The organism is Streptomyces sp. NPDC104761, assembly GCF_055583445.1.
Genome location: NZ_JBVJNZ010000008.1, coordinates 390,047 through 445,931, shown reverse-complemented (window position 1 = coordinate 445,931; position 55,885 = coordinate 390,047). Strand labels below are relative to the sequence as shown.

50 protein-coding genes (1 of these 50 only partly in view) are annotated in these 55,885 nt (G+C 72.8%); 24 read left to right on the top strand and 26 right to left on the bottom strand.

Features of this window, described 5'->3' with window-relative positions:
* A protein-coding gene (locus tag ACZ63F_RS23945; RefSeq protein ID WP_469713556.1) for an OvmZ protein crosses the window boundary here: on the bottom strand, positions 1-426 show its 5' portion. The gene continues 204 nt to the left of window position 1, outside the view; 426 of the gene's 630 nt are visible here — the first part of the coding sequence; its start codon is at positions 424-426; its stop codon lies beyond the left edge, outside the window.
* A 400-nt stretch (positions 427-826) separates the two neighbouring features.
* Here ACZ63F_RS23945 and ACZ63F_RS23940 point away from each other — a divergent pair, with 400 nt between their 5' ends.
* A complete protein-coding gene (locus ACZ63F_RS23940) occupies positions 827-1,411 on the top strand; it encodes a TetR/AcrR family transcriptional regulator (protein ID WP_352365630.1) in 585 nt (194 codons plus the stop codon).
* An 11-nt stretch (positions 1,412-1,422) separates the two neighbouring features.
* Here ACZ63F_RS23940 and ACZ63F_RS23935 read toward each other — a convergent pair whose 3' ends face one another.
* Complete coding sequence (locus tag ACZ63F_RS23935; protein WP_469713554.1) at positions 1,423-2,031, bottom strand: ScbR family autoregulator-binding transcription factor; 609 nt, start codon at positions 2,029-2,031, stop codon at positions 1,423-1,425.
* A 157-nt stretch (positions 2,032-2,188) separates the two neighbouring features.
* Positions 2,189-3,010, bottom strand: coding sequence for a response regulator transcription factor (locus tag ACZ63F_RS23930; RefSeq protein WP_469713552.1), 822 nt, complete (start codon positions 3,008-3,010; stop codon positions 2,189-2,191).
* 465 nt (positions 3,011-3,475) lie between these two features.
* Here ACZ63F_RS23930 and ACZ63F_RS23925 point away from each other — a divergent pair, with 465 nt between their 5' ends.
* The 4 genes from ACZ63F_RS23925 to ACZ63F_RS23910 all read left to right on the top strand — a co-directional run bounded on the left by ACZ63F_RS23925 (position 3,476) and on the right by ACZ63F_RS23910 (position 7,022).
* Positions 3,476-4,432 (top strand): ScbA/BarX family gamma-butyrolactone biosynthesis protein, encoded by a 957-nt coding sequence (locus ACZ63F_RS23925; RefSeq protein ID WP_469713551.1) that lies wholly within the window; start codon positions 3,476-3,478, stop codon positions 4,430-4,432.
* 27 nt (positions 4,433-4,459) lie between these two features.
* Positions 4,460-5,389 carry an NAD-dependent epimerase/dehydratase family protein gene (locus ACZ63F_RS23920; RefSeq protein ID WP_469713548.1) on the top strand — a complete coding sequence of 310 codons (930 nt, stop codon included), beginning with the start codon at positions 4,460-4,462 and terminating at the stop codon, positions 5,387-5,389.
* A 254-nt stretch (positions 5,390-5,643) separates the two neighbouring features.
* Entirely contained in the window at positions 5,644-6,615 is a 972-nt protein-coding gene (locus tag ACZ63F_RS23915) for a D-2-hydroxyacid dehydrogenase family protein (RefSeq protein ID WP_469713547.1), read from the top strand.
* Between the two features lie 122 nt (positions 6,616-6,737).
* On the top strand, positions 6,738-7,022 hold the full coding sequence (locus ACZ63F_RS23910) for a chaplin (protein WP_469713545.1): 285 nt from the start codon (positions 6,738-6,740) through the stop codon (positions 7,020-7,022).
* 67 nt (positions 7,023-7,089) lie between these two features.
* On the opposite strand, the gene ACZ63F_RS23905 is transcribed toward ACZ63F_RS23910, so the two are convergent.
* The 7 genes from ACZ63F_RS23905 to ACZ63F_RS23875 form a co-directional block, all read right to left on the bottom strand.
* Entirely contained in the window at positions 7,090-7,953 is an 864-nt protein-coding gene (locus ACZ63F_RS23905; protein ID WP_469713543.1) for a tyrosinase family protein, read from the bottom strand.
* The gene (locus ACZ63F_RS23900) at positions 7,937-8,416 is read right to left on the bottom strand and encodes a tyrosinase cofactor (RefSeq protein WP_469713541.1); all 480 of its coding nucleotides are present in this window, start codon (positions 8,414-8,416) and stop codon (positions 7,937-7,939) included. The genes ACZ63F_RS23905 and ACZ63F_RS23900 overlap by 17 nt, the downstream gene beginning before the upstream one ends.
* Positions 8,417-8,540: 124 nt before the next feature.
* Positions 8,541-9,059, bottom strand: coding sequence for a hypothetical protein (locus ACZ63F_RS23895; RefSeq protein ID WP_469713540.1), 519 nt, complete (start codon positions 9,057-9,059; stop codon positions 8,541-8,543).
* A gap of 254 nt (positions 9,060-9,313) precedes the next feature.
* The gene (locus tag ACZ63F_RS23890; RefSeq protein ID WP_469713537.1) at positions 9,314-9,898 is read right to left on the bottom strand and encodes a vitamin K epoxide reductase family protein; all 585 of its coding nucleotides are present in this window, start codon (positions 9,896-9,898) and stop codon (positions 9,314-9,316) included.
* Positions 9,898-10,398, bottom strand: a complete 501-nt coding sequence (locus ACZ63F_RS23885) for a DUF5949 family protein (RefSeq protein WP_351959103.1) — start codon at positions 10,396-10,398, stop codon at positions 9,898-9,900. The genes ACZ63F_RS23890 and ACZ63F_RS23885 overlap by 1 nt, the downstream gene beginning before the upstream one ends.
* 141 nt (positions 10,399-10,539) lie before the next feature.
* Positions 10,540-10,830 (bottom strand): hypothetical protein, encoded by a 291-nt coding sequence (locus ACZ63F_RS23880; RefSeq protein WP_352365680.1) that lies wholly within the window; start codon positions 10,828-10,830, stop codon positions 10,540-10,542.
* 229 nt (positions 10,831-11,059) lie between these two features.
* The gene (locus tag ACZ63F_RS23875) at positions 11,060-11,299 is read right to left on the bottom strand and encodes a chaplin (protein ID WP_469713535.1); all 240 of its coding nucleotides are present in this window, start codon (positions 11,297-11,299) and stop codon (positions 11,060-11,062) included.
* 257 nt (positions 11,300-11,556) lie between these two features.
* Here ACZ63F_RS23875 and ACZ63F_RS23870 point away from each other — a divergent pair, with 257 nt between their 5' ends.
* The 9 genes from ACZ63F_RS23870 to ACZ63F_RS23830 are packed head-to-tail and all read left to right on the top strand — an operon-like array spanning position 11,557 to position 21,523.
* Positions 11,557-12,195: a hypothetical protein gene (locus ACZ63F_RS23870; protein WP_469713534.1), complete on the top strand. Its 639-nt coding sequence runs from the start codon at positions 11,557-11,559 to the stop codon at positions 12,193-12,195.
* 58 nt (positions 12,196-12,253) lie between these two features.
* Positions 12,254-13,459: a glycosyltransferase gene (locus ACZ63F_RS23865; RefSeq protein ID WP_469713532.1), complete on the top strand. Its 1,206-nt coding sequence runs from the start codon at positions 12,254-12,256 to the stop codon at positions 13,457-13,459.
* Complete coding sequence (locus ACZ63F_RS23860) at positions 13,456-14,877, top strand: exopolysaccharide biosynthesis polyprenyl glycosylphosphotransferase (RefSeq protein ID WP_469713530.1); 1,422 nt, start codon at positions 13,456-13,458, stop codon at positions 14,875-14,877. Before ACZ63F_RS23865 ends, ACZ63F_RS23860 begins: the two co-directional genes overlap by 4 nt.
* Before the next feature lie 2 nt (positions 14,878-14,879).
* Complete coding sequence (locus ACZ63F_RS23855; RefSeq protein WP_469713529.1) at positions 14,880-16,190, top strand: O-antigen ligase family protein; 1,311 nt, start codon at positions 14,880-14,882, stop codon at positions 16,188-16,190.
* Positions 16,139-17,890 carry a lipid II flippase MurJ gene (locus ACZ63F_RS23850; RefSeq protein WP_469713527.1) on the top strand — a complete coding sequence of 584 codons (1,752 nt, stop codon included), beginning with the start codon at positions 16,139-16,141 and terminating at the stop codon, positions 17,888-17,890. Before ACZ63F_RS23855 ends, ACZ63F_RS23850 begins: the two co-directional genes overlap by 52 nt.
* Before the next feature lie 49 nt (positions 17,891-17,939).
* On the top strand, positions 17,940-18,629 hold the full coding sequence (locus tag ACZ63F_RS23845; RefSeq protein WP_469713584.1) for a polysaccharide deacetylase family protein: 690 nt from the start codon (positions 17,940-17,942) through the stop codon (positions 18,627-18,629).
* A gap of 1 nt (position 18,630) precedes the next feature.
* Complete coding sequence (locus tag ACZ63F_RS23840; RefSeq protein WP_469713526.1) at positions 18,631-19,770, top strand: glycosyltransferase; 1,140 nt, start codon at positions 18,631-18,633, stop codon at positions 19,768-19,770.
* Positions 19,767-20,408: a YveK family protein gene (locus ACZ63F_RS23835; RefSeq protein ID WP_469713525.1), complete on the top strand. Its 642-nt coding sequence runs from the start codon at positions 19,767-19,769 to the stop codon at positions 20,406-20,408. Before ACZ63F_RS23840 ends, ACZ63F_RS23835 begins: the two co-directional genes overlap by 4 nt.
* On the top strand, positions 20,405-21,523 hold the full coding sequence (locus tag ACZ63F_RS23830) for a GNAT family N-acetyltransferase (protein ID WP_469713523.1): 1,119 nt from the start codon (positions 20,405-20,407) through the stop codon (positions 21,521-21,523). The genes ACZ63F_RS23835 and ACZ63F_RS23830 overlap by 4 nt, the downstream gene beginning before the upstream one ends.
* Before the next feature lie 23 nt (positions 21,524-21,546).
* Here the strand turns inward: ACZ63F_RS23830 and ACZ63F_RS23825 are convergent, their stop codons facing one another.
* On the bottom strand, positions 21,547-22,890 hold the full coding sequence (locus ACZ63F_RS23825) for a glycoside hydrolase family 26 protein (RefSeq protein WP_469713522.1): 1,344 nt from the start codon (positions 22,888-22,890) through the stop codon (positions 21,547-21,549).
* A 173-nt stretch (positions 22,891-23,063) separates the two neighbouring features.
* Between ACZ63F_RS23825 and ACZ63F_RS23820 the strand changes: the two genes are divergently transcribed.
* Positions 23,064-24,449, top strand: coding sequence for a carboxylate--amine ligase (locus tag ACZ63F_RS23820; RefSeq protein ID WP_469713520.1), 1,386 nt, complete (start codon positions 23,064-23,066; stop codon positions 24,447-24,449).
* Entirely contained in the window at positions 24,449-25,705 is a 1,257-nt protein-coding gene (locus ACZ63F_RS23815; protein WP_469713583.1) for an FAD-dependent oxidoreductase, read from the top strand. The genes ACZ63F_RS23820 and ACZ63F_RS23815 overlap by 1 nt, the downstream gene beginning before the upstream one ends.
* Before the next feature lie 147 nt (positions 25,706-25,852).
* Here the strand turns inward: ACZ63F_RS23815 and ACZ63F_RS23810 are convergent, their stop codons facing one another.
* Both ACZ63F_RS23810 and ACZ63F_RS23805 read right to left on the bottom strand, forming a co-directional pair.
* On the bottom strand, positions 25,853-26,104 hold the full coding sequence (locus tag ACZ63F_RS23810) for a chaplin (RefSeq protein WP_457698409.1): 252 nt from the start codon (positions 26,102-26,104) through the stop codon (positions 25,853-25,855).
* Positions 26,105-26,361: 257 nt separating this feature from the next.
* On the bottom strand, positions 26,362-26,778 hold the full coding sequence (locus ACZ63F_RS23805; RefSeq protein ID WP_382721860.1) for a rodlin: 417 nt from the start codon (positions 26,776-26,778) through the stop codon (positions 26,362-26,364).
* Positions 26,779-27,044: 266 nt separating this feature from the next.
* On the opposite strand from ACZ63F_RS23805, the gene ACZ63F_RS23800 reads away from it, so the two are divergent.
* The gene (locus tag ACZ63F_RS23800) at positions 27,045-27,458 is read left to right on the top strand and encodes a rodlin (protein ID WP_469713517.1); all 414 of its coding nucleotides are present in this window, start codon (positions 27,045-27,047) and stop codon (positions 27,456-27,458) included.
* Positions 27,459-27,613: 155 nt separating this feature from the next.
* Positions 27,614-28,024 carry a rodlin gene (locus ACZ63F_RS23795; protein ID WP_469713516.1) on the top strand — a complete coding sequence of 137 codons (411 nt, stop codon included), beginning with the start codon at positions 27,614-27,616 and terminating at the stop codon, positions 28,022-28,024.
* Between the two features lie 59 nt (positions 28,025-28,083).
* Here ACZ63F_RS23795 and ACZ63F_RS23790 read toward each other — a convergent pair whose 3' ends face one another.
* The 5 genes from ACZ63F_RS23790 to ACZ63F_RS23770 form a co-directional block, all read right to left on the bottom strand.
* Positions 28,084-29,994: an AMP-dependent synthetase/ligase gene (locus ACZ63F_RS23790; RefSeq protein ID WP_469713514.1), complete on the bottom strand. Its 1,911-nt coding sequence runs from the start codon at positions 29,992-29,994 to the stop codon at positions 28,084-28,086.
* A 154-nt stretch (positions 29,995-30,148) separates the two neighbouring features.
* A complete protein-coding gene (locus ACZ63F_RS23785; RefSeq protein ID WP_469713513.1) occupies positions 30,149-31,645 on the bottom strand; it encodes a vWA domain-containing protein in 1,497 nt (498 codons plus the stop codon).
* Positions 31,646-31,801: 156 nt separating this feature from the next.
* Positions 31,802-32,665, bottom strand: coding sequence for an ABC transporter permease (locus ACZ63F_RS23780; protein ID WP_469713512.1), 864 nt, complete (start codon positions 32,663-32,665; stop codon positions 31,802-31,804).
* Positions 32,662-35,307 (bottom strand): CocE/NonD family hydrolase, encoded by a 2,646-nt coding sequence (locus ACZ63F_RS23775; protein WP_469713511.1) that lies wholly within the window; start codon positions 35,305-35,307, stop codon positions 32,662-32,664. The genes ACZ63F_RS23780 and ACZ63F_RS23775 overlap by 4 nt, the downstream gene beginning before the upstream one ends.
* A gap of 615 nt (positions 35,308-35,922) precedes the next feature.
* A complete protein-coding gene (locus ACZ63F_RS23770; RefSeq protein WP_469713509.1) occupies positions 35,923-37,326 on the bottom strand; it encodes an APC family permease in 1,404 nt (467 codons plus the stop codon).
* Between the two features lie 349 nt (positions 37,327-37,675).
* Between ACZ63F_RS23770 and ACZ63F_RS23765 the strand changes: the two genes are divergently transcribed.
* Positions 37,676-38,506, top strand: a complete 831-nt coding sequence (locus ACZ63F_RS23765; RefSeq protein ID WP_469713508.1) for an SCO4651 family lipoprotein — start codon at positions 37,676-37,678, stop codon at positions 38,504-38,506.
* Positions 38,507-38,559: 53 nt separating this feature from the next.
* On the opposite strand, the gene mmsA is transcribed toward ACZ63F_RS23765, so the two are convergent.
* The 5 genes from mmsA to iolC are packed head-to-tail and all read right to left on the bottom strand — an operon-like array spanning position 38,560 to position 44,671.
* Complete coding sequence (gene mmsA, locus ACZ63F_RS23760) at positions 38,560-40,062, bottom strand: CoA-acylating methylmalonate-semialdehyde dehydrogenase (RefSeq protein WP_469713507.1); 1,503 nt, start codon at positions 40,060-40,062, stop codon at positions 38,560-38,562.
* A 14-nt stretch (positions 40,063-40,076) separates the two neighbouring features.
* Positions 40,077-41,948: a 3D-(3,5/4)-trihydroxycyclohexane-1,2-dione acylhydrolase (decyclizing) gene (gene iolD, locus ACZ63F_RS23755; protein ID WP_469713505.1), complete on the bottom strand. Its 1,872-nt coding sequence runs from the start codon at positions 41,946-41,948 to the stop codon at positions 40,077-40,079.
* Positions 41,945-42,769, bottom strand: a complete 825-nt coding sequence (iolB, locus tag ACZ63F_RS23750; protein WP_469713503.1) for a 5-deoxy-glucuronate isomerase — start codon at positions 42,767-42,769, stop codon at positions 41,945-41,947. The genes iolD and iolB overlap by 4 nt, the downstream gene beginning before the upstream one ends.
* Before the next feature lie 10 nt (positions 42,770-42,779).
* Positions 42,780-43,661 carry a Cgl0159 family (beta/alpha)8-fold protein gene (locus tag ACZ63F_RS23745; RefSeq protein ID WP_469713582.1) on the bottom strand — a complete coding sequence of 294 codons (882 nt, stop codon included), beginning with the start codon at positions 43,659-43,661 and terminating at the stop codon, positions 42,780-42,782.
* A 59-nt stretch (positions 43,662-43,720) separates the two neighbouring features.
* A complete protein-coding gene (iolC, locus tag ACZ63F_RS23740; RefSeq protein ID WP_457698426.1) occupies positions 43,721-44,671 on the bottom strand; it encodes a 5-dehydro-2-deoxygluconokinase in 951 nt (316 codons plus the stop codon).
* A 448-nt stretch (positions 44,672-45,119) separates the two neighbouring features.
* On the opposite strand from iolC, the gene ACZ63F_RS23735 reads away from it, so the two are divergent.
* Positions 45,120-45,320 carry a helix-turn-helix transcriptional regulator gene (locus ACZ63F_RS23735; protein ID WP_469713501.1) on the top strand — a complete coding sequence of 67 codons (201 nt, stop codon included), beginning with the start codon at positions 45,120-45,122 and terminating at the stop codon, positions 45,318-45,320.
* Between the two features lie 17 nt (positions 45,321-45,337).
* On the opposite strand, the gene ACZ63F_RS23730 is transcribed toward ACZ63F_RS23735, so the two are convergent.
* Positions 45,338-46,381, bottom strand: a complete 1,044-nt coding sequence (locus ACZ63F_RS23730) for a zinc-dependent alcohol dehydrogenase family protein (protein WP_469713500.1) — start codon at positions 46,379-46,381, stop codon at positions 45,338-45,340.
* Positions 46,382-46,792: 411 nt separating this feature from the next.
* Complete coding sequence (locus ACZ63F_RS23725) at positions 46,793-49,024, bottom strand: MMPL family transporter (RefSeq protein ID WP_469713499.1); 2,232 nt, start codon at positions 49,022-49,024, stop codon at positions 46,793-46,795.
* Between the two features lie 198 nt (positions 49,025-49,222).
* On the opposite strand from ACZ63F_RS23725, the gene ACZ63F_RS23720 reads away from it, so the two are divergent.
* The 4 genes from ACZ63F_RS23720 to ACZ63F_RS23705 all read left to right on the top strand — a co-directional run bounded on the left by ACZ63F_RS23720 (position 49,223) and on the right by ACZ63F_RS23705 (position 53,727).
* A complete protein-coding gene (locus ACZ63F_RS23720) occupies positions 49,223-49,909 on the top strand; it encodes a TetR/AcrR family transcriptional regulator (RefSeq protein WP_469713498.1) in 687 nt (228 codons plus the stop codon).
* Positions 49,910-50,057: 148 nt separating this feature from the next.
* A complete protein-coding gene (locus ACZ63F_RS23715) occupies positions 50,058-51,008 on the top strand; it encodes a PrsW family intramembrane metalloprotease (RefSeq protein ID WP_469713497.1) in 951 nt (316 codons plus the stop codon).
* 73 nt (positions 51,009-51,081) lie between these two features.
* On the top strand, positions 51,082-51,321 hold the full coding sequence (locus ACZ63F_RS23710) for a heavy-metal-associated domain-containing protein (protein WP_469713496.1): 240 nt from the start codon (positions 51,082-51,084) through the stop codon (positions 51,319-51,321).
* A 129-nt stretch (positions 51,322-51,450) separates the two neighbouring features.
* Positions 51,451-53,727, top strand: coding sequence for a heavy metal translocating P-type ATPase (locus tag ACZ63F_RS23705; RefSeq protein WP_469713494.1), 2,277 nt, complete (start codon positions 51,451-51,453; stop codon positions 53,725-53,727).
* 770 nt (positions 53,728-54,497) lie between these two features.
* Here the strand turns inward: ACZ63F_RS23705 and ACZ63F_RS23700 are convergent.
* Positions 54,498-55,787: a citrate synthase gene (locus tag ACZ63F_RS23700; protein ID WP_294002060.1), complete on the bottom strand. Its 1,290-nt coding sequence runs from the start codon at positions 55,785-55,787 to the stop codon at positions 54,498-54,500.
* Positions 55,788-55,885: the final 98 nt, after the last annotated feature.

The following is a 55,885-nucleotide window of genomic DNA, read 5'->3' as shown; positions in this document are numbered from 1 at the left end:
GCCGAAGTCGGTGAGGAGTTCGCCGAGTTCCTCGTCGAGGTCGGCGCCCGCCGGGTGCCCGGCGAACCAGGGCAGTTGCCCGCGCAGGAACCCGACCAGTGCGGGCACCCCGCGGCCCGCGGGCCGGGCGCCGGTGCGCTCGTCCACGACGAGCCGCGCCCACAGCGCCATGACCTCGGCCGCCCGGGCCCGCAGGGCCAGCGTCCGCTCGTCGAGCACGATGCCGACGGTGGCACGGCTGCCGCTCACCCGCTCGCGCAGCACCGGCGCCCCGGGCGCCAGCGCCTGGTCGCTCTCCCGGTACAGGTCGAGCAGGGTACGCAGGCCGCGGTCGATCCGGTCCAGGCAGCGGACGCAGATCCGGCCGCAGCGCCTGCGGCAGTCGCGGCTGACGTGGTCGTCCGTGAGTCGCTCCGGCTCTTCCATTCGGATCCCCCGAATCCTCGGTCCGTGTGGAACTGCGTCCAGTCTCACGGGGGCGGGCGGCCTGCTTCAACGGACGGCGGTTCAGGCTTCCCACAATCCTCCGCAGCTCTGTCAGCGGAGTGTCAAACCTGTGTCAACTGGCCGGATTTGAGCCCTTTTACAAACAGACCTGTCTGATTGAGGATGCGTCCGGGACTCCGCTCACCGCGCATGTTTCCGGACATCCACCCCTGCCGCCAGGGACGTTGGGATCCTGTGGAGATCATGCGGAGGTGGACGACTACCGGGGGCCTCCCTCGAAACAGGCATGGTTGTATGATTCTTACCACCATTGGCACCGGTGCCCGCAGGGAGTGCATGTACCGGGCACACTGCTGGCAGGGAAGGCGGGTACGACCTGATGCAGGCGCGATCCGAGCACACGCGTCAGGCTCTCGTCCATGCCACCGCCGAGCTCATCGCGGACGGTCGGCTGTCCGACGCGGGACTGGTCAACATCTGCCGCCGGGCCGGGGTCAGCCGGGGGGCGCTCTACCACCACTTCGCCTCCACCACCGCGCTGACCGCGGCCGTGTACGAGGAGGCGAGAGCGCGGGTGGAGGCGCTGACCGAGGAGGCCTTCGCGGGGCCGGCGGCGGACGCGCCCAGGCGCTTCCTGTTCGCGCTCGGCGAGGCCATGCGCACCGAGAAGGTCGTCCGGGCGGGCATGCAGCTGGCCGCGGACGGCTCGGCCGGACCGCCCCGGCTGCGCGACGACCTGCTCGCCGCGGTCCACGAGCGGGTGGCGGAGGCGCAGAAGGAGTCCGCGGAGCAGGCCGAGGACCTCGCCGACCTGGCGGTGGTGATGGCCGCGGGCATCGAGACCCTCGGGCACACCAACCCCGGCTGGTGGGACGGCGACATCACCCAGCGCCTGTGGCGGCTGCTGCGCCCGCTGTTCGACCGGGACCGGCCGCCGGGCCGGGGCGGCGAGCGCAGGATCTGAGAGCGGGCCGCTCACTCCTCGGGCGGCGTCGTGCGCAGCCGCCCGACCAGGCCCGGCGTGGCGAGTCCCGGCAGCAGGAACTTCCACAGGACGCTGGTGCGTTCGGGCAGGTCGGCGCGGCCGGTGTAGGCCTGGGACATGATCTGCAGTCCGGTGAAGGAGCCGACGATCAGGGAGCTCACCTCGCGCACGTCCACGCCCGGCAGGATCTCGTCCCGCTTCTCGGCTTCCTGAAGCAGCGTCAGGACGGTGTCCATGGACTGCTCGTAGGTGGTCTGCGGCGGGCAGTCGAACGACGTCTGCTCCGTCGTCAGCCGCACGCTCGCGCGCAGCACCGCGTCGTGCTGCAGGCGCCGGGCGAACTCCAGGGTCAGGTCGATCACCGACTGCAGCCTGATCGGCCGTTCCGGCACTTGCAGGGCCTCGGCGTGGGCCTGCACCAGGGCCAGCGCGATGGCTTCCTTGGAGGGGAAGTGATGGTAGAGGGACCCCCGGGTGAGTCCGGTGCGGGCCAGGATCTCGTTGGTGCTGGCGGCGTCGTAGCCGCGCTCGTCGAAGACCTGGGCCGCCGCCTCCAGGATCGACCGCCGTGACCGCTTGCCGCGTTCCTGCTGAGCCATGCCAGATCCTTACGCTCTCCCGCTGAATTCAACAGACTGGTCTGTATCGTAAGCCGCACAGGCGGCCCACGGTCAGTACCGCGGCGGGAGTTGTCAGAAAGCGGTTCCGGGGCCGTGCGCCGGGACCGGGCGTGACCTGGGAGAACGCGGGAGAGGACTAGGGACTGCCGATCCGGAAACCGACTCCCCGGACGGTGACGATCCAGGCACTGGAGCCCAGTTTGCCGCGCAGGGTACCCACATGGGTGTCGACCGTGCGACCGCGCGGCGACCACGCGTCGTCCCACACCTGGGCCATGATCTGACGGCGCGGGATCACCGTGCCGGGCTGCGAGGCCAGCAGGTGGAGGAGGTCGAACTCCTTGCGGGTCAGGTCGAGGGGCCGCCCGTCGAGCATGGCCGTGCGGGCACCCGGGTCGATGCGCAGCGGCCCGTGGGTGACGACCCGTCCGGCCGCCGGTGCGTCCGCCGGCCGGACCCGCACCCGGCGCAGCACCGCCTCCATCCGGGCCAGCAGTTCCCGGAAGCCGTACGGCTTGACGAGATAGTCGTCCGCGCCGGCCTGCAGGCAGAGCACGCAGTCGAGTTCCGAGCCGCGCGCGGTCATGGCGATGATCGGCAGGTCGCTGACCGCCCGGATGCCGCGGCACACCTCGAGGCCGTCGAGGTCGGGCAGGTCGAGGTCGAGCAGGACGAGGTCGGCCTCGCGGTGGCCGCGCAGCGCCTGGGCGCCGGTGGTCGCGCCGTGGGTGGCGTAGCCGTGCCGGGCCAGCCCCTGCAGGAGGGGGTCGGCGGCCCGTGGGTCGTTCTCGACGACCAGGACGTGCAGCGCTCCCGCGCGGGGCGTGCCGTACGCGGGGGCCGGGTGGGCCGGGTGCGCTGCCGAGTGGCCGGCCGGGTGACCGGCCGGGACGAGCGGGCCGTGCGAGCGGTGGCGCCGCGGCGACGGCGCCACGAGGTCCGCGTACTGGCGGTTCATCTGCTCCCCCTGAGGCACATCCACGTCATCTCGGACTGCGGGTTCACGACGAGACCGTACCAAACAGACTTGTCTGATTGTCAACTGCCCAGGCCGGAAGGCGCGTCACCTGCGCCACCCTCTCACGCCCCTACCTTGAGCTGCGATTTCGTCGGAATACCGGACAAGTGGGAGGTCAGACTCCGTTAAGTCGCCCCACAGAAAGACTTGACCAAGAGCCACGCATCTCCGGTGAACCATACAGCCTTGTACGTTTCATGGTAACAATACCGGCATAACGGATCGTTGACATCGATGGCAAGCCCTCAAGCCTTCCCGACTCGCCCAAGAAATCGCTTCGCCCCTTGCAGAACCGGACCGACCTGTCTGTATCTTGTGGGGCAGAACGTCGGCCACGGGGGGTGACAGCCGGCGTACGGCTTGTTGCCCCCTCCTTCCCGTCACACCGACACAGGAGCGCTGCACATGCCGCACCTCACCGACCGGGCCATCGCCCCGAAGCCGCTGCTTCCCGGACTGACCACCACTGTGCCGCGTGAGTACGTCCACCGCGCGGCGGTCTCCGAAGTCCTGCTCACCGGCTGGGAGCGCGACGAGTCCCCGGGCGCCGACGGCTTCGACGGCTTCGTCGTCCGGGCCCAATGGCCGCGCAGCCACGCGCTGTTCGCCCCCGACGGCGGATACCAGGACCCGATGCTGCTGATCGAGTCGATCCGCCAGATCGGATCCCTGCTCGCCCACGCCGAGTTCGACGTGCCGTTCGGCTACCAGTTCCTCATGTCTGACATGTCCGTGACCGCCGAGCCCGACCTGCTCGTCGCGGACGCGGTCCCCACCGACGTCGAGATGCACGCGGTCTGCCGGGACGTCGTCCGCCGCGCCGGCCGGCTGCGGGAGATGCGCTACGACGTCACCGTGGTCCGGGAGAACGGGGCTCGCGCCACCGCCTCGGCCGCGTTCCGCTGCATGAGCCCGGAGGTGTACCGGCGCATGCGCGGGGAGCGCCCCACCACCACCGACCGCACCCCGCCGCCGGCCCTCGACCCGGCCACCGTGGGCCACGCCACCGCCCGGCACGTCGCCCTGTGCGAACCCGCGCCCGGCACCCGGGGCAGATGGGAACTGCGGGTCGACACCGCGCACCCGACCTACTTCGACCACCCGGTCGACCACATACCCGGCATGTTCCTCCTGGAGGCGGCCCGCCAGGCCGCGCACGCCCGCACCGGGGCACCCTGCGCCCTGCTGCTCGGCACGCGCAGCGAGTTCACGCGGTACGCCGAACTCGACGCGCCCTGCTGGATCACGGCCGACCCCGAACCCTACGGCGACCGCGGCGACCTGCTGGTGCGGGTGCGCGGCAGCCAGCGGCAGGAGACGGTCTTCACCGCCGAACTCGTCCTGCGGCCCCGTGTCCGCTGACCCCGACCGCTCCCCGGGAGTCTCCCCGTGCCCATCCTTCTCATCACCGGCGCGTCCGGGTTCGTCGGAGCCCACGTGACGCGCGAGGCACAGCGCCGGCGGGCCGACCTCAGGCTCATGAGCCACCGCCGGTCCCTGCCGCGGTCCTGCTCCGGGGCCCGGACCGTGCACGCCGACCTCACCGACCCCCGCTCGCTGCGCGGGGTGTGCGACGGGGTCGACGTACTCCTGCACTGCGCGGCACAGATCGGCGGCAGTACCGCGGCCAACGAGGCGGTCAACGCGCGTGGCACGGCGGCGCTGGTCGCCGAGGCGCGGCGGGCCGGAGTGCGCCGGATCGTCCAGCTCAGCACGGCCTCGGTGTACGGCCGCGGCACCTTCCGCGGTCACCGGCCCGAGGAGCTCACCCGCAATCCGTGCTCCGTCACCTCCCGCACCCGCGCGGCGGCGGAGGACGCGGTGCTCGCGGCCGGCGGCGTGGTGCTGCGGCCCCATCTGGTCTTCGGAGTGGGGGACCTGTGGGTCGGCCCGACCCTGGCACGGCTGCTGCGGGCCCTGCCGGGAGTGGTGGCCGGCTGGCTGTCACGGGCGTCGGTCATCGGCGCGCCGGACCTGGCCCGGCTGCTGGTCGCGACCGCGCTGGCGCCGGACGGGGTCCTGACCTCGCGCGTGTACCACGCCGCGGATCCGGCGCCGGTCACCGTGGGCAGTGCGCTGCGGGCGGTCGCCGGCTGTGCGGGGATCGACTGGCCGCGTGACAACCTCACCGTCGAGGGGGCCAAGGCGATCCTCGCGGCGAAGGGGGTTGCGCCGGGCACGCTCGACATCCTCACGACGGACCACTTCTTCGCGGCCGACGCGCTCTGGGCGGATCTCGGTCAGCGGCCGGGGGGCGGCTTCGACACGTGGTTCGGCCGCGCCGAACCGTGGTACCGCTCCATCCTTGCGACGAACTGACGTTCCGCCCGGCACCCGCTGCGCCTGGTACCGGGTCCGGTGGCCCCACCCACCGGACCCTTTTGCGCCGCCCTGCTTTCCGGGCGGCTTTTCTTGTGCGGGGAGTCCCTGTGCGCCAACGGGGGCGCCTGGATGGGTTGTCGGGCGGCTGCGGATGGATCTGGGCTGGTCGCGCAGTTCCTCCCCCAGCCTTCGGCTGGGGGTACCCCCAGCGCCCCTGAAGGGGCGCCATGAGTGCCCGGTACGGTGAAGCAATGGTTCTTCGCTGTGCTGTGATCGACGACTTTCAAGGGGTGGGCGGGGAGTTCGGGGACTGGGCCTCGCTCGCCGGTCGGGTCGAGGTGGTGTCGCTGCGGGAGCATCCCGGGGACGAGGACGAACTCGTCGCGGCTCTCGCCGGCTTCGACATCGTGGTGACCCTGCGCGAGCGTGTCGCCTTTCCCGGTTCGGTGCTCGAACGGCTCCCCCGGCTGCGGCTCCTGATCGCCTCCGGGATGCGCAACAGCGTCATCGACTACGCGGCCGCCGAGGCGCACGGGATCACGGTGTGCGGGACGGAGAGTTCCTCGGCGCCGCCGGTCGAGCTGACCTGGGCGCTGCTGCTGGGGCTGGCCCGGGGGCTGGTCCAGGAGAGCGCGGCGCTGCGGGGCGGCGGGCCCTGGCAGTCCACCGTCGGCGCCGATCTGCACGGGCGCCGGCTCGGGCTGCTCGGCCTGGGGAAGATCGGCGGCAAGGTCGCTCAGGTCGGACTCGCCTTCGGCATGCACGTCAGCGCCTGGAGCCAGAACCTCGGCAAGGAGCGCGCCGAGGAGGTCGGCGTCGGCCTCGCGCCGAGCAAGGAGGACCTGCTCGCCACCAGCGACTTCGTCTCCGTCCACCTGGCGCTCGGCGACCGCACCCGGGGGCTGCTCGGCGCCGCCGAACTCGCCCTCCTCAAGCCCACCGCCTACCTCGTCAACACCTCGCGCGCGGCGATCGTGGACCAGGACGCGCTGCTCGCCGCGCTGCACGAGGGCCGGATCGCGGGCGCCGGTGTCGACGTCTTCGACACCGAGCCGCTGCCCGCCGGCCACCCGATGCGCACCGCGCCCCGGCTGCTGGCCACCCCGCACCTCGGTTACGTCTCCCACGCCAACTACACCACGTACTACGGCCAGGCCGTGGAGAACATCCGGGCCTTCCTGGCCGGCGCCCCGGTACGGCGGCTGCCGCAGGGGGTGTCCTGACTCCGGCCCTTGGAGTGATCGTCGGCTGATCGGCGTGACCAGCCGCAGGTCGGGGCGTTGAACGGGGAGTGCGGCGGCTGGTCCTGCCGCCGCACTCCCCGAGCAACAAGAAGGAGAACGTGATGTCTCGCATCGCGAAGGCCGCCGTCGTAGCCCTCGGCACCGGCGCTGTGGTGATCGGCGGGGCCGGCCTGGCCCTGGCCGACGCGGGTGCCAACGGCGAGGCCGTCAACTCGCCCGGCGTGGTGTCCGGCAACGTCATCGAGGTCCCGGTCAACATCCCGGTGAACGTGTGCGGCGACACCGTCGACGTGATCGGTCTGCTGAACCCGGCGTTCGGCAACGCCTGCGGCAACGGAGGCCACCTCAAGAGCGGTGACGGCAAGAACGGCGGCTACGGCTCCTGAGCCACCGCCTGCGAAGGAGCCCCGGCGCGCCCTGCGCGCCGGGGCTCTTCCCGTGTCCGGCGCCGGCTCAGGCGTACCGGTAGATCCGGCTCACGTCCTCCAGCGACTCGGGGGTGACGTCCCACGGCGGCAGCTTCCCGCCGCGGGCGACGATCCGGTCGCGCTGCGGGTCGCCGGGGCCCGGCGGCTGCGCCGGCAGGTACCGCCCGCGGTGCCGGGACTTCCAGCGCTCCCACTGGAGGTCGACGAAGGCGTGGTGGAACCAGAAGACGGGGTCGTTGACGGAGGCGCCGCCGAGCATGGCGCCGCCGACCCAGCGGTGCACCCGGTTGTGGTTGTGCCACGACGCCTTGCCGCTGCCGGTCCCCCAGCCCTCCAGCAGGTTGCGGAAACCCCGGGTGACCGTCGAGTCCCACGGCGGGACGTCGTAGGCGGGGTCGGCCAGCGCCCGGTCGAGTTCGGCACCGGTGGGCAGGTCGATCGGATCGCGGGCCCGGCCCAGGTCCCGGGCGAGGAACTCGCCGTCGGTGACGCCCTCCGTGATGGTCCAGTGCCCCGCCGCATAGGCGAACGGGCCGGTCATCACCTGCTGGTCGCGGGCCCGGCCGTTGCCGCCGAGCAGATCCCTCGTCCACGGCACACCGGACGCCGAACGGTCCCTCGTCCAGTCCCAGTACGGCACCGTCACCGACCCGTCGACCCGGCGCAGGGCCTGCTCCAGATCGAGCAGGAAGCGGCGGTGCCAGGGCAGAAAGGAGGGCGCCATGTGGGCGGCGCGCAGCCCGTCCTCGCCGTCGGGGGTGTAGTACTCGATGTGCATCCGCACGAACTCGTCGTACTCGCCGCGCCGTTTGACCTCCAGGAACGCCTTCACGAGCCGCCCCCGCTCGGCGGCCGTCAGCCTGCTGACGTCCTTACGCACGTACGCCATGGTCTCCCCCCATGTGCATGTGTCCCGGCCCCGGATCGCGCAGCCGCTGCCCGGGACCCATCTCGTCGACGGCCCCGCGGGTCGCCGCCAGCGGGGTCGGGTACGAGCTGTAGTGGTCCACCATGCTGAGCCAGCTGCCGTCGGCCCGCCGCATCAGATGCAGCGGCCGGCCGTCCACGGTGACCTGCCACTCGCCGCCGTCGACGGCCCGCTCGGCCGCCGGTACCAGCGCACCCCGGATGCGGCGTCCCCGGTAGGTCTCGTCGAAGGAGGTGCCCGCGGGCGCCCCGGCCGGGGGCGAGGGGCGGGAGGCGGCGACGACCGGGGCGAACGCGAGGGCGGCCACGGAGGCGAACAGCCCCCGCGTCAGCTCGCGCCGCGTCGGTCCGCCCGTCCCGGCTCTGCCCGGCTGCCCCGCTCCCGGCTCCGCGCCCACCGCCACACCACCGACTCCGACGACCATGCCCACTCCTCGTACGGTTCACCGACCACTGTCGGTACCGGTAACCGTCCAAGGGGGCGCCCGGTCACCACCGCACCGCCGTCCGGCGCGGGACCGGGCCGAAAGGGCCGTGTCCGAGGGGGGTTTACCGGCCGGTGCCGGAGCCGGCGCCCAGCTTGCCGCCGACGACCGTCTGCAGGACCGGGGCCAGCACCCCGACCTCGGGCATCTTCAGGTGCGGCACGCCGTAGTGCTGCGGGTCGGGCGCGCTGAGGGGCGCGTCCAGCGCCAGGCCGGGGGTGAGGGTGCGCAGGTCGGAGGCCGGGAGGTCGATGCCGACGTGGTCGAAGCCGGCGCCGAGGGCACGCGGGAGCGGCACGCCGAGGTCGACGCCGGGCAGCTGGCCGTTCATCGGCACCCGCGGCAGCGCGCCCTCCGGGATGAGCCGGCCCTCGACGTAGCGGGGCCCCTCGGGGACGCCCGGGATCAGCAGCGGCAGCTCCAGGCCGAGCTTGGGCATCTCGGTGCCGAGGGACTTCTCCGCGCCGTCCAGGGGCACGGGCACGGGGACCCCGCCGGTCGCGGCGGCGGGCGTGGCGGCCGCGCCCATGGCGACGGCGACGCCCGCGACGACGGCAAGGGTTCCTCGGGTGGTCGGCTTCATGTCAGGTACGGGCCTTTCGGGATACGGGAGCAGCGACGTCCGTACCGGGTAACGAGCCCGGAATCGGCATCAGTTCACAATTCGCCCGGGTGCAGCATTAGTCGGCTGTACGCCAGTCCGCGCTCGTCCGCTCCTCCGGAAATCTACTCCTCCGGAAGTCTGCTCCTACGACAATCCGCTCCTCCGGAATTCCGTTCCTCCGACATGTCGGCGTTCCGGTATTCCGATGTTCCGGCATTCCGGAGTTCCGTTGGTCAGCTCGTCCAGAAGTCCCACCATCGGGTCAGGACGAGCATGCCGACGACCCCGGTGTGCAGCACCGGCAGCACCCAGGTGAACTCGCCGAGGAACTCCCGCAGCGGGCGCGGTGCAGGCAGGAACCGCCGGCGTACGGCGAAGGCGGTGACGTACCAGAACAGGACGATGGTGGCCACCCAGGCCAGGCAGCACCACAGGCACAGCGCGCCGATCCGGTACAGCGACTCGAACTGCAGCCAGGACACGAATCCGATGCCGAAGGCGCAGCCGGCGTCGAAGGTCAGCCAGTACCAGGCGGGGAAGCGGGCGCCGGCCAGCAGGCTGGTGCCGACGCAGATCACCACGGCGTAGGCCACCAGGCCCAGCATCGGGTTGGGGAACCCGAACGCCGAGGCCTGGGCGCTCTTCATCACGCTGCCGCAGGACACCACCGGGTTCAGGCTGCACCCGGGCACGAAGTGCGGGTTCTCGAGGAGCTTGAACTTGTCGAGGGTGATGACCCAGGAGGCCAGCAGCCCGGCCGCCCCCGCGACCACCGTCAGCAGCGCGAACCCCCGCCCGGCCCCCGCGGCCCGGGCCATCAGCCGCGCAGGCTGCGGGCCGGCAGGACAACGTGTGCGGCGGCGGTCAGGGTCTCCTCGGCCCCGGCGAAGTCCCGCAGCGCCTCGGGGTCGACGGGCCTGCCCGGTTCGCCCTCGGGCCACGGGCGGGTGGTGAACACCAGGTAGGCGTAGCCGCGTTCGCCGACCGCGGCGAGCCACTCCGCGGGCGCGGGGCACTGGGCGTTGAGCGGGGCAAGGCTGAGGACGGCCTGGCCGGCCTCGACGAGCAGGGTGACGGGCAGGCTGGGCCGGGCGGTGCCGTCGACGAGGTCGCCGCCCACCGGCAGCCCGTTGTTCGCCAGCAGCGCCTCGATCGCGGCCGCGGTGGCCTCGGGACCGCCCTCCGCGTCACCGAGGGAGTAGGCCAGCAGATAGGGCATGTCGCCGCCGTCGGGGGCCTCGCCGCTCCAGGCCAGCACGACGAGCGTGCCGAGGTCGGCGAGGCGGAACGGGCGGGTTTCGCTTGGGGTTGAGGTCACCGCGCGACCCTACCGACGGGCCGTGCGGCGGCCGGGTGCCCGCTCACCCGGTCGGCGGACGCCCGCCGGACGGGCCACACGAACGAGGGACACCCCTCGGTGTCCCTCGAACACTCCCGGCCCGGCCCGCCCTCCGCCGGCTCAGCCCTGCAGCGGCAGGCCGCCGAGCAGCGGGTTGTGCTGGTTGAGGGCCGCGGCCGCGGTCTTGACCGTGTTGAGCGGGGAGCGCTTGTTCTCGGTGTTGAGCGCGTTCGACTGGTGCCGCAGCGGCATCGCCTGGTTCAGGTCAAGGCCGTCCTTGGTGATCGTGTTCACCGCGCCGTTGAGGCTGGTGGGCGTGAGGTCGGCGGTGTTGTAGGCGAACGCGGGCGCGGCGACGCCGACGAGGGCCACGGAACCGGCGGCGACGGCGACGGCCTTCAGCGAGTTCATCATGTTCCTTTCTTCGGCGACTTTCGGCAACGCAAGCCGCCCGGGGGAATTCGACGTCATGTCCAACGATGTCCCGGCGGACCGGAAACCCCGTTTTCGGAAGACATATGAGATCCCGAAGGCACCGGCCGGGCCGGGCGCGCTCCGGTGGACGGCCGGGAAAAACGGATCGGCCGTCCGCCCGCGGGATGCGCGGGTGGACGGCCGGCCGAAGGGAACAGCCGCTGCGTCAGTCGTTGGCGCAGGTGTTGCCGAAGCCGGGGTTCAGCAGGCCGATCACGTCGATGGTGTCGCCGCAGACGTTGACCGGAACGTGGATCGGAACCTCGATCACGTTGCCCGACAGCACGCCCGGGGAGTGGGCGGCGGCGCTGTTCGCGCCGCTGTCGGCGACAGCCGCAGCGGCACCGCCGGCGACGGCCGCGACGGCAGCGGTGGACAGGACCAGGCCCTTCGCGATACGCGACATGGAGAGGTCTCCTTGGGGTCGAAACAAACATACGGGCGGATGCCCAGCGCTGTGTCAACGCGTGGCGCCGCCCCGGGTTGTGCCGCCACACGAGTGATCTCCGGGGAGCCGCCTTCACGACTCCGACACACTTGCCCGGTTTTGACGGATTAATACGGATAGCGACTAGAGTTGCGAACCTCCCGACTTACCCTTATTGACATCACATCAGACTGTTCCGCCCGTCTCTCCGCTCCCCTGAAGGAACGAAGCCGGTCATGCGCAATCTCCTGGGCCCGCTGCTGTGCCGTGCGTCGGCGAGCGCGCTCGTCCTCGCCTCGGTCCGGGCACCGGGCACCGCCCTGACGACGGCTGAGCCCGCCCCCGAGGCTGCGCGCATCCCCTTCGCCGAGCGCCACCACGCGCTGCCGCGCGGCGGCGCCGGCGCCCTCCAGGCCTCGGCGGAGGTGACCGAGCCGGTCCGTTCCAGCGGCTCAGGACGGTGGACGGCCGGCCTCCGGGACGGCCTCGACTCCCTCGGCACACCGGCCGGGGTACGGCTGAACGGGCTACACGCCCCGCGTGGCGCCGGCGGCCGGACGGGTCTCGTGGCATACAACGGCGGCCGGAACGGCACCGGCGACTCGCTCACCTACACCACCGCCGGCCCCGCACCCGTCCCGCTCCAGGACTCCGCCGACCCGGCCGACGACGTACTCGACTCCACGATCAACGAACCCGGCCCGGTACGCGCCCGGCGTGAGCCCGCGTACGCCAGCACGCTCGGCTACGACTCGGATGTGTCCGATCCAGGTACCGGTCTCGCCCACGGCGGTGACCAGCTGACCTTCCGGCTCGTTTCCCAGCGCGACGCGGCGTGGGCGGGCGCGCTCTTCGCCGCCGTGGACGCGCGGTAGTACGCCGCGTCCCCGCCCGCAATCCCGAGCGCGCCCCCCGTGAGCGAGGAATCCGCGTATGCACCGATCAGCCACCGACCCTCGGCCACGGGTCCTCCACCTGGCGCAGCCCGTCGAGGGCGGAGTGGCCCGGGTTGTCCTGGATCTGACGAAGGCCCAGCTCACGGCCGGTCTGCGGGTCACGCTGGCCTGCCCCGGTGGTGACCTGGCCGAGCGCGCGCGGGCCCTGGGCGCCGAGGTGCGCGGGTGGCACGCCGACCGCTCCCCGGGCGCCGGTCTCCCGGACGAGGTACGCCGCCTCGGCCGGCTGCTCGACGAGGTACGGCCCGCACTGGTGCACGCGCACAGCGCGAAGGCGGGCCTCGCCGGACGGCTCGCCGTGCGCGGGCGCGTCCCGACCCTGTTCCAGCCGCACGCCTGGTCCTTCGAGGCCGTCGGCGGCGCCACCGCCGTGCTGGCGCTGCGGTGGGAGCGGTGGGGCGCGCGCTGGGCGCACCGGGTGGTGTGCGTCAGCGAGGCCGAGCGCACGACCGGCATGCGCGCCGGGATCCGCGCCCGGTACACGGTCGTCCCGAACGGCATCGACACCGAGCACTTCACCCCGGCCGGCCCGGTAGGCCCAGCCGGCCCGGTAGGCCCAGCCGGCCCTGGAGAGCGGCCCGCGGGGGCTCCCCTGGTCGTCTGTGTCGGGCGGCTGTGCCGGCAGAAGGGCCAGGACGTGCTGCTGCGGGCCTGGCCCGAGGTGCTGCGCAGGGTGCCGGACGCCCGGCTGGCCCTGGTCGGCGACGGACCCGACCGGGACGCGCTCCACCGGCTCGCGGCCTCGGTCTCCGCCGCCCAGGTCCGCACCGACTCGGTCGAGTTCGTGGGCCCCGTCGCGGACGTCCGGCCCTGGTACCGGGCCGCCGACCTGGTGGTGCTGCCCTCGCGCTGGGAGGGCATGGCGCTCGCCCCGCTGGAGGCGCTGGCCTGCGGGCGGCCGGTGCTGGTCACCGATGTCGACGGCGCCCGCGAGAGCCTGCCGCCCGGCCACGCGGCGCACTGCCTGGTCCCGCCGGGCCGGCCCGGCGCGCTGGCCGGGGCGGTCGCCGCGCTGCTCCTCGACCCGGAGCTGCGTGCCTCGCTCGGCGGCCGGGGGCGCCGGCACGTCCTGTCCACGCACGATGTGCGGCGCACGGCGGAGGCGGTCGCGGTGCTGTACCGCGAACTCCTCGGCGGGCGGCCGCTGGTGTCCTTCGAGCGCAGGGAGTCCATCCACTCGTGACCGCGGAAAGCACCGTCCCCTCCCCCGGCGCCAAGCCCCGGGACCACGGACTCTCGCCCGTCTCCGTGCTGCCGCCGCGCACCACCGGCGGCTTCCGGTTCCCGCTGCGGCGGCCGCCCGTGCGGCCCGCCTCCCCGGCGCCGCTGCTCGCCGCCGACCTGGGTGCCGCGCTGCTCGGCGCGGCCGCGCTCGACGGGGCCGTCCGCCGGCCCGCCCTGGTCGCCCTGCTGGTGGCCGGGGCGATACTGCTGCGCCCGCAGACCGTCCGGCGGATGACCGGGATCCTCGACGAACTCCCCGCCGTGTGCGGCCGGATCGCCGTCGTCTGGCTGGGCCTGGCCGCGGCCGTCGCCGCCTGGGACCCGGGCCGTGCGCTGTCCGTCCGCGCCCTGCTGCTCGGCTTCGCCCTGCACGCGGCGGCGGCCGGCGCGGGCCGCGGCCTGGTGCACTGGCGGCGCCGCCTCGCGCTGCTGCGCCGGCCGCGCGCCGCCCTGGTCGTCGGCCCGGCCGCCACCGCCCAGCGGGTCGCCGCCGCCGTGCTGCGCCACCCGTCCTGCGGGGTGCGCCCGGTGGGCGTCGTCGCCGAACACCCCGAGGGCGCCGAGGGCCTGCCCGTGCTGACCACCGGCGAGGAGGTCGAGCGTGCCCTCATCCAGAACGGGGTCCGGGCCGTCCTCACCGTCCACCCCGCCGTGCGCGCCGAACAGGGCCCGCTGCTGCGGGCGCTGGCCGAGTCCGGCTGCGTGGTCTGGGAGGTCGACGCGGACTCACCGGCGTACGAGACGCGCGACCAGCTCGCCGGGTTCTCCTGCCGCCGCCTGGAGATGGGCTCGCGGCGGCGCGGCAGCGTCGGCAAGCGGGTCCTGGACATCGCCGTCTCCGGGGCGGCGCTGGTACTGGCCGGACCGCTGCTGCTGGTCTGCGCGACCGTGCTGCGGATCACCGACGGGCCCGGAGTCGTCTTCCGGCAGGAGCGGATCGGCAAGGACGGCCGCCCCTTCACCCTGCTGAAGCTGCGCACCCACCGCCCGGTCGACGAGCACGAGGCCGCCACCCGCTGGAGCGTGGCCGGCGAGATCAAGATGAGCCGGTTCTGCCGCTTCCTGCGCCAGACCTCCCTGGACGAGCTGCTCCAGCTGTGGAACGTGCTCTGGGGCGACATGAGCCTGGTCGGCCCGCGCCCAGAACGGCCCTTCTTCGTCGGCCAGTTCAGCCAGACCTACCCGGGCTACGCGGCCCGCCACCGGATGCGGACCGGCATCACGGGACTCGCCCAGATCAACGGGCTGCGCGGCGACACCTCCATCGAGGACCGGGCCCGCTTCGACAACGCCTACATCGACAACTGGTCGCTGTGGCAGGACGTCTGCATCCTGCTGCGCACCGCGGCCGCGCTCGTGCGCTCGACGGGGAGCTGAGAATGAGCTTCGCACTGTCACCGGCCCGGCCGCTGCGGCTGCCGCCGGTGCTGGCCGCGGTCGCCGTGCTCGCGGTCCTCGCGCTGCCGCTCGCCCCGGGCGGCGACGAGGGCGGTGCGGGGCCCGCCGACGCGGTGTCCGCCCTCGTGGTGCTGTACGCCGCGCTGCGCACACTGCGGGAGCGGCGGCGCCCGCTGTCCGCCACGACCGTGGCGGTGCTCGGCATGCCGGTGGTGGGGCTGGCCGTCGCGGCGATGGGCGCGGCCTCGCCGGGCGCCGGGCTGACCGGCCTCGGCCGCTACCTCCAGGTGTTCGTCCTGGTCCCCGCCGCCGTCGTGCTGCTGGTTCGGGACCGCGCCGACTTCCGGCTCCTCGCCTGGTCGTTCGTGGGGCTCGCGGTCTGGCAGGGCGCGGTCGGGGTGCACCAGTACGTCACCGGCACCGGGGCGTCGTACCAGGGCGAGGAGATCCGCGCGGTCGGCACCTTCGGGGCGCAGGACGTGATGGGCATGGCCACCGTCGTGTCGTTCGGTCTGGTCTGCGCTCTCGGGCTGGCGCTCGGGCGTTCCCCGGTACGGCAGCGGGTGGCGGCGGGCGCGTGCGCGCTCGGGCTGCTGCTGCCGCTGGCCGTCTCCTTCAGCCGGGGCGCCTGGATCGCCACGGTCCTGACCTGCGGTGTGCAGCTCGCCCTGGCGGGGCTGCGGCGGGCGCTGAAGGTGGCGGCGGTCGCGGTCGCGGCCGGCGTGGTGCTGGTGGGCGGCTTCGGGGTGGGTACGGCCATGCTCCAGGAGCGGCTCAGCAGCATCGGGCAGGTCACGGACGCGCCGGACCAGTCGGTGGTCGACCGGTACACGCTGTGGGCGGCGGCGACGGGGATGTGGCGGGAGCACCCGGTGACCGGCGTCGGCCTGAAGAACTTCCCCGCGTACCGGGACGCGCACGCCTCGCTGGCGCTGTCGTCCGGGAGCGACACGGAGGGGGCGGGGGCGGCGTACCGGAAGCAGCCGCTGCTGTCGCCGCACAACATGTACCTGCTGGTCCTCAGCGAGCAGGGGCTGCTCGGGCTGCTCGCCCTGGCGGGCAGCTGGCTGGCGCTGCTGGCGTGCGGGCTGCGGGGGCTGTGGCGGGCGCGCGCGGGGGACGGGCTCGACTGTGCGCTGGTGGGGTGCGGGCTGCTGATCTGGCAGCTCGTCGATTTCGCGTACGCCGACATCGGGGGGCCGTCGACGGTTCTCACGGCGGTGGTGTTCGGGGCGGTGGCATGGTGGGCGTTGGTGGGGGCGGAGCGGGACGCGAAGGCTGCGGCGCGGTGACGGTGACGCCGGGGGTGGAAGGGTCGGACGTCGACTGCGGGTCGGTGGGGGCTGAGCGCGCCCACGCGGCGGAGCCGCAGGTGTCACAGCCCCGCGCCCCTGAGGGGGTTGCCGAGCCCGGCGTCGAGAACTCACCCCCCACGCGCGGATTCCTCGCCAAGGCCGCTCTCGGTACCGCCGCGTTCTCCGTGCTCGGGTCGCTTCTCGGGCTGATCCGCGACCAGTCGCTCGCGCGGCTCTTCGGGGCCGGGCGGGACACCGACGCGTTCCTGGTCGCGTGGACCGTGCCCGAGTTCGCGGCGACGCTGCTCATCGAGGACGGGCTGGCGTTCGCCCTCGTGCCCGCGTTCAGCCTGGCCCTGGCCCGGCGGACGCAGGGGACGCCCGGCGATCCCGTACGGGCCCTCGTCGCCGGGACGCTGCCCAAGCTGGCCCTGGCCTTCGCCGGCGTCGGCGCCCTGCTGGTCGGCGGGGCCCCGCAACTCGTCGAGGCGCTCGCGCCGGGGCTGCGGGACCCCGGCCTCGCCGTCGGCTGCACCCGGCTCACCGCCACCTGCGTGCTGACCTTCGGACTGGCCGGGTACTGCAGCGCCGCCCTGCGCGCGCACCGGCGGTTCCTCGCCCCGGCCTCGATCTACGTCGCCTACAACGCCGGGATCATCGCGGCGATGTTCGCGCTCGGCGGCCACTGGGGCGTGCGGTCGGCGGCTTTCGGGGTGGCGGCCGGGGGCGCCGTGATGGTCGCCGTACAGGTGCCGTCGCTGCTCGGGCAGTTGCGGCGCAGGCCCAAGGCGCGGGAGGAGGGCGCGGCCGGTGCCGCGGAGCGGCCGCTGAACGTGGCGCTGATGGCCACCGTGCTGCTGTTCGCGCTGTGCCGGCAGTCGCAGGTCCTGATCGAGCGGTTCCTCGCCTCGCACCTGCACTCCGGGGCCATCTCGCACCTCAACTACGCGCAGAAGGTCGCGCAGATCCCGATGACGATGTCGCTGATGCTGTGCACGGTCACCTTCCCCGTGGTGGCCCGGGCGCTGGCCGAGGGCGACACCGAGCGGGCCCGGAGCCGGGTCGAGCGGGACCTGTCGGTGGCCGCGAGCGTGGTGCTGCTCGGCACCGCCGTGGTCGTGGCCTGTGCGCCGCAGCTCATCCAGCTGCTGTTCCAGCGCGGCGCGTTCACCTCCGTGGACACCGCCGCCACGGCCGGGGTGATGCGCGTCTACGCGCTCGGGCTGCTCGGGCAGACCCTGGTCGGGGTGCTGGTCCGCTCGTACTTCTCGGCGGGCCGCGCCTCCTGGTACCCGGTGGGCGCCATGGCCGCCGGGATCGTGGTGACCTCCTGGATCGGCGCCCTGACGGTCGGCCCGTACGGCGTCACCGGCATCGCCGCCGCCAACGCCGCCGGCATCACCGCCACCGCCGTGCTCCTGCTCGCCGGGACGGGCCCGCGCAGCGTCCCGATCCGTACCCGGCGGGTGCTCGCCGAACTGAGCCGGCCGGTGCGGGCGGCGGTCGCCGCGACCGCCGCCGGGCTCTTCGCCGCCGCGCGGCCGGCGGACCCGTTCACCGGTCTGGCCGCCGGCGCCACGGCCGTCACCGTCGTCTTCGTCCTGCTCGGCTGGGCCCTGGGCGCCCAGGGTTTCGCACCCGCACTCCGTTCCGTAGCCACCGTCACCCGAAGGCTCGCGCATGCCGTCTTCCATTGAGTCCGCCGTGAGAGCCGGACGCCTCACCGGCCCGGTCCCCTGGGTCGCCATGTACCACTCCGTGGGCGACTGTTCCGACGACCCGTACCGCGTCACCGTCTCCCCCGGGCGGCTGGAGAAGCAGCTCGGCTGGCTGCGCCGGCGCGGGCTGCGCGGGGTGTCGGTGGCCGGGCTGATCGCCGCACGGGCCCGCGGCGAGGGACGCCGGCTGGTGGCGCTGACCTTCGACGACGGGTACGCCGACTTCCTCGACCACGCCCTGCCCGTGCTGGACCGCTGGGGCTGCGGCGCCACCCTCTTCGTGCTGCCCGGACGGCTCGGCGGCGACAACGCCTGGGACCCGCTGGGCCCGCGCAAGCCGCTGCTCACCGCGGACGGCGTCCGGCGGGCCGCCTGCAGCGGGGTGGAGATCGGCTCCCACGGGCTCACCCACGTCGACCTGACGAAGGCCGACGCGGAGACCCTGCGGGCCGAGACCGCCGACAGCCGGGCGCAGCTGGAGGAGCTGGTCCAGTCCCCCGTCGAGGGCTTCTGCTACCCCTACGGCAGCGTCGACCAGCGGGCCGTCGACGCCGTGCGGGACGCCGGATACGGCTACGGCTGCGCCATCGACCCGGGCCCGCTGGGCGGCCCGTACGCCCTGCCCCGCGTGCACATCGGGCAGAACGACCACGCCGGGCGCCTCTTCCTGAAGTACCGGCTGCACCGGCTGCGCCGCCGTCCGGTCCAGGGGCTGTGAGATGAAGGCCCTCCACGTCATCACGGGCCTGGGGACCGGCGGCGCGGAGCAGCAACTGCGGCTGCTGCTGCGGCACCTGCCGGTGGCCTGCGACGTCGTCACGCTCACCAACCCGGGGCCGGTCGCGGACGGGCTGGCCGCGGACGGGGTGCGGGTGGTCCACCTGGGAATGACCGGGAACCGGGACCTGGCCGCGCTGCCCCGCCTGGTGCGGCTGATCCGCCGGGGCCGCTACGACCTCGTCCACACCCACCTGTACCGGGCCTGCCTGTACGGCCGGATCGCCGCGCGGCTCGCGGGGGTGCGGGCCGTGGTCGCCACCGAGCACTCGCTCGGCGACTCGCAGCTGGAGGGGCGCGCACTGACCGCGGGCGTGCGGGCGCTGTACCTGGCGGGTGAGCGGCTCGGGCGGTCCACGGTGGCCGTCTCGCCGACCGTCGCCGACCGGCTGCGCCGGTGGGGGGTGCCGGGGCCGCGGATCGAGGTGGTCCCGAACGGCATCGACCTGGACCGGTTCCGCTTCGACACGGACCGGCGCCGGCGTGTCCGCGACCGCCTGGGCATCCCGCAGGACGCCTGGGTCGTCGGCGCCGTCGGGCGGCTCGCGCCCGGCAAGCGGTTCGGCGTCCTGGTCGAGGCCCTCGCGGCCCTCCCCGCCGACTGCAGGCTGCTGCTGGTGGGCGGCGGTCCGGAGGAGGACGCCCTGCGGCGCGCCGCGCGGGCGGCCGGGGTCGCCGGCCGGGTGCTGTTCGCCGGCGAGCGGCCCTACACCTCCGACGACGCCCAGGACCCCGACCTGCCCGCCCTCACCTCCGCCATGGACGTGTTCGCCTCGCCCTCCGCCGAGGAGGCCTTCGGGCTCGCGGTCGTCGAGGCGCTGGCCGCGGGGCTGCCCGTGCTCTACAGCGCCTGCCCGGCCGTCGAGGACCTGCCGACCGCCGCCGCGCCGGGCGCCCGCCGCGTCACGGGCGGCGCCGCCGCCTACGCCGCGGCGCTGTCCGCCGCCCGCGCCGCCGGACCCGGCCCGCGCGGCGCGCCGGACGCCGCCCGTCACTACAGCATCACCCGCAGCGCCGCCCAGCTCATGGACGTCTACGCGGCCGCACTCGCCACCACACCTCAGGGAGCCAGCACGCCATGACCGAGAACACCGTCCGAGCACCCCGCCCGTTCCCGCGCGCCATCCCGCCCTGGTCGCTGCTGGCGGCCGGGGTCCTGGCCGGCGGGCTGCTGGGCGGCGCCTACGGCGTGCTGACGCCGCCCAGCTACACGGCGACCGCCTACGTCATCGCCGTCACCGCCGACAAGTCCGACACCGCGTCCGCGCAGGGGTTCGCGCAGGCCTACGGCCGGGTCGCCACCCAGCTCGCGGTGCTCGGGGACGCGCAGATGTGGGCCGGGGTGCCGCTGAAGACGCTGCAGGACAGTGTGCAGACGGAGACCTCGCCGGACGCGCCGATGGTCGCCGTCTCGGCCAGCTCGCCGCACGCCCTCCAGGCCACCGACATGGCGAACGCGGTGGCCCGCTCGCTCATCCAGCACGCCAACGACACCAAGAGCGACACCAACGTGGAACTCCTGCAGTTCTCCCGGGCGCCGAAGCCGACGGCGCCGACCTCCGCGTCCTCGAAGGTGACCGCTCTGGTGGGCGCGAGCGCGGGCGGACTGCTGGGCGGTCTCGCGCTCCTGGTGCGCCCCCGGCGCCGGCCGGCGGAGTCCGCGCTGCAGGCCTCGGTGCCCGGTCCGGCCGTCGCCGCCGACGTACACGGACAGCTGTGACCACGACGGCCCACCCGACGCTCGCCGCGTACACCACCGAACTCGTCACCGACGAGGACGCGTTCGCCGGGCTGGCCCCGGCCTGGGGCCGCCTGTACCGGCGGTGCGGCACGGCCACCCCGTTCCAGAGCCACGCCTGGCTGCACTCCTGGTGGCGCTCCTACGGAACCCCCGGCCGGCTCCGCCTCGTCCTGGTCCGCCACGGCGGTGAGCTGGTCGGCGCGGCCCCGCTGATGCTGGTGCACCAGCCGCTGCCCACGCTGGTGCCGCTCGGCGGGGCGATCTCGGACTACGCGGACGTGCTGCTCGCCGACGCCGACGACGGCCGGGTGGCGGACGCCCTCACCCGGGAGCTGGCCGAGGCGGCCCGGACGGCGCTGATCGACTTCCGCGAGGTACGGCCGGGCGGCGCGGTGGAGCGGGTCTACGACCGCTGGCGCGGCCCGTGCCGGAAGGTGCCGGACTCGGTCTGCCTGGAGCTGCCGGCCGTGTCGATGGACGAGCTGGTCGGCAGGCTGCCGTCGGGCAAGGCCCAGCGGGTCCGCGCCAAGCTGCGCAAGCTGGGCTCGCTGGGGGTGCGCCGGGACGTCGTGCCGCCCGACGGGGTGGACGCGGCGCTGCGCCGCCTCCTCGACCTGCACCGGCTCCAGTGGCAGGGGCGGAAGGTGACCACCGAGCACCTCCAGTCCCGCTTCCAGGAGCATCTGGTGCGCTCGGTGGGGCCGATGGTGCGGTCCGGGGACGCGGTGGTCACCGAGTTCCGGCTCGACGACGAGGTGGTCGCCGTCGACCTGACCCTGCTGGCGCCGAGTCTCGCGGGCGGCTACCTGTACGGGGCGCATCCCCGGCTGCGGGAGCGCAAGGCGGACGTGGCGGTGATGCTGCTGGACGCCTGCACCCAGCACACCGGCACCGGGGAGCGGGGGGCGCTGAGCCTGCTGCGCGGCGACGAGCCGTACAAGCACCACTGGCGGCCCGAGCCGGTCGTCAACCAGCGGCTGCTGCTGGCCCGGCGGCGCACCGCCCCGCTGCTGACGGCGGCGCTCTGCGACGCCGCCGCCCGGCAGCGGATCAAGGAGGTGCGGCAGCGGTGGAAGGAGCGCCGGCAGGAGTAGCGGACGCCGGGCGCATCCGTGCGTCAGTCGAGGCCGAAGCAGAGCTTCCCGCCGAGCCAGTACTCGATCCAGGCGCCCAGCTCCATCGACGTGCAGGAGGACGTGGGCGTGGCACTCGGCGTGGCGGCCGGGCTCGGGGACGCGGACGGGGTCGGGGTCGGGGTCGGGGTCGGGCTGGGGGTCGCCGGCGTCGGGGTCGTGGTGTCGGTGCGGCCGAAGAGGGCCTGGCGGTAGACGTGCGCGGAGCGCGGGTTGACCGAGCACTGCCAGACGCCGTGCGGGCAGTAGTCGGTCAGCGTGTTGTACAGCGGCTTGTGCTGGTCCATCCAGGCGAGCATCCGGCGCATGTACTCGGCGTCGTCACCGTTGCGGAAGAGGCCCCATTCCGGATAGGAGACGGGCTTTCCGTGGGCCTTCGCGAAATCGACGTGCTGCTGGAGTCCGTAGGGCTCCCGCACCTGCTCGTCGAAGGAGAGTCCGGTCGGCTGGTCGTACGCATCCATGCCGACGATGTCGACCGTGTCGTCCCCGGGGTAGCACTGCGTCCACGGAACGGCGTCGCGGCCCCGGCTCGCCGTGAAGTCGAACCGGAACTTCTGGCCCGGCACCGCGCGCATGGTGGTGACGATCCGTCTCCAGTACGTCTTCCAGGCCTCCGGGTCCGGCCCGCAACGATGGGTGTAGGTGATGCCGTTCATCTCCCAGCCGAGCACGATGACCGTGTCCGGGACCCGCAGGGCCACCAGCCGCTCGGCCAGGGCCCGGAAGTGGTGATCGAACGCCCCGGCCGCGCCCTGCCGCAGCAGCGAGCGGACCTCGTCGTCCCCGATGCCCTCCTCGTTGCGCTCCTGCATGGGCACGTTGAGGACGAGCATCCGGTCGGCCTTCCCCCGTCGCCAGTGCGCCCAGACGTCCAGGAAGCCGGGGGCGCCCTCGATGTCGGCCCAGCGGTTGCCGGGCAGATACGTGTGCGCGACCTTCAGCTCGGTGCCGCCGAGCCAGCTGCTCAGCTGGGCCATGCGCGCGACACCGAGCGGGCCGGAGTCGAGGAACGCCCCGAAGGCGGGCGGCGTCGCCCTGGCCGGTGCGCCGACCGCCGGTGCGTCGGCGGCCGGGGTCGGGGTCGGCAGGGGTGCGGCGGATGCCGGGACGGACGTCGTGGGCGTCGGGGCGGCTGTCGTGGGTGCCGGGACGCCTGTCGCGGGTGCCGGAGCCGGTGGGCCGGTGAACCGCGCCGCCCCCGCACCCGCGGCGAATCCCGGGCCGGTCGCCAGGGTCGCCGAGGCGACGGCGACGGCGAGGGCCGCCGCGGCCACGGCCGGCCGGTACCACCGGAACCGCGTTCGCTCTCGCCGCTGTGGGGTCATGCCTGCTCCTTTCTCCATCGTTGTTCGTCCGTCCACTCGTCCGTTCGCAGCACTCCTGAGTAAGTGCCACTTACTGACACTCAGTCATATCAATATGAATTCCGCCAGTGCGGCTGCGGCTTTCGGGTGCCCCGGACGACCGCACGGGTGAACCGACGCAAAGGAAATGGTCCGTGTCGCTGCTAGACATCCGGGTTCCCGCGGTTCTGCTGCGGATCGACCGGAACCCCTTCCACCACGGCACCCTGGGGGCCGTGCGCTCGCTCGGCAGAGCCGGGGTGGAGGTCCACGTGGTCGCCGACTCCGCGGGCAGCCCGGTCCGCAGGTCCCGCTACGTAAGGCGGCTGCACCCGCCGCTGGCGCCGGGCGCGTCGCCCGCCGAGATCGTCGCCGTGCTGCACCGGGTGGCGGCGCGGATCGCCCGCCCGGCCGTGCTGATCCCGATGGACGACGCGAGCGCCGTCGCGGCCGGCCGGTTCCGCGCGGACCTCGCGCCCGCCTACCTGCTTCCGCAGCAGCCCGGCACCCTGCCCGAACGCGTCGCCGACAAGGCGGAGCTCGCCGAGGTGTGCGCGGCGGCCGGCATCCCGCACCCGCCGACGCTGGTCCCGGACAGCACCGGGGAGACCGCCGCCGCGGTCCGGCGGCTCGGGCTGCCGGTGATCGCCAAGTGGAGCCGGCCCTGGCTGCTGCCGGCCGGGTCCGGGCTGCGCAGCACGGTCGTGGTGCGCTCGGCGCGAGAGGCGGTGGAACTGTACCTGCGCAGCGAGGAGGCGGGCAGCAGGCTGCTGCTGCAGGAGTTCCTGCCGCCGGGCCCGGACCGCGACTGGTTCTTCCACGGCTACGCCGACCGCACCGGGCAGCTGCGCGCGGGCGGCCCCGGCCGCAAGCAGCAGGCCTGGCCGCGCGGCGCCGGACTGACCGCGGTCGGCCTGTGGACGCCCAACGCGCAGGTGCGGGCGCATGCCGAGCGGCTCATCGGCGAGCTGGGCTTCCGGGGCATCTTCGACCTGGACTTCCGGCGCTGCGGCAGCACCGGCCGCTACCACCTCCTCGACTTCAACCCCCGTCCGGGCGCCCAGTTCCGGCTCTTCGCCGACAGCGCCGGCCTGGACGTCGTACGTGCCCTGCACCTGGACCTGACGCACCGGCCGCTGCCGGACGGGGTGCCGCTGGCCGGGCGGTCGTTCGTGGTCGAGAACTACGCGCCGCTGAGCGCGCTGCGGCCGGCGCCGCGCGGTCGGGAGCTGGCCTGGTCCGCGCCGGACGACCGGGGTCCCGGCCTCGCGATGTGGGCGCTGTGGGGCCGGCACGTGGCGGGCCGGCTCCTGGACCGGCTGCGCGACGGGACCGCCGACCGGGCGCCGCACCCGCACGTGCCGGTGGTCCGCCAGGCCGGGGAACCCCTCGTGCCCGCCCCCCAGACCGCGGAGCCCCTCGTGCCCGCCGCCCGGGACGAGGAACTCACCGGAGCGGCCGGTGTCCCCGCCGCGCCCGGCGTCTCCACCCTCTCCGGTCAGCCCGACCGGTCCGACGACGAGAAGGCGAGCAGTTGCTGATGTACGACCTGCTGGTGGTGGGAGCGGGCCCGTACGGCCTGTCCATCGCGTCCCACGCCGCCGCGGCGGGCCTGAACGTGCGGGTCTTCGGCCGCCCGATGGCGTCCTGGCGCGACCACATGCCCCGCGGGATGTTCCTCAAGTCCGAGCCCTGGGCCTCCAACCTGTCGGACCCCGAGGCGCGTTGGCGGCTGGACGTGTACTGCGCGGGCCGCGGAGTGACCGCCCGGCACGGGCAGCCGATCCCCCTGGAGATGTTCGCCGAGTACGGCCTGTGGTTCGCCCGCAACGCCGCGCCGCCCGTCGACGAACGCATGGTCACCCGTGTCGCGCCGCACACCGGCGGCTTCGAGGCGACGACGGCGGACGGCGAGGTGCTGCGCGGCCGGACGGTCGCCCTCGCCGTCGGCGTGCTGCCGTTCGTGGAGATCCCCGCGGCCCTGCGCGGCCTCTCCCCCGGCCTGGTCACGCACAGCAGCCACCACGCCGACCTGGGCCGCTTCCGGGGCCGGGACGTCACGGTGGTCGGCGGCGGCCAGGCGGCCCTGGAGACGGCGGCGCTCCTCGCCGAACTGGGCAGCCGGGTACGGGTGCTGGTGCGCGCGGGCGAGCTGTTCTGGAACGAGATGCCGCCGCCCTGGCAGCGCCCCTGGTGGCAGTCGGTCCGCGCCCCGCGCAGCGGGCTCGGCCCCGGCTGGCGGAACTGGTTCTACTCCGAGCGGCCCGGCCTGTACCGGCGGCTCGCGGAGCCCACCCGGACCCGGATCGCGGCGAGCGCCCTCGGCCCGGCCGGCGCCTGGTGGGTGCGGGAGCGGGTGGAGTCCGGGGTGGAGGTGCTGCTGGGCCGCGAGGTGACGGCGGCGCGCGCGTCGGCGGGCGGGGTGCGCCTGGACACCGCGGTACGCGGTGGCGGGGTGGGCACCCTGGAGACCGAACACGTCATCGCGGCAACGGGGTTCAGGGCGACTCGCGGACGGCTCGCGCTGCTCGCCGACGAGTTGCGGACGACCCTGGTGACCGGGGCCGACGGGGCGCCCGAGGTGGGCCGGGACTTCGAGGCGTCGTATCCCGGGCTGTTCCTGGCCGGTCTGGTCACGGCGGCGGGCTTCGGTCCGGCGATGCGCTTCGTGCACGGCGCCGGCTTCACCGCCGGGACGCTGGTGCGCGGGGTGCGGCGGCGGCTGCGCTCGGGGCCGGCCGGCTGGGGCGTCCCGGCCGGGCGGCGGGAGTCCGCGCCGGACGCGGTGCGCGGCTGACGGGCGGGGGCCGGACCTCGCGGGCTGACGGCACGGCCCTCCTGGCCGAAGAACGGAAGAGCCGGCCCCGGAACGCGGATGCGAAGGATCGGCGTTCCGGGGCCGGCCGTGCCACAGCCGGGAGGGCTGGTGCGCCGTGTGACGTCGTCAGCTGTTGGCGCAGACGCCGGCGAACGCCGGGTTCAGCAGCGCGATGACGTCGACGGTGTCGCCGCAGGCGTTGACCGGGACGTGCACCGGGACCTCGATCACGTTGCCGGAGACGACGCCCGGGGAGTTGGTGGCAGCGCCCTCCGCACCGGCGGAGGCGAAAGCGGGGATGGCACCGCCCAGCGCCAGGAGCGCGCCGGCGACCACAGCAGCGGTCTTCTTCATGAACTTTCCCTTCTCTGCGGTCATGCCCGTATGTCGGCCGAAACCGAGCGAGCACAGCATGAACGGCTCGCACCATGACCGGCAGGCTGTAGAACGAGGAATAGACGGCGGAAGAAACTACGGAACGTTCCTCTTCGATCAATTCACTCGAACGCCCGCCGGGAATTGACACGGAGAGAGGAAACGCTTCGCCTTGCGAGGGGAATTTCAGGAGCACGACGAAAGCCCGCGCGGGCGGCGCGGTCACGCGCACCGCCCGGGCGGGCTTCACAGGACCGGGGTCACTGGTTGGCGACGCCGTTGGCCGCGAGGACCGCGATGTCGTCCAGGATGTGCGACGCCGGCTCGTCGCCCTTGGCCTGCGTGGAGTTCTCGGCGCACTGCTGGTTCTGCGGCGCGGACAGGACCGGGATGTCCTGGGCCACCCCGACGGCGGCGATGAGGCCGAGGATCCCCTGGGCGTTCGCCTTCGCGGGGAGGCCGACGCAGAGCTTGTTGAGCGAGCCCTGGACCAGGGTGGCCTGCGGGCTCATCTTGCCCTTGGTCACCGAGTTGCCGAACGCCTCCTGGGCGCCGTTGCCGCTCGCGGAGGTGGTGCCGTGGTCGTTGCCGGTGGCAAGCGCCTGGGGGGCTGCCGCCGCCGACACACCTACGACGGACACGGCGACCGCCGCCGCGGCCATTGCCTTCTTCAGCATTTCGCTTTTCCTTTCCCGGCACTCAGGCCAAGACGGACGTTCCTGTCCGGCATCAACCGCCCGCGTCCGGAATGGTTGCGGCACCGCGCGCCACGTCACCCGTTCGGACCGGCGGCCTCCCGGAATTCCCCGGAAAACCGGGCCTCCCCGCAAACGGCTGATTTCCCGGTGTGGGCCGTTGGAGTGAAGCGGAGCAACCAACCGGAGCGCGCGCAGTTGACCAGTGCGCTCCGGTGGACGGGGTGTCCTCAGAAGGGAACTGACAAGTGATCAAGAAGGTACTGGCCGCCGCCGCAGTCGCAGCCTCCGTCGTCGGCGTCTCCGCTGCCGCCGCCTCGCCGGCCCTGGCCACCGGCAACGACACCGGCACCACCTCCTTCAGCGGCAACGACGCCCAGCAGGCGTTCGGCAACTCCGCCACGTACGGCAACATGAGCCCCCAGCTGGCGCTCATCCAGGGCTCCTTCAACAAGCCCTGCATCGGCCTCCCGGCGAAGCTGAACCTCCAGGGCCTGGCCGGCCTGGGTGCCGTCGGCGTCCTGCAGGACGTGCCGATCCTGTCCGCGCCGCAGAACCAGCAGTGCGTCGAGAACTCCACCCAGGCCAAGGGCGACGAGCCGCTGTCGCACATCCTGGACGACATCTCCGCGCTGTCCGCGAACGGCACCGGCAACAAGTAGTCCGGGAGCACTCCGGGCCCCGGTTCGAGGGCGCGCCGGTCGGCTGATCGGACTGCGCTCCGCCAATCGGGGCATACCACGCAACTTCGGCGAATCCGGGTAAGTTGACGATCACGCAGCTCCTCCCCGGAGCCCGCCTTTCGAAGGGAACAATCATGAAGAAGCTGTGGGCGACCGCGGCTGTCGCCGTCACCGTCGCCGGTTTCGCGGCCACGGCCGCTCCCCAGGCCCTGGCCACCGGCAACGACACCGGCACCACCTCCTTCAGCGGCAACGACGCCAAGTCGGAGTTCGGCAACTCGGCCACCTTCGGCGACCTGAGCCCGCAGCTCTCGCTGGTCCAGGGATCGCTGAACAAGCCGTGCGTCGGCCTCCCGCTCAAGGCGAACCTGCAGGGTCTCGTCGGTGCGGTCGCCGTCGGCGTCGCCCAGGACGTGCCGGTCCTGTCCGCGCCGCAGAACCAGCAGTGCGTGGAGAACTCCACCCAGGCCAAGGGCGACGAGCCGCTGTCGCACGTCCTGGACGACATCTCCGCGCTGTCGGCGAACGGCACCGCGAACCAGTAGTCCTCGGACGCCGCGGGCGGCGGGCCACCGGTTCCCTCCGGTGACCCGCCGCCTTTTGCTCACCTGCGGTACAGCGCCTCGATCTGGGACGCGTAGCGGGCCGTCACCGCGTGCCGCTTGACCTTCAGGGACGGCGTGAGCAGGCCGTTCTCCTCGTTGAACTCTCCCTCCACCAGGGCGAAGGCACGGATCGACTCGGCGCGGGAGACGGCCAGGTTGGCGTGGTCGACCGCCTTCTGCACCTCGGCCCGCATCCGGTCGTCGCGCACCAGCTCCGCGAGCGGGGTGTCCGGCGGGAGCTTCCGTACGGCCAGCCAGTGGGCGACCGCCTCGGGGTCCAGCGTGATCAGCGCGGCGACGAACGGCCGGTTGTCGCCGACCACCAGGCACTGACCGACGGGCGCCCGGCTGCGCAGCCGGTCCTCCAGGACGGCCGGGGAGACGTTCTTGCCGCCGGAGGTGACCAGGATGTCCTTCTTGCGGCCGGTGATGGTGAGATACCCGTCCGCGTCCAGCGTCCCGAGGTCGCCGGTCCCGAACCAGCCGTCGTCCGCCAGCACTTCGGCGGTCGCGGCCGGGTTGTTCCAGTACGACCCGAACACCACCGCACCCTTGACCAGCACCTCGCCGTCCTCGGCGATCCGGACGGCCGCCCCCGGGATCGGCTGCCCCACCGTGCCGGGCCGCGGGGCGAGCGGCGGCACGATGGTGGCGGCCGCGCTGGTCTCGGTCAGGCCGTAGCCCTCGTAGACGACGATGCCGGCCGCGTGGAAGAACAGGTTCAGGTCGCGGTCGAGGGGCGAGCCGCCGCTGATGGCGTACCGCATCCGGCCGCCGAGCTCCTTGCGGATACGGCGGTAGACCAGCAGGTCGTACAGCGCCCAGGCCGCGTACAGGCCGGGCCCCGGCCCCTTCCCCCGGCCGAGGAACTTCTCCAGGTGGGCCGCGGCGAACCGCACCCCGATCCGCTCGGCCCGGTCGAAGGACGCGGCCCGCCCGATCTTCTCCGCCGTCGCCCGCCCGGTGTCGTGGATCTTCTCGAAGAGGTACGGCACCCCGACCAGGAACGTCGGCCGGAACTCCCGCAGCGCGGGCCGGAGTTCGTCGGGCTTCACGCTCGGGAAGTGACCCATCTCGATCCGGCCCAGCAGGCAGGCGATCTGGAGCGTACGGCCCAGGATGTGGGCGAGCGGCAGGAACAGCAGGGTGGACGCGGTCCGGCCGGTGACCGCCTGGAAGACGGGGTGCAGCAGCTCGACCGTGTTGGCGGCCTCGGCGTGCAGGTTGGCGTGGGTGAGGACACAGCCCTTGGGGCGGCCGGTGGTACCGGAGGTGTAGCAGATCGTGGCCGTGGTGTCGGGGGTGAGGCCGCCGCGGCGCTTGGCCACCTCATCGTCCGGGACGTCGCGGCCGAGGGTGGTCAGGTCGGCGAGTGCGCCGGCGTCCAGCTCCCAGACGCGCGGCGGGTGTGCGTGGGGGGCCGTGCCGGTGGTGACGGTGGCGGTGTTCTGCGGGGTCTCGGTGACGACGTGGCGGGCACCGGAGTCCCGGACGATCCACTCCACCTGCTCCGCGGAGGAGGTGGGGTAGACCGGGACGGTCACGCCGCCGGCCGCCCAGACGGCGAAGTCGAGGACCGTCCACGCGTAGCGGGTGCGGGACATGACGGCGACGCGGTCGCCTGCGGCCAGGCCGGCGGCGATCAAGCCCTTTGCCGTGGAGGTTACTTGGGCGGCGAACTCGGCTGCCGTGACGGTGCCCTCGCTGCGGCGGACGGCTGTGGCGTGGGGTTCCTCTGCCGCGTTGGTGTACGGGAGGTCGGCGAGGGAGCCGGTCGTGAGCGGAGCGGCGAGGGGCGGGCGGCGCGCCTCCCGCACGACCCCGGCCTCGTCCCTGATGACCTCTACCTTGCCCCGGTTGGCCAAGTCGGTTCGTTGACGTGCTCGTTTGAGGTCGCTGCGTACGCTCATGGGGCGTCAACTTACTCGGAAGTAAGGGGAGGTCAATGGGTCTCGCCGTAGGAGGTGCGGTCGGGCGCCGGGTGCGGGTGCGTCGTGGCTGGTCGCGCAGTTCCTCCCCCAGCCTTCGGCCGGGGGGACCCCCAGCGCCCCTAAGGGGCGCGCTTCAGTCCGCGGCGTCAGAAAGTCGCGCCTCCCGGATGGCCGTGGCCAGGTCGGAGACTTGCTTGTCCTCTGTCGTCCTCGCCAACGTCGCGGCCCAAGAGCGCAGTTCGGTCGGGCTCGGTGCTCCCGGGATGTCGTACTCGCCGTCTGCCAGGGCGTCCGCGAAGTAGGCGGCCACCGCCGTCACCTGGAAGCGGGGGGAGGCCGACCAGATGTCGTCGTGCAGGGCGTCGGTCTCGATCGCGCCCGTGTTCTCGTGCGGGGTGCGGGTGTCGGGGTCGAGCCAGCGGACGGTGGCGGTCGCCAGGTGGCCGTCGGTCCCGGGGTTGGTGCGGACGGCGTAGAGGGCGGTGACCGTGTGACCGGGGCCGACCTCGCCGCCGTCCACGGCGTCGTTGCGGAAGTCCTGGTCGGCGACCTTGCGGTCCTGGTAGCCGATCAGGTGGAACTCGGCGACCGTGTGCGGGTCGAAGGCCACCTGGGCCTTGGCGTCACGGGCCACCAGGTCGATGTTCTCGGGGAGTTGACGGCAGAAGACGTCGGCGGCGGTCGCGGTGTCGGAGACGTACACCGTGTGGCCGTCGCCCTTGTCGGCCAGGCGTTCCATGAGGGCGTCGCCGTAGTCGCTGCCGACGCCGACGCCGAACAGGGTGATGCCGTACTCGCGACGGTCGCCGTCGATGCGCCTGAGGATGGCGTTCGGGTCGGTCTCGCCGTCGTTGGCGAGGGCGTCGGAGATCAGGACGACGCGGTTGGTGGCGTTCTTGCGCAGGCCTTCGACGGCGGTGGCGTAGCCGGTCTCGACGCCCTCGCCGAGGTTGGTGGAGGAGAGGGGGGCGAGACGGTCGACCGCGTCGTGGATCTCGGCGCGGTGGCCGCCGAGGCGGGTCATCGGGAGGTCCGTCTCGGCGTGCTCGCTGAAGGTGACGAGCGCGACCGAGTCGTCGTCGCGCAGCCGGTCGGTCATCGTGTCCAGGGACTTCTTGGCGAGGTCGAGGCGGCCCGGTTCGCCCATGGAGCCGGAGACGTCGATGACGAAGGTGAGAGCGGCCGGGGGACGGTCGCCGGGGTCGTCGGCGGGGCGGGTGGCGAGGCCGACGCGGACCAGGGACCAGTTCGGCCTGCTGGTGCGGGCGCCGTCGACGGTGACCGTGAAGCCGTTGTGCTCGGGGGTGCGGTAGTCCTGGCGGAAGCTGTTGACGAATTCCTCGGGCCGGACGGTCGTCGGGTCGGGTCGGCCGCCGTCGGCGAGGGTGCGGCGGGCGTAGCCGTAGGAGGCGGTGTCGACGTCGAGGGCGAAGGTGGAGAGGTGGTCGGAGGGGGCGGCGGTCTCGTCGCCCGCGGCCCGGGTGGGGGCCGGGGCCCCGGTGGCGGTCGTGTGGTTCGGGCCGTTCGCGTGGGTCTCGTCCGCGCTGCAGGCGGTCAGCAGCAGGGCGCTCGCGGCGGTGGCGGCGAGGAGTGTCGCGCCCGTCTGCCGTCGGGTCCGGTGTCGGTTCATGGCTGTGCCCCCTGTGCCGGTCGGAGTCGACTTCCTGGCTTGTCGTCGACTGTGACGGCGCAGGGGGCCGGAACGTGCGCCCCGATGCGTTGCGGATGGATCTCGAAGCGGCCACGGACCAGGGGCTTCGAGGCCGGAGGGAGATCGTCCGGTGACCTAGGAGACGATGTCCTTGCGCGCGAAACCCCGGAAGGCCAGGGCGAACAGCACCAGGGCGTACGTTATCGAGACCGCCGTGCCCTGGATCATGCCGGACCACTCCAGGTGGGGTTGTACGGCGTCCGCCCAGGCGTACTGCCAGTGGGCGGGCAGGAAGTCACGCCAGTCGCCGAGGGCCGTCACCTGGTCGAGGACGTTGCCGACGATGGTCAGGCCGACCGCGCCGCCGACCGCGCCGAGGGGGGCGTCGGTCTTCGTGGAGAGCCAGAACGCCAGCCCCGCGGTGACCAGTTGGGACAGGAAGATGTACACGATCACGACCGCGAGGCGCTGGGTGGCGGTGGTGGTGTCGAGTGCGCCGCCGGTGGGGATCTGCAGGGGCCCCCAGCCGTAGGCGACCGTGCCGACGGCCAGGGCGACCAGCGGCAGCAGGACCATCGCGGCCAGGCTGAGGCCGAGCGCGACGACCAGCTTGGACCAGAGCAGCCGGGCCCTCGGCACGGGGGCGGCGAGCAGGTAGCGCAGGGAGGACCAGCCGGCCTCCGAGGCGACCGTGTCCCCGCAGAACAGGGCGACCGGGATGACCAGCAGGAAGCCCGCCGACACGAACAGGTTGACCGCGGCGAAGTTGGCGCCGGACGCGGTGGCCGTGTCGAGGAGGGTGACCTGGCCGTTCTGCCGGCCCGGCTGACCGCCGATCGCGAACGCGATCAGCAGCACGACGGGCAGGGCGGCGAGGATGCCGCCCATCACCAGGGTGCGGCGCCGCTTGAGCTGGCGGACCAGCTCGACGCGGAGCGGCAGGGTGCGGCCCGCCCGGTAGCCGGAGGCGACCGCGGCCCTCTCGGTCAGCGTGCTCACGCGGAACCTCCGATCAGGGTCAGGAAGGCGTCTTCCAGACGGCGGTGCGGGCCGACCGACGCCACCGGCACGTCGAGCCGGACGAGTTCGGCGACCAGGCGCGGGGCGCTGCCGCCGGGCTCCATGCGGACGAGCAGGCCGTCGGCCGTGCTGGTCACGGAGGCCACGCCGGGCAGCGCGGCCACCTTCTCCACGACCGGCTCCTCCACCGGGGTGCCGGTGCCGACGAGGAGGGTGTCGCCGGTACCGACGATGTCGGCGACCGGTCCGGCCTGGACGAGCCGGCCGCGGTCCATCACCACGAGGTGGGTGCAGGTCTGCTCGACCTCGGCGAGGAGATGGCTGGAGACGATCACCGTGCGGCCGGCGGCCGCGTAGCGGATCATCACCTCGCGCATCTCGCGGATCTGCGGCGGGTCCAGGCCGTTGGTGGGTTCGTCGAGGATCAGCAGGTCCGGCAGGCCGAGCATGGCCTGGGCGATGGCGAGGCGCTGGCGCATGCCCTGCGAGTAGGTGCGGACCGCGCGGGCCAGCGCGTCGCCGAGGCCGGCGATCTCCAGGGCCTCGTCGATGTGGGAGTCCTCCGGCGGACGTCCGGTGGCCTGCCAGTACAGCTCCAGGTTCGCCCGGCCGGACAGGTGCGGCAGGAAGCCTGCGCCCTCCACGAAGGCACCGACCCGGGAGAGGACGGGTGCGCCGGGGCGGATGGCGTGGCCGAAGACCCGGACCTCGCCGCCGTCCGGCTTGATCAGCCCCATCAGCATGCGCAGGGTCGTGGTCTTGCCCGCGCCGTTGGGACCGAGGAGGCCCAGCACCTGGCCCTTCTCCACGCGGAAGGACAGCTCCTTGACCGCGTACCGGTCGGTCGAGCCCTTGTAGCGCTTGCTCAGGTCCGTTATCTGCAGCGGCACTTCGGCGAGCGCCGGGTCGGCGGCGGGGCCGCCGGTGCGGCGGCGGCCGGTGAGCAGCAGGGCCAGGGCGGCCAACGCGCCGGCTGCCGGCAGCCACCACACCCAGGCGGGCAGCGGCGCGGCGGCCGTGTCCACCTGGGGTGCCGTCGGCACGCTCAGGGGGCTCTTGAGGGAGACGGTGTAGGTGGCCGGGGCGGTCGGGGAGGCGTAGCCGAGGTCGGTGGAGGCGAGGACCAGGCGCAGCCGGTGGCCCTTCTGCACCTCGTGGTCGATGGCCGGGAGGGTGATGGTGACGTCCTGGCCGGACTTGGCGCCCTCGACGCGGACCGGGGCGACCAGCTGGGAGGGCAGCACCTGCTGGGTGCCGTCGGGGCCGACGTCGTAGACCTTGCCGAAGAGCACGGCGTCGTCGGTGCTCGAGGTGAGGTGGACGGTGGCCGTGGGGGTGCCGGTGATCTGCAGGGAGTCGGTCATCGGCGCCGAGTCGAAACGGGCGTACTGGCCGGGGAAGTCGAGGGAGACGCCGACGCCGAGGGAGGAGAGCTGGGCGAGGCCGCCGCCGCCGAGGCCGGGCAGCGCGGAGACACCGGGCGGGCTGGCGCCGGCCGGGTTGGCGACGCGCTGGGTGCCGCCCTTGAGGGCGATGTCCTTCCGGTCGCTCTCCAGGCCGGGGTAGCTGCCGGCGGTCGCGCCGCGCAGCAGGGCGGCGCCGTCGGTGGAGTCGACGCCGCCGGTGCGGGTGATCCGGAACGCCGGCCCGGTGTCCGTGTTCCTGTCGCCCTTCAGATACCGGTCGAACCACGACGTCACCCGTCCCTCGACCCGGCTGGTCTCCAGGTCGCCGCCGTCGTGGCCGCCGGCGATCCAGTCGACGTCGACGGGGGCGCCGTTGGCCTTGATGGCCTTCGCCGCGGCGTCGGACTGGGAGAGGGTGAAGAGGGAGTCGGTCTGCCCCTGGAAGAGGAGCGTCGGCACCCTGATGCGGCTGCCGACGGCCGAGGGCGACCGCTCTTCGAGCAGCTTCACCGCCGCCGCGTCCGGCTTGCCCGACTCGGCGACCCGGTTGTACATCGCGCACAGCTCGGGCTGGAAGTCGGCGCAGCCGCCGCCGGTGTTGAAGAAGATCCCGGCCCAGAGCTTCTTGAAGACGCCGTTCGGGAACAGGGCGTCCGCGAGGTTCCAGTACGTGATGGACGGGGCGATCGCGTCGACGCGGTCGTCGTGACCGGCGGCGAGGAGGGAGATCGCGCCACCGTAGGAGCCGCCCGCCATCCCCACGCGCGGATCACCGGGCTTGTCGAGCTGGACCTGCGGCTGCTTCGCCAGCCAGTCGATGAGCCTGGAGACGTCGGCGACCTCGCCCTTCGGGTCGTTGAGGCCGATCTTGCCGGTGGACCTGCCGAAGCCGCGGGCGGACCAGGTGAGGACCGCGTAGCCGTCGCGGGCGAGGTCCTCGGCCTCGGCGCGCATGTCGTCCTTGCTGCCGCCGAAGCCGTGGGCGAGGAGGACCGCGGGGCGCCGGCCGGTGCCGGACGTGGTGAAGAACGAGGTGTCCAGACGCACCCCGTCCACTGCCATGACCTTGTCGGTCCGGTGCACCGGGGGCGGGGCGTCGGAGGCGACGGCCGTCCACGTACCGGCGCCGCCGAGCACGACGACGGCGGCCGCGGCAGCCACCAGCCGCCGCGGCCGCCGGAGCAGTGCTCGCAGGCCGGGGGGTCGAAGATCCATGCTTCAACGGTACGGGCCCGCACCGACATCCGATGCCGACGGTGGGCTGAACAGCGGGCCATCCCGGAGGAGTAGGAGTACTCCGCCACGTACTTCGAGTGCGGTACACCACGACAGCGGCACCGGCCCGGACGCTGGGTCCCCGCGGGTCCGGCGGGGGCCGGTCGCGCAGTTCCCCGCGGGCCGGCGGGGGCCGGTAGCGCAGTTCCCCGCGCCCCTTCAGGTCGGCCGATCGGCCCGGCGCTCGCGACCCGTCGGCCCACCGGCCTACCTAGTCCCGCGGCCTCACCCCATCCCGCCGCAACGGCGATCAGCCGCGACGGCGGATTCCGGCGGTGCCGGACCGGACGGTGGGTCCCCGCGGGTCCGGCGGGGGCCGATCGCGCAGTTCCCCGCGCCCCTTCAGGTCGGCCGGTCGGCCCGGCGGTCGCGAGCCGTCGGCCCACCGGCCTGCCTAGTCCCGCCGCCTCACCCCATCCCGCCGCGACGGCGGATTCCGGCGGTGCCGGACCGGACGGTGGGTCCCCGCGGGTCCGGTGGGGGCCGATCGCGCAGTTCCCCGCGCCCCTTCAGGTCGGCCGGTCGGCCCGGCGGTCGCGAGCCGCCGCGACGGAGTTACTGGTGGGGCGTCACGTCGTCCGGGAGGGAGACGACCCAGTGGGTTGCCTTGCGGGGGCGGAGGTAGAAGGCCCAGTAGAGGGTGGCGGCGGCGGTGATGCCGCCGGTCCAGAGGAGGTAGGTCGTTTCCTGCTGGGTGAGGATGTAGCCGAGGACGGCGATGAGGAGGATCGGCATCGCCGGCCAGAGGGGCATGCGCCAGGCCGCGGTGTGCTTGTGGTGGCCCCGGCGGGAGAGGAGGGCCGCTACGGCGACCAGGAGGTACATGCCGGTCACCGAGACGCCCGTCACGCCGTACAGGGTGTCGAGGTTGACGAAGCAGAGGAGGGCGCCGGGGACGCCGACGGCGAGGGTGGCGACCCAGGGGGAGCCGAAGCGGCCGAGGCGCGAGAGGGCGCTGTTGACCGGGGCCGGCCAGGCCTTGTCACGGGCGGAGGCGAACAGCACGCGGGAGTTCTGGATGACCATGACGATGCCCGCGTTGATGATCGCGAGGGCTACGCAGAGGCTGACGAAGGTGCCGACCGCGGAGTTCGACCAGGCGGTGACCATGGAGCTGATGTCGCCGCCGGTGAGGGCCTTGAGGTCGGTCGCGCCCATGGTGATCGCGGCGACCGGGACGAGGATGATCACCGTGGAGATCGCGAGGGTGGCCAGGACCGTGCGGGCGACGTTGCGGCGCGGGTTCTCCAGTTCCTCGGAGAGGTAGACGGCCGTCGAGAAGCCCTGGGTGACGAAGAGGGCGATGGCGAGACCCGAGACGACCAGCATGGCGGTCACGGTCGTGGTGTGACCGGCGGAGTCCGCGACCTGCATGGAGGTGAGGCTGCCGACCCCGCGGTGGCTGTGGGAGAAGCCCAGCACCGCCACCACGCCCGCCGCGATGACCTCCAGGACCAGGAAGACGCCCGTGATCCAGGCGTTCGCACGCAGGTCCAGGAGGCCCGCGAGGGTCGCGAGGAGCATCACGCCCGCGCCGGTCATGGCCGGGTCCAGGTGGACGATCGGGGCCAGGTAGTCGGCCGTGCCCATCGAGATCACCGGCGGCACGATCATCACGACGAGAAGGGAGAGGACGAAGACCAGCCAGCCGGCGAGGCGGCCGGCCATCGTGGAGACCATCGCGTACTCGCCGCCCGCGCTGGGGATGAGGGTGCCCAGCTCCGAGTAGCAGAACGCCACGGCGATACAGAGGAGCGAGCCGATGGCGATGGTGAGGGCGGTGGCGGTCCCGAGGGAGCCGAACAGGTCGGGGACGACCACGAAGAGCGTGGAGGCCGGCGTGACGCAGGAGAGGGTGAGAAGGGTGCCGCCGACCACTCCGATGGAGCGCTTGAGCGTCTTGGGACTGTCAGGCGCCTCTACGACGGCGTTCTCGACAGGGCGGAGCGTGTCGGTCATGCGGCGGTTCCGATCGACTGGAGCGGCGAGAAGTTTCGGCCAGGAGCGCTATCGCCTCCGGCGGCTCGTCTCTTGCTTCCTGCGTCCGCTCCCGGTTGCGATGCATGGAACCCCGACGAAAACCGTCACGTCAATGGCCGTTAACCTACGGAATCCGTAGATCCACTCGCCGTATTCCGCGAATACGTCAATACGAGGTAGGCCATTCCACGCTGTCGGCCTCTACGAGAATCGCAGCGCGGGCGTCAAAAAAACGTGAGGACGTCCGGTATCCGGACCTGTCAGTGTGTCCCGTTAGAGTCATCGACAGCAGAACTCACAACCGAATCACAGCAATGGGTGGGGACTCATGAAGCTGAAGTACACCGCTGCCTGGGTGGGGTTCACGGCGGCGGCACTGGTCGCGGTGTCCGCGTGCGGCTCCGACGGCGTGAAGACGGCCACCTCGGCCGTGAACAACGCGGACAAGATCATGGCGGCGCTCTCGCACGCCACCGACCGGACCGACCAGCTGGGCTCGGCGAAGGTGAGGATGAGCACCGTCATCGGCACGGGCGCCCCGGTCACGATGAACGGCACCTTCTCCTGGGGAGACGGCCTGGCGATGGACGTCCTGATGGACACCAAGGCCGCGAAGATGGAGGCTCTCCAGCACAGCTCCACCATCCGCACCCTGTTCGTGGACGGCGCCTACTACTACGACGTCGACCCGCAGGCCTCCGGCCCGCTCAAGGGCAAGCAGTGGATGAAGATCGACGCGTCGGCCCTCTTCGGCGACAAGGGCGCCCAGGCCTTCAGCGGGAACAGCGCGGGCAACCCGGCGGCCACGCTGAAGTACCTCAAGTACGCGAAGGACGTGAAGGACTTCGGCACGGAGACCGTCGACGGGCAGCGCACGACCCACTACCAGGCCGTCGTCGACCAGGCGCAGCTGGGGAAGTTCAAGGACGCCTACGGCAGTGACGGCATGACCGCGATGACCGGCGGCGGCTCGATGACGATGAACCTGTGGCTGAACTCCAAGGACCTGCCGGTCCGCCTGAAGGAGCGGATGGGCAAGATGACCGTGACCATGGACTTCGAGAAGTTCGGCGCCACCGCCCCGGTGAAGGCCCCGCCGGCCGCCCAGACCGGCGACCTCACCCAGGTGATCGAGGATTCCCGGAAGCAGCAGGGCTGACCGCGGACACACCGGTGCCCCGCTCTCCCGGGAGAGCGGGGCACCGTACGTCATCAGTGGTTGCGCGGGAAGCCCAGGTCGACGCCCGCGGGGGCGTCGGCGGGGTCGGGCCAGCGGGTGGTGACGACCTTGCCGCGGGTGTAGAAGTGCGTGCCGTCGTTGCCGTAGATGTGGTGGTCGCCGAAGAGCGAGTCCTTCCAGCCACCGAAGGAGTGGTAGCCGACGGGGACCGGGATCGGCACGTTGACGCCGACCATGCCGGCCTCGATCTCCAGCTGGAAGCGGCGGGCGGCGCCGCCGTCCCGGGTGAAGATCGCGGTGCCGTTGCCGAAGGGGGAGGCGTTGATCAGGGCGACACCCTCCTCGTACGTGTCCACGCGCAGGACACAGAGGACGGGGCCGAAGATCTCGTCCTGGTAGGCCTTGGCGGTGGTGGGCACCTTGTCGAGGAGCGAGATGCCGATCCAGTGGCCGTCCTCGAAGCCCTCGACCGTGTAGCCGGTGCCGTCCAGGACGACCTCGGCACCCTCGGCGGCGGCGCCGGAGACGTAGGAGGCCACCTTGTCGCGGTGGACGGCCGTGATCAGCGGGCCCATCTCGGAGGTGGGGTCGTTGCCGGGGCCGATCTTGATCTTCTCGGCGCGCTCGCGGATCTTCTCCACCAGCTCGTCGCCGATCGAGCCCACCGCGACGACCGCGGAGATGGCCATGCAGCGCTCGCCTGCCGAGCCGTAGGCGGCGGAGACGGCCGCGTCGGCCGCCGCGTCCAGGTCCGCGTCGGGGAGGACCAGCATGTGGTTCTTGGCGCCGCCGAGCGCCTGGACGCGCTTGTGGTTGGCGGAGGCGGTGGTGTGGATGTAGCGCGCGATCGGGGTCGAGCCGACGAAGGAGACCGCCTTGACGTCCGGGTGCTCCAGGAGCCGGTCGACGGCGACCTTGTCACCGTGGACCACGTTGAAGACGCCGTCGGGCAGCCCGGCCTCGGCCAGCAGCTCGGCGAGCTTGATCGACGCCGACGGGTCCTTCTCGGACGGCTTCAGCACGAAGGTGTTGCCGGTCGCGATGGCGATCGGGAACATCCACATCGGGACCATCGCCGGGAAGTTGAACGGCGTGATGCCCGCGACCACACCGAGGGGCTGGCGGATCGAGGAGACGTCCACGCGGGACGCGACCTGCGTGGACAGCTCTCCCTTCAGCTGCACGTTGATGCCGCACGCCAGGTCCACGATCTCCAGACCGCGGGCGACCTCGCCGAGGGCGTCGCTGTGCACCTTGCCGTGCTCGGCCGTGATCAGCTCGGCGATCGCGTCCCGGTTCGCGTCCAGGAGGGCGCGGAAGCGGAACAGGATCTCCGTGCGCCTGGCCAGCGAGGACTGGCCCCAGGTGACGAACGCGTCCTTCGCCGCGGCGACCGCGGCGTCGACCTCGTCGACCGACGCGAACGCGACCTTCGTGGTGACCGCACCGGTGGCCGGGTCGGTGACCGGCCCGTAGGTGCCCGACGTGCCGTCGACGGACTTGCCGCCGATCCAGTGGTTGACGATCTTCGTCATGACCGGTTACTCCTTCACAGATGGCGGCGTCGGGTGGAGACGTGCCGTTCGTAGAGCTCACGTGCCTTGACCGCGGAGGATCGGGTCGCGGTCTCGGCCACAGGTACATCCCACCAGGCCTGCGCGGGAGGCGGGCCCGACACAGTGTCGGCCGTTTCGGTCTCCACGTAGACACATGTGGGAGTGTCGGCGGCCCGCGCCTCGGCGAGCGCCGCGCGCAGGTCCCGGACAGTCTTCGCGCGCAGGACGCGCATGCCGAGGCTGGCCGCGTTGGCGGCCAGGTCGACGGGGAGCGGGGCGCCCGTGAAGGTGCCGTCGTCCGAGGTGAAGCGGTACGCGGTGCCGAACCGCTCGCCGCCCACCGACTCGGAGAGTCCGCCGATGGAGGCGTAGCCGTGGTTCTGCACCAGCAGCACCTTGATGGCGATGCCCTCCTGGACGGCGGTGACGATCTCGGTCGGCATCATCAGATACGTGCCGTCGCCGACCAGCGCCCACACGTTCCGCTCCGGTGCCGCGAGTTTCACCCCGATGGCGGCAGGTATCTCGTAGCCCATGCACGAGTAGCCGTACTCCAGGTGGTACTGGTCCCGTGACCGCGACCGCCACATCCGGTGCAGGTCGCCGGGGAGCGAGCCGGCCGCGTTGACCAGGACGTCCGTCTCGTCGACGAGCGCGTCCAGGGCGCCGAGGACCTGCGGCTGGGTCGGCCGGATGTCGGGCTCGTCGGCCTCGTAGCAGGCGTCGACGCGCTGCTCCCAGCGCTCCTTGTCCTCGGTGTACTCGGTGACGTACGAGTCGGCGGTCCGGTGGCCGTCCAGGGCCCTGGTCAGCTCCGTGAGGGCGCTGCGGGCGTCGGCTATCAGGGGCAGGCCGGCCAGCTTGTGGCCATCGTACGCGGCGACGTTGAGGTTGAGGAAGCGGACGTCCGGGTTCTCGAAGAGGGTGCCGGAGGCCGTGGTGAAGTCGGTGTAGCGGGTGCCGACGCCGATCACCAGGTCGGCGGTGCGGGCGAGTTCGTCGGCGGTGGCGGTGCCGGTGTGGCCGACGCCGCCGACGTCCTGCGGGTGGTCCCAGCGCAGCGACCCCTTGCCGGCCTGGGTGGCGGCGACCGGGATGCGGGTGGCCTCGGCGAACTCGGCGAGCGCGGCCTCGGCACGGCTGTGGTGGACCCCGCCGCCCGCGATGACCAGCGGCCTGCGCGCTGCCCTGACCGCCTGCACGGCCGCGGCGAGTTCGCCGGGGTCGGCGCCCGGGCGTCGTACGGTCCACACCCGCTCGGCGAAGAACTCCTCCGGCCAGTCGTACGCCTCCGCCTGCACGTCCTGCGGGAGGGCGAGGGTGACGGCGCCGGTCTCGACGGGGTCGGTGAGGACCCGCATGGCGGCGAGGGCGGCGGGGATCAGCTGTTCGGGGCGGTTGATCCGGTCGAAGAACTTCGAGACGGGGCGGAGGGTGTCGTTGACGGACACGTCGGCCGCGTGCGGGACTTCGAGCTGCTGGAGGACCGGGTCGGCGGGTCGGGTGGCGAAGACGTCGCCGGGCAGGAGCAGGACCGGGAGGTGGTTGATGGTGGCCAGGGCGGCCCCGGTGACCAGGTTGGTGGCGCCCGGCCCGATGGACGTCGTCACGGCGTGTGTGGCGAGACGGTTCGATTGACGCGCGTAGCCGACCGCCGCGTGCACCATGGCCTGTTCGTTGCGGCCCTGGTGGTACGGCATCTCGTCCCTGTGCTCCAGGAGTGCCTGGCCGAGGCCGGCCACGTTGCCGTGGCCGAAGATGCCCCAGGTGGCGCCGATCAGGCGGCGGCGCTCGCCGTCCCGCTCGGTGAACTGGACGGCGAGGAAGCGGACAAGCGCTTGCGCGACGGTCAACCGAATCGTCATCGGTAACCCCCTGTGCCTTCTACGTGGGCCGGATGGAAGCAGATCCGCCACTCCCGCGTCGCACCGGGCCCCGCCATGACGTTCAGGTAGTACATGTCGTGACCGGGCTGCGCGATCGACGGGCCGTGCCATCCGTCGGGAACGAGCACGGCGTCGCCGGAGCGGACCTCGGCGAGGACGTCCGTACCGCCCTCACGGGAGGGGAATACGCGCTGATACCCGAATCCGTTCGCGCCGTCGATCTCGAAGTAGTAGATCTCCTCCAGCTCCGACTCCTCGCCGGGCCGGTACTCGTCGTGCTTGTGCGACGGGTACGAGGACCAGTTGCCGCCGGGGGTGACGACCTCCACGGCGATCAGCTTGTCGCAGTCGAACGCGTCCGCGGAGGCGAAGTTGCGCACCTGCCGGGCGGCGGTGCCGCTGCCGCGGTCTTCGACGGGAACCTCCGGCGCGGGGCCGTAGCGGGCGGGGAGTCGTCGCTCGCACTTCGCTCCTGCCAGGGCGAAGCGGCCTCCCGCGCCGGAGGCGATCTGGACCTGGGCGTCCCGGGGCACGTACACGAAGTCGGAGACTCCGCTGAACACGCTCTCCCGGCCCAGGATCTGGAACTCGTTTCCCTCTGTTTGCACCGTACAACCGCCCTGCAGCGGAAGCACGATCCATTCGCTGTCCCCGGTGGTGAACAAATGCGTTCCCCCCGGGGCCAGTTCGACGATCCGCAGGCTGCTGTGCGCCCAGCCGGCCCGCTTGGGGTCGATGTCGAGCGCGTACTGGGCGTTCGCGGTCGAACCCTTGGTGAGATGCAGCTCGTTGGTCGTCATCTTCGCGCCCTCACAGCAGTCCGACGGCGGTGTCCACGGCGGCGGCCACGTCGCCGTCCGCCGGGTACAGCAGCGAGCGGCCGACCACCAGGCCGCGCACGGTGGGGAGTTGCAGGGCGCTGCGCCACTTCTCGTACGCACCGTCCTGGTCGTCCCCGACCTCGCCGCCCAGCAGCACGGCGGGGAGGGTGGACGTCTCCATGACCCGGGCCATGTCGTCGGGGTTCTCGGTGACCGGCAGCTTCAGCCAGGTGTAGGCCGAACTGCCGCCGAGGCCCGAGGCGATGGCGATGGACCTGGTGACCGCCTCCGCGGACAGGTCGTTCCTGACCTTGCCCTCGGGGGTGCGGCGGCTGATGAACGGCTCGACGAAGACCGGCAGCCGGCGCGCGGCCATGTCGTCGATGGCACGGGCCGTGGACTCCAGGGTGGTGAGGGAGCCCGGGTCGTCGTAGTCGACGCGCAGGAGCAGCTTGCCGGCGTCGAACCCGAGGCGCTGTATGTCCTCGGGGCGGTGACCGGTGAAGCGGTCGTCGAGCTCGAAGGAGGCGCCCTGCAGTCCGCCGCGGTTCATCGAGCCCATGACGACCTTGCCGTCGAGGGCGCCGAGCAGGAGCAGATCGTCCAGGATGTCGGCGGTGGCGAGGACGCCGTCGACGCCGGGACGGGACAGCGCCAGGCAGAGCCGCTCCAGCAGTTCGGCCCGGTTGGCCATGGCGAGCTTGTCGCCGCCCACACCGAGGGCGCCACGGGCCGGGTGGTCGGCGGCCACGATCATCAGCTTGCCGTCCTCGTTGAGGAGCGGACGGCGGGAGCGCCGGGCGGCCGCCTCGGCGATCGCCTCGGGGTGGTGGGTGCGGGTGTGGACGAGGGCGGAGATGTCCACCTTCACCTGCGGAGCGGGGGCGCCCGCGCCGCCCTCGTGGTGCGCGCCCGCGACGCGGCCGGCCCTCACAGCACCGCTCCGGCGGCGAGCGCGGCGTCGATCTCGTCGCCGGTCGGCATCGCGGAGGAGCACTCCAGGCGGGAGGCGACGATGGCACCGGCCGCGTTGGCGTGCCGCATGGTCTTCTCCAGGTCCCAGCCTTCGAGGAGGCCGTGGCAGAGGGAACCGCCGAAGGCGTCACCGGCGCCGAGGCCGTTCAGGACGTTGACGGGCAGCGGCGGGACCTCGGCGGCGTCGCCGTCGCGGCTGACGGCGAGGACGCCCTTGGGGCCCTGCTTGACGACGGCGATCTCGACCCCGGCGTCGAGGAGGGCCTGGGCGGCGGCCTGCGGCTCGCGCACGCCGGTCGCCACCTCCACCTCGTCGAGGTTGCCGACGGCGACGGTGGTGTGCTTGAGCGCCTCGGCGTAGAACGGCCGGGCGGCGTCCGGGTCCTGCCAGAACATCGGGCGCCAGTCGAGGTCGAACACGGTCGTGCCGGCCTTGGCCCGGTGGGCGAGGGCCGCGAGGGTCGCCGTGCGGCTGGGCTCCTCGCTCAGGCCGGTGCCGGTGATCCAGAAGATGCGGGCCGCGCGGACGGCGTCCAGGTCCAGCTCGTGGGCGTCGATCTCCAGGTCCGGGGCCTTGGGCTGCCGGTAGAAGTACAGCGGGAAGTCGTCCGGCGGGAAGATCTCGCAGAACGTGACCGGGGTGTTCAGGCCGGGGACCGGGGTGACCCAGCGGTCGTCCACGCCGAAGCCCTGGAGGGCCTCGTGCAGGTAGGCGCCGAAGGCGTCGTCGCCGGTGCGGGTGATGACGGCGGTGCTGCGCCCGAGCCGGGCGGCCGCCACGGCGACGTTCGTCGCCGACCCGCCGAGGAACTTGCCGAAGGACGACACCTGGGCGAGCGGGACTCCGGTCTGGAGCGGATAGAGGTCCACCCCGATCCGCCCCATGGTGATCAGGTCGTACGCCATCGGCTTCCCTTCGTCATTGCTCTCCCGTGGTTTGTAGTCCGGGAGGGGAGGTCGTGTCAATGGTTTGTCCGGACATTCTGACGAGAAGGGGTTGAGGCCGAGGCACCTACGGGGGCGGCAGGACCGGTGAGTGCGCGGGTGCGGGCCGGGGGTGTGGCCGGCCGCACAGTTCCCCGCGCCCCCAGAAGGGGGCGCTTCGCCCCGATGTCAACGCGCCCCGCGCAGGAGCCAGCGGGCCGCTGTGGCCCGGCCGTGTCACAAAAACCTCTCTTGTGTCACACATGTCACGCATACGCGGGCTCTCGGTCACACCCGGCCCACAGGCGCTTGCGCACAGTCACTCTCCGTCGTTCACCGGGCACAGGCTTTGTGATCGCCAGCGCAGCGCCCGGCTCCCCCGACGACCGACTCCGGTCGCCCCCGCGGCGCGCGCAGGGAGGTGCATCTCATGACCGACCGACGGCTCTGGTCATACAAGGAGATCGCGGCACACATCCGGGTGCAGCCGGACACCGTGCGCTCCTACCGCAAGCACGGGCTGCTCCCGCCGCCCGACCACGTCGAGGGCGGCAAGCCCTACTGGTACGCCGACACGGTCCGTGCCTGGGTCGCCTCCCGGCCGGGCAACCGGGGGCGCAGTGACCTCTGAGGCGGGGCGCCGCCGGGTCAGGCCCAGGGCTCGACGACCGTCACCCCGGCCGCCGGGGCCCCGTCCATCGCCGCCAGGGCCGCCGGGGCCGCGTCCAGGGTGATCGTCGAGGTGACGAGGAGGTCGGGGCGGAGGGTGCCGGAGCGGACCAGTTCGAGCATGGCGGGGTAGGTGTGGGCCGCCATGCCATGGCTGCCGAGGAGTTCCAGCTCCAGGGCGATCGCGCGGGCCATCGGCACGGGGGTGTGGCCGTCCGGGGACGGCAGCAGGCCCACCTGGACGTGGCGGCCGCGCCGGCGCAGCGAGTTGACCGAGGCGGCCGAGGTGGCGGGTGAGCCGAGGGCGTCCAGGGAGAGATGGGCGCCGCCGGAGGTCAGGTCGCGGACCGCTGCCGCGGGGTCCGCGGTCTGCGACGCGTTCACACCGTGGGCCGCGCCGAACTTCCGTGCCAGGTCCAGGGCTTGGGGCGACACGTCGACCGCCGCCACCCGCGCCCCCGACGCCGCCGCGATCATCACCGCCGACAGGCCCACGCCCCCGCAGCCGTACACCGCGACCCACTCCCCCGCCGCGACCCGGCCCTGCTGGACCACGGCACGGAAGGCGGTGGCGAAGCGGCAGCCCAGGGAGGCGGCGGTGGCGTACGACATGTCGTCCGGGATCGCCACCAGGTTCACGTCGGCGTGGTCCAGCGCCACGTACTGGGCGAAGGAGCCCCAGTGCGTGAAGCCGGGCTGGGTCTGGCGTTCGCAGACCTGCTGGTCGCCGGCCGCGCAGGACGGGCAGCTGCCGCAGGCGCAGACGAAGGGGACGGTGACCCGGTCGCCGGGGTGCCAGGCGGTCACCCCGGCGCCGGTCTCCTCGACGACCCCGGCCAGTTCGTGGCCGGGGACGTGCGGGAGGGTGATGTCCGGGTCGTGCCCCCTCCAGCCGTGCCAGTCGCTCCGGCACAGGCCGGTGGCCTCCACGCGGACGACCACGCCGTGGGGGGCCGGGCGGGGGTCGGGGACGTCCCGTACCTCGGCCGGGGTGGCGTAGTGGTCGAAGACGACGGCTCGCATCGCGCGTGCTCCTTTCGGGGGCTGCGCGAAGGGTAAGCGCTTCGCTGGGGGGGCCGTGGTGTGCCGGTTGCTGTTCGCCTTGTGCGGGATGCAGCTGCCGGGTGCTGGGTGCCGAGTGCCGTGCCGGGTGCCGGGGCCCGATGCCGGGTGCCGGGTGCCCGACGCCGACTGCGGCGCCGTCGTGGCTGGTCGCGCAGTTCCCCGCGCCCCTTTGGGGCGCGTCCAGCTCAGGCACGTCCGACCCGGGCCGCGGCCGGCTCAGGCACGTCCGACCCGGGTCGCGGCCGAGTGGGGCGCGTCCAGCTCAGGCACGTCCGACCCGGGCCGCGGCCGGTTCAGGCGCGTCCGACCCGGGTCGCGGCCGAGTGGGGCGCGGCCGGCTCGGGCACGTCCGACCCGGGCGCGGGCGGTTCAGGCGCGGCCGGCCGGTTCGGGCGCGGCCGAGTGGGGTGCGTCCGCCTGGGGCGGCCGCTGTTCGCCCTCGCTCAACCCGAACCGGTCGTGGAAGCGGCGCAGGGGGCCCGGTGCCCACCAGGTGGCCTTGCCGGTGAGGCGCATGATGGCCGGGACCAGGAGGCTGCGGACGACCATGGCGTCCATCAGGACCGCCAGGGCGATGCCGAGGCCGAGCATCTTGGTGTTGGTGACCCGGGAGGTGCCGATCGCCACCATCACGACCGCCAGGATGATCGCCGCCGCGGTGATCAGGCCCCCGGTGCGCTGCAGACCGAGCCGGACCGCCCGCTCGTGGTCGCCGGTCCTGTCGTACTCCTCCTTGATGCGGGAGAGCAGGAACACCCCGTAGTCCATCGAGAGACCGAAGGCGACGCAGAACATCAGGACCGGGAGCGTGGTCTCGATCGAGCCGGGGCTGGTGAAACCGAGCAGGTTCGAGAGGTGGCCGTCCTGGAACACCCAGACCACCGCGCCGAACATCGCCGTGAGGCTGAGCGCGTTGAGCAGGACCGCCTGTACGGGGATGAGGACGCTGCCGGTGAGGAGGAAGACCAGCAGCAGGGTGACGATCGCTATGATCGCCGCCGCCCAGGGCAGGCGCTCCCCGATGGCGTGCTTGGAGTCGACCAGGACCGCCGCCGTGCCCGTCACCTTCGTGTCGAACGGCGTGTTCAGCGCGCGCAGTTCGCCCACCACGCGCTGGGCGCCGTCGCCCACCGCCTCGCCCTTCGGCTGCACCGTGAAGTACGCCGCGTCGCCCTTGACCAGGGGCCCGGCCACCCCGGACACCTGCGGCAGGGCCGCCACCCGCTCCTTGTACGCCGCGTACTGCGCCCGGGTCGCCCCGCCCTCGGCCAGGACTTCGAGGTCGCCGCCGGGGTTGCCGGGGAAGCCGTCCCTGATGTGCTGCTGGACGACGTGGGACTCGGCGCCGGCCGGGAGCTGACGGTCGTCGGCGGTGCCGAACTTCACGCCCAGGAACGGCAGTCCGAGGACGATCAGGAAGGCCGTGGTGGCGACGGCGAAGAGCGGGGCCCGGCGCATCACCAGGCTCGCGGCGCGGGCCCAGGCCGTGCCCCCGGCGCCGGAGGGCCGGGCTTGCCGGCCCCTGCGGAACAGCCGGCGCAGGTCCAGCGCGTTGACCCGGTCGCCCAGCAGGATCAGCGCGGCCGGGAGCAGGATCAGGGCGGCGGCCGCGGCCAGCAGGACCACCGCTATGCCGGCGTAGGCGAACGAGCGGAGGAAGTACTGGGGGAAGACGAGCATCGCCGCCAGGGACACGGCCACCGTCAGGGCCGAGAACAGCACGGTGCGGCCCGCGGTGCGCAGGGTGGTGCCGACCGCCGTCAGCGGGTCGGCGCCCGTGGCCAGTTCCTCGCGGAAACGGCGGACGATGAAGAGCGCGTAGTCGATGGCGAGGCCCAGGCCGAGGGCCGTAGTCAGGTTCATCGCGAAGACCGAGACGTCCGTGAAGGACGTGATGCCGCGCAGGACCGCGTTCGTGCCGAGGATGGCGACGATGCCGATGCCCAGCGGGAGCAGGGCGGCGATCGCGCTGCCGAACACCATCACCAGCAGGACCAGGGTGATGGGCAGGGCGATCAGCTCCGCGCGGGCCAGGTCCTCCTTGATGATCGTCTGCATGTCGCTGCGGACCGCCACCATGCCGCCGACCTTCACGGTCACCGGTCCGTGCGCGCCCCGGTAGTGCGGGGCGATGCGGTCCAGGGTGTCGGCGGCCGCCTTCTCGTCACCGGTGATGCGGGCCGCGATCAGGGCCTCGTGGCCGTCCTCGGCGCGCAGGGACGGCGACCTGGTCTGCCAGTACGAGCCGACGCCCATGACGCCCTTCTCGCCGGACAGCCGGGTGACGAGGGACTTCGCCTCGGCCGCCACCGCCGGACTGTCCACCGAGCCGCCCCGCGCGTCCACCAGGAGGAGCAGGTTGGGCTGGGAGTCCGGGAACTCGCGCTCCAGCGCCTTCGTCGCGTACGTCGACTCGGCGGCCGGGTCCTCCCAGCCGCCGCTGCCCAGCCGGTCGGCGACCCCGCTGCCGGCCAGCACGGCGAGCGCGGTGATCACGAGGGCGAGCAGCAGCGAGAGCCGTGGGCGGGCGGTCACGAACCTGGTCCAGCCCCCTGGGCGGGCCCCGCTCCCGGCCGCCGAGGGCCTGTTGACTTCGGTCATCCTGCGGTGTCCCCTTCACCCTGACCACTGCCTGCCGGTACGCATCCGCTTCGTGCACAGGGCAGCATGGTTCGGCCATTGCCTTTTAGACTGGCAAACACGAGCCGTCGCTCGCGTTTTCCAAGAATGCGAGCGACCGCTCGTGTTTGTCAATCGCGTTCGGAGAGCTGGGGATAACGCGTGTCCGACAAGCCCGACATGCCAGAGCAGCCCGACGGCCCCCACGGTCCCGACGGCACGGCCACGGCCACGGCCAAGGAACAGCCGCGCCGCCGGCAGGCCCGCGGCGAGCGGCGCATCCAGCAGCTGCTCGAAGCCGCCGCCTCGGTCTTCTGCACCTCGGGCTACACGGCCGCCAGCACCAACGCCATCGCCCGGGAGGCCGGCGTCTCGCCCGGCACGCTCTACCAGTTCTTCCCGAACAAGGAGGCGATCGCGGTCGAGCTGGGCGACCGGCTCATGCACGACCTGCGGGACACCTACGGCGAGGCGCTGGCGCCGATCGACCCCGGCACCTCGCTGACGGACGCGGTCGGCGCCACCGTGGACCGCCTCACCGCCTTCAACACCGAGCACCCCGTGTTCTTCGCGCTGATGCACGGCCCCGACGTGCCCGGGGGGATCACCGAGGCCCACGACGCCCTGCACACCAACCTGCTCGGCCGCGTCGAGGGCCTGCTCGCCTCGCTCTTCCCGCCGGACGCCGACAAGGCCCGCATCACGCGCGCGGCACACGTCAGCCTCGGCATCTACAAGGCGGGACTCGAGCTGGTGCTCAGCCACGAGGGCGCCGAGCGCCAGGCGTACATCCAGGAGATCAAGGACGTGCTCACCCGCTACCTGGAACCCCTGGTAGGCGAACGCCCAGGCCGCTCCGCCGGCTGACCCGCCACCCGCTCGAACCCCCCAGACTGCGACATGCGGTACATCTGCCTAAAGTGCGGGTAAATCGCACCGGTCTCGCGCCGATCCCGCGCCGATGCCGAGCCGACGAGCGCCACCCGCACCCGCAGGAGCACAAGGGGGACCCGCCGTGACCCACTCTCCGCCGCCCGGCCGCCCGCAGGCCCGGATCCCCGGTCCGCAGCAGCCGCCACCGCCGTACCCCCGGATCCGCGCCGGCCTGTGGCGGCGCTGCCTCGGCGGCGGGCTCGCCCTGTGGGCGCTGACCACGGTGGTCACGTACACGACGAGGGACACCACCCTGCTGCCGACGCTGATCCTGCTCGGCAGCTTTCTCGTCCCGGTCGTCTTCGTGCTGTGGGCGTACGAGCGGCACGGCCGCGACCTCGGGGTCAGCGCGATCCTCGGCTGCTTCCTGACCGGCGGCACGCTCGGGGTGCTGGGCGCCTCGGTGGTGGAGTCCTACCTGGTCCGCCCCTCCTGGGGGATGTTCGTCTGCGTCGGCCTGATCGAGGAGGCGGTGAAGCTCGGCGCGCTGGTGTTCGTGCTGCGCCGGCTGCCCGGGATCCGGGGCATGCGGGCCGGGCTGGTGCTCGGCGCCGCGGTCGGCTTCGGCTTCGCGGCCCTGGAGAGCGCCGGGTACGCGTTCAACGCGGCCGTCTCCACCGCGGGCGTCGACCTGCGCGCGCTGATCGAGACGGAGATCCTGCGCGGGGTGGTGGCCCCCTTCGGGCACGGCCTGTGGACGGCGATCGCCGGCGGCGTCCTGCTCTCCTTCCGCCGGCCGAACGGCCGCTTCCGCGTCACCGCCCCCGTCGTCGCCGCGTACGTCGGGGTCGCCCTGCTGCACGCCCTGTGGGACTCCACGCACGGGATCGCGATCTGGCTGGTGGCGCATCTGGTGGGGACCGGGATGGAGCCGCAGCTGTTCGCCGAGGGGTACATCCCGCGTCCCAGCGCGGCACAGGAGCACCTTTTCTCGGTGTTCTCGGTCGGCCTGCTGGTACTCGTCTCGCTGTTCGGCGTCGCCTGGGTGATCTCGCTGGCGCGCCGCGACCCCTCTTGGAGAAATACCCCCTAGGGGTATAGTGTGACGAGAGTGGGGTTCCCTCGTGGGCCCCATCGGCCCCACCCGCCTCGACGAGGAGAACGACATGACCGCCCAGACCGACACACCGGGCTCCGTGACCGCCGTCTACAAGGTGACCGGCATGAGCTGCGGACACTGTGAGGGTTCCGTCTCCGCAGAGATCTCCGCCCTGCCCGGCGTCAGCTCGGTGACGGCCGTCGCGGCCAGCGGCGAGGTCACGGTCGTCTCCGCCGCCCCGCTCGACGAGGAGGCGGTCCGCGCCGCCGTCGACGAGGCGGGCTTCGAGCTCGCCGGCCGCGCCTGAGGGCCGCGGCCACCCGCACCGACACGCACCACGAGCAGTACGTACGACGGAAACGTATCTCTCCGCCGGGCCGTGCCGACCAGCTGATACTGGCTCCGCGCGGTCCGGTCCGTTGTCTGGAGTCCGGACATGACGACCAGCACCACCACCAGCACCACCGCACAGACACCGATAGCCCTGCCGCGCCCGGCCGGGGGCGAGTCCGAGGTCGAGCTGCTCATCGGCGGCATGACCTGCGCCTCCTGCGCCGCCCGGGTGGAGAAGAAGCTCAACCGCATGGACGGCGTCACCGCCACCGTGAACTACGCGACCGAGAAGGCGAAGGTCACATACCCCCAGGGGGTTCAGGTCGCCGACCTGATCGCCACGGTCGTGAAGACGGGTTACACCGCCGAGGAGCCCGCACCCCCGCAGCCGCAGCCGGAGCCGGCGCAGGAGGCCGGGCCGGAGCGGGACCCCGAGCTCGCCGCCCTGCGCCACCGCCTCCTGGTCTCCGCGCTGCTCGCGGCCCCGGTCGTGCTGCTCGCGATGGTCCCGGCGCTGCAGTTCGACAACTGGCAGTGGCTGTCGCTGACGCTCGCCGCCCCGGTGGTCGTCTGGGGCGGCGCACAGTTCCACCGGGCCGCCTGGACCAACGCCCGGCACGGCGCCGCCACCATGGACACCCTGGTCTCCGTCGGCACGCTGGCCGCGTTCGGCTGGTCGCTGTGGGCGCTGTTCCTCGGCGACGCGGGCATGCCGGGCATGCACGACGCGTTCCGGCTCACCGTCGCCCGGATGGACGGCGCGTCCACGATCTACCTGGAGGTGGCCTCCGGGGTGGTCGCGCTGATCCTGCTCGGCCGCTATCTGGAGGCACGCTCCAAGCGGCGCGCGGGCGCGGCCCTGCGGGCGCTGATGGAACTGGGCGCCAGGGACGTGGCGGTGCTGCGGGACGGGCGCGAGGTGCGGGTCCCGGTGGCGTCGCTGGCGGTCGGCGACCGGTTCGTCGTACGGCCCGGGGAGAAGGTCGCCACCGACGGGACCGTGGTCGAGGGGGTGTCCGCGGTGGACGCCTCGATGCTGACCGGCGAGTCCGTCCCGGTGGACGTGACCGTCGGCGACGCCGTCACGGGCGCGACCGTGAACGCGGGCGGGCGGCTGGTCGTCGCGGCGACCCGGGTCGGCGCCGACACGCAGCTCGCCCGGATGGCGCGGCTGGTGGAGGACGCGCAGAACGGCAAGGCCGAGGTGCAGCGGCTCGCCGACCGGATCTCGGCCGTCTTCGTGCCGGTCGTCATCCTGATCGCGCTCGGCACCTTCGGGGTCTGGCTGGGCGTCACCGGGGACACGGCCGCCGCGTTCACGGCCGCCGTCGCCGTCCTGATCATCGCCTGCCCGTGCGCCCTGGGCCTGGCCACACCGACCGCGCTGATGGTCGGCACCGGGCGGGGCGCGCAGCTCGGCATCCTCATCAAGGGCCCGGAGGTCCTGGAGTCCACGCGCCGGGTCGACACCGTGGTCCTCGACAAGACCGGGACGGTGACCACCGGGCGGATGAGCCTGCAGGAGGTGTACACCGTCCAGGGCACCGACGAGCACGAGGTGCTGCGGCTCGCCGGCGCCCTCGAACACGCCTCCGAGCATCCGGTGGCCCGGGCGATCGCCGCGGGGGCCGAGGAGAAGGCCGGCGCACTGCCCGCGGTCGAGGACTTCGCGAACGTCCCCGGACGGGGCGTACGAGGGCGCGTGGAGGGCCGCGAGGTGGCCGTGGGGCGCCTCTTCGACGTGGTGCCGGAGGAGTTGGCCCTGGCCCGCTCCCGGGCCGAGCAGGAGGGGCGTACGGCCGTCCTCGCCGGCTGGGACGGGCAGGCCCGGGGCGTCCTCGCCGTCGCCGACACGGTCAAGGAGACCAGTGCCGAGGCGGTCCGGGAGCTGCGCGCGCTCGGGCTGACGCCGGTGCTGCTGACCGGGGACAACCGGGCAGTGGCCGAATCGGTCGCGCACGCGGTCGGGATCACCGAGGTCGTCGCCGAGGTGCTGCCCGAGGACAAGGTGGACGTCGTACGGCGGCTGCAGTGCGAGGGGCGGACGGTCGCCATGGTCGGCGACGGCGTCAACGACGCGGCGGCGCTGGCCACCGCCGATCTGGGGCTGGCCATGGGCACCGGGACGGACGCGGCGATCGAGGCCGGCGACCTGACCCTGGTGCGCGGGGACCTGCGGGTGGCGGCGGACGCGATCCGGCTGTCCCGGCGGACCCTCGCCACCATCAAGGGCAACCTGGTGTGGGCTTTCGGCTACAACGTGGCCGCGCTCCCGCTGGCCGCCGCCGGCCTGCTCAACCCCATGATCGCGGGGGCCGCGATGGCTTTCTCGTCGGTCTTCGTGGTGACCAACAGTCTGCGGCTGCGCACCTTCCGCTGAAAGTTACCGGCGGTTCGGCTCGGTGGATGTATGAGTCCCCCTAGAGTCCAACGCGCACCTCACATAAGCTCTTCACAAGGCTCGCGCATCATCCTTACGCTTGAGCTCCGATCGCCATATCGGGGCTCTTGCGCATCTATCGGACAGATGCAAGAGACGCAGATCACAGTGATGTGAACGTAACCATCGAAGGGGTTCGAAGGTCTAAGTTGGCGATGTCAGAGATGCGTCTTGGGGGGCGCTGACCTGGCATCTGGGGATGTCTTGGGGGACTTCCTCAGAGATGCGTTGCCGGGGCACGTACGACGGGAAGCTTTGAGCGGCCCTCCCGTGCGGTACGGGTCCCGGCAGATCGCACCGCATCACTGGATGCAGTAGTACGGCGAGCTCTGCTCGTTGTGCTCAAAGCAGCGATTCAGGCGCTGCCGCACCGAGCGCCCGGCCGGATCCCGTGGGGGGAATCCGCACCGGGACACGGGAAGGCGCCCTGGTCGCCGGCCCGTGGGGGGACCGGCGCTCCAGGGCGCCTTCTGCTACGCCGGTACGGCCTGGGCCTGTCCGACGGATCACGCCGCAGACGCGGGGCGTGGCACGCGCATCTGCCGCGTTGTCGTCAGTCGCCGACGTCCCCCAGCCTTCGGCCGGGAGGTGCCCCCACCGCGTCGACTCCCTCCTCCGCCTTGCAGCTGCACGCACCACGCCCCGCTCACCGCGTCAATCAGCGGCCGTCACTTTCCTGCGCCCCGATCCGCCGGACAGGCCCCGCGCGTTCAGCGCTCCTCGACCGGCACGAAGTCGCGCTCGACGACGCCCGTGTAGATCTGGCGCGGGCGGCCGATGCGGGAGCCGGGCTCCTTGATCATCTCCTGCCACTGGGCGATCCAGCCGGGCAGCCGGCCGAGGGCGAACAGGACCGTGAACATCTCGGTCGGGAAGCCCATGGCGCGGTAGATCAGGCCGGTGTAGAAGTCCACGTTCGGGTAGAGGTTGCGCGAGACGAAGTAGTCGTCGGAGAGCGCGTGCTCCTCCAGCTTGAGCGCGATGTCCAGCAGCTCGTCGGACTTGCCGAGGGCCGAGAGGACGTCGTGCGCCGCGGACTTGATGATCTTGGCGCGCGGGTCGAAGGACTTGTACACCCGGTGGCCGAAGCCCATCAGACGGACGCCGTCCTCCTTGTTCTTCACCTTGGTGATGAAGGAGTCGACGTCGCCGCCGTTGGCCTGGATCCCCTCGAGCATCTCCAGCACGGACTGGTTGGCGCCGCCGTGCAGCGGGCCCCAGAGCGCGGAGATGCCGGCGGAGATCGACGCGAACATGTTCGCCTGCGACGAGCCGACGAGGCGGACCGTCGACGTCGAACAGTTCTGCTCGTGGTCCGCGTGCAGGATCAGCAGCTTGTCCAGGGCCGAGACGACGACCGGGTCGAGCTCGTAGTCCTGCGCCGGCACCGAGAACGTCATGCGCAGGAAGTTCTCCACGTAGGAGAGGTCGTTGCGCGGGTAGACGAACGGGTGGCCGACCGACTTCTTGTACGCGTACGCGGCGATGGTCGGAAGCTTGGCGAGCAGGCGGATGGTGGAGAGGTCGCGCTGCTTCGCGTCGAACGGGTTGTGGCTGTCCTGGTAGAACGTGGACAGCGCGGAGACCACCGAGGACAGCATGGCCATCGGGTGGGCGTCGCGCGGGAAACCCCGGTAGAAGTTCTTGACGTCCTCGTGCAGCAGGGTGTGCCGCGTGATCTCGTTCTTGAACGTCGTGAGCTCGTCCACGGTCGGCAGCTCACCGTTGATCAGCAGGTAGGCCACCTCCAGGAAGGTGGAGCGCTCCGCCAGCTGCTCGATCGGGTAGCCGCGGTAGCGGAGGATGCCCGCCTCGCCGTCGAGGTAGGTGATGGCGGATTTATAGGCAGCGGTGTTGCCGTAGCCGCTGTCCAGGGTCACGAGACCGGTCTGGGCGCGGAGCTTCCCGATGTCGAAGCCCTTGTCGCCGACGGTGCTGTCGACCACCGGGTAGGTGTACTCGCCGTCGCCGTACCGCAGTACTACAGAGTTGTCGCTCACGTCTTCCCTCACCGACGTAGTGCCTCATCTTCGAGGTGCCCTGACTGTCTCTACCATCCCCCATTTGGCTCAGGAGAGTGCACTCGGGGTCGACCGTT

Excerpts from the sequence above, each read along its gene's own strand:
- ACZ63F_RS23810 (WP_457698409.1), bottom strand. The coding sequence starts at position 26,104 with ATGACCGCAGAGAAGGGAAAGTTCATGAAGAAGACCGCTGCTGTGGTC.
- ACZ63F_RS23835 (WP_469713525.1), top strand. The coding sequence starts at position 19,767 with ATGACCGAGAACACCGTCCGAGCACCCCGCCCGTTCCCGCGCGCCATC.
- ACZ63F_RS23925 (WP_469713551.1), top strand. The coding sequence starts at position 3,476 with ATGCCGCACCTCACCGACCGGGCCATCGCCCCGAAGCCGCTGCTTCCC.
- ACZ63F_RS23785 (WP_469713513.1), bottom strand. The coding sequence starts at position 31,645 with ATGAACCGACACCGGACCCGACGGCAGACGGGCGCGACACTCCTCGCC.
- ACZ63F_RS23790 (WP_469713514.1), bottom strand. The coding sequence starts at position 29,994 with ATGAGCGTACGCAGCGACCTCAAACGAGCACGTCAACGAACCGACTTG.
- ACZ63F_RS23770 (WP_469713509.1), bottom strand. The coding sequence starts at position 37,326 with ATGACCGACACGCTCCGCCCTGTCGAGAACGCCGTCGTAGAGGCGCCT.
- ACZ63F_RS23815 (WP_469713583.1), top strand. The coding sequence starts at position 24,449 with ATGTACGACCTGCTGGTGGTGGGAGCGGGCCCGTACGGCCTGTCCATC.
- mmsA (WP_469713507.1), bottom strand. The coding sequence starts at position 40,062 with ATGACGAAGATCGTCAACCACTGGATCGGCGGCAAGTCCGTCGACGGC.
- ACZ63F_RS23720 (WP_469713498.1), top strand. The coding sequence starts at position 49,223 with ATGCCAGAGCAGCCCGACGGCCCCCACGGTCCCGACGGCACGGCCACG.
- ACZ63F_RS23735 (WP_469713501.1), top strand. The coding sequence starts at position 45,120 with ATGACCGACCGACGGCTCTGGTCATACAAGGAGATCGCGGCACACATC.
- iolC (WP_457698426.1), bottom strand. The coding sequence starts at position 44,671 with ATGGCGTACGACCTGATCACCATGGGGCGGATCGGGGTGGACCTCTAT.
- ACZ63F_RS23825 (WP_469713522.1), bottom strand. The coding sequence starts at position 22,890 with ATGACCCCACAGCGGCGAGAGCGAACGCGGTTCCGGTGGTACCGGCCG.
- ACZ63F_RS23940 (WP_352365630.1), top strand. The coding sequence starts at position 827 with ATGCAGGCGCGATCCGAGCACACGCGTCAGGCTCTCGTCCATGCCACC.
- ACZ63F_RS23855 (WP_469713529.1), top strand. The coding sequence starts at position 14,880 with ATGAGCTTCGCACTGTCACCGGCCCGGCCGCTGCGGCTGCCGCCGGTG.
- ACZ63F_RS23705 (WP_469713494.1), top strand. The coding sequence starts at position 51,451 with ATGACGACCAGCACCACCACCAGCACCACCGCACAGACACCGATAGCC.
- ACZ63F_RS23895 (WP_469713540.1), bottom strand. The coding sequence starts at position 9,059 with ATGAAGCCGACCACCCGAGGAACCCTTGCCGTCGTCGCGGGCGTCGCC.
- ACZ63F_RS23890 (WP_469713537.1), bottom strand. The coding sequence starts at position 9,898 with ATGGCCCGGGCCGCGGGGGCCGGGCGGGGGTTCGCGCTGCTGACGGTG.
- ACZ63F_RS23875 (WP_469713535.1), bottom strand. The coding sequence starts at position 11,299 with ATGTCGCGTATCGCGAAGGGCCTGGTCCTGTCCACCGCTGCCGTCGCG.
- ACZ63F_RS23915 (WP_469713547.1), top strand. The coding sequence starts at position 5,644 with ATGGTTCTTCGCTGTGCTGTGATCGACGACTTTCAAGGGGTGGGCGGG.
- ACZ63F_RS23935 (WP_469713554.1), bottom strand. The coding sequence starts at position 2,031 with ATGGCTCAGCAGGAACGCGGCAAGCGGTCACGGCGGTCGATCCTGGAG.
- ACZ63F_RS23870 (WP_469713534.1), top strand. The coding sequence starts at position 11,557 with ATGCGCAATCTCCTGGGCCCGCTGCTGTGCCGTGCGTCGGCGAGCGCG.
- ACZ63F_RS23845 (WP_469713584.1), top strand. The coding sequence starts at position 17,940 with ATGTACCACTCCGTGGGCGACTGTTCCGACGACCCGTACCGCGTCACC.
- ACZ63F_RS23850 (WP_469713527.1), top strand. The coding sequence starts at position 16,139 with ATGGTGGGCGTTGGTGGGGGCGGAGCGGGACGCGAAGGCTGCGGCGCG.
- ACZ63F_RS23725 (WP_469713499.1), bottom strand. The coding sequence starts at position 49,024 with ATGACCGAAGTCAACAGGCCCTCGGCGGCCGGGAGCGGGGCCCGCCCA.
- ACZ63F_RS23900 (WP_469713541.1), bottom strand. The coding sequence starts at position 8,416 with ATGGTCGTCGGAGTCGGTGGTGTGGCGGTGGGCGCGGAGCCGGGAGCG.
- ACZ63F_RS23710 (WP_469713496.1), top strand. The coding sequence starts at position 51,082 with ATGACCGCCCAGACCGACACACCGGGCTCCGTGACCGCCGTCTACAAG.
- ACZ63F_RS23905 (WP_469713543.1), bottom strand. The coding sequence starts at position 7,953 with ATGGCGTACGTGCGTAAGGACGTCAGCAGGCTGACGGCCGCCGAGCGG.
- ACZ63F_RS23795 (WP_469713516.1), top strand. The coding sequence starts at position 27,614 with ATGAAGAAGCTGTGGGCGACCGCGGCTGTCGCCGTCACCGTCGCCGGT.
- ACZ63F_RS23880 (WP_352365680.1), bottom strand. The coding sequence starts at position 10,830 with ATGAACTCGCTGAAGGCCGTCGCCGTCGCCGCCGGTTCCGTGGCCCTC.
- ACZ63F_RS23865 (WP_469713532.1), top strand. The coding sequence starts at position 12,254 with ATGCACCGATCAGCCACCGACCCTCGGCCACGGGTCCTCCACCTGGCG.
- ACZ63F_RS23840 (WP_469713526.1), top strand. The coding sequence starts at position 18,631 with ATGAAGGCCCTCCACGTCATCACGGGCCTGGGGACCGGCGGCGCGGAG.
- ACZ63F_RS23930 (WP_469713552.1), bottom strand. The coding sequence starts at position 3,010 with ATGAACCGCCAGTACGCGGACCTCGTGGCGCCGTCGCCGCGGCGCCAC.
- ACZ63F_RS23730 (WP_469713500.1), bottom strand. The coding sequence starts at position 46,381 with ATGCGAGCCGTCGTCTTCGACCACTACGCCACCCCGGCCGAGGTACGG.
- ACZ63F_RS23910 (WP_469713545.1), top strand. The coding sequence starts at position 6,738 with ATGTCTCGCATCGCGAAGGCCGCCGTCGTAGCCCTCGGCACCGGCGCT.
- ACZ63F_RS23775 (WP_469713511.1), bottom strand. The coding sequence starts at position 35,307 with ATGGATCTTCGACCCCCCGGCCTGCGAGCACTGCTCCGGCGGCCGCGG.
- ACZ63F_RS23765 (WP_469713508.1), top strand. The coding sequence starts at position 37,676 with ATGAAGCTGAAGTACACCGCTGCCTGGGTGGGGTTCACGGCGGCGGCA.
- iolD (WP_469713505.1), bottom strand. The coding sequence starts at position 41,948 with ATGACGATTCGGTTGACCGTCGCGCAAGCGCTTGTCCGCTTCCTCGCC.
- iolB (WP_469713503.1), bottom strand. The coding sequence starts at position 42,769 with ATGACGACCAACGAGCTGCATCTCACCAAGGGTTCGACCGCGAACGCC.
- ACZ63F_RS23805 (WP_382721860.1), bottom strand. The coding sequence starts at position 26,778 with ATGCTGAAGAAGGCAATGGCCGCGGCGGCGGTCGCCGTGTCCGTCGTA.